Source organism: Paenibacillus sp. FSL L8-0435, from assembly GCF_037965655.1.
In the GTDB taxonomy this organism is placed as follows: domain Bacteria; phylum Bacillota; class Bacilli; order Paenibacillales; family Paenibacillaceae; genus Paenibacillus.
Window position 1 is genome coordinate 1,326,445 of record NZ_CP150185.1, and the last position, 57,671, is coordinate 1,384,115.

Below are 57,671 nucleotides of genomic sequence, written 5' to 3' on the forward strand. Positions count from 1 at the left end.
TGAACGCAGATCAACCATCAATTTTTCCTCATTGAGATAACATATCTTCTGAATTCCATGTTTGCCAACAGCGGTGTTGATCTCGATCAATCCGCTCTCTTCAAGTTTCTTGATATGCATCGTAATGGCGCCATTGCTCAATCCCAGCTTGGTTGCGAGATCATTGAGATTAAGGCTTTGGTTCTTGGCCAGAAGCTCGATGATCTGAATCCGGATTTCCGAACTGAGCGCTTTGAAGATATTCACACCCGACATCAGATCTTTAATATAAATCATAGGTGGATTTCCTTTCCCCGTTCTGAACAAAGTCTTCGACACAGACATTTGCACATTTATATGTTTTATTTCAGATAATTATAAATCATTCCCTCATGGAAGGGAAGGGTGGAGAAATAGAAGCCAAAACCCTTGTGTATAGCGCAAATACGAAAATATAATCTATATTTTGTTCACTATTCCGGTTAAAATAAGTGTTAATCAGTTCACATATATTTGAAATATACCATTGAAATGTCATGTAACCGCTTTTATAATCCTATTATACCTAAATTGATTCATTACTTCATGAACCTAATTAACCATTTGATCAGGAAAGGTGGAGTTTGGTTTGGAAAAGTTAAGCAATGTGAAGAGGTTTAAGTGGAAACGGTTGACGTTACCGGCATTACTTGTGGTGGTATTACTGCTGGCAGGTCAGTCAAAAGCTTTGGCTGCGTTCTGGAATCTGACCGGAGATACCGCTGTTCATGATCCGTCGATTATCAAAGAGGGCAGTTCGTGGTACACCTTTTCAACGGGTCCGGGCATTCAAGTATTGAAATCCGATAATGGATCGTCCTGGTATCGTGTTCCACAAATCTTCTTAAGTAAGCCATCCTGGTGGGCTTCTGCCGTTCCGGGACAAAGCGGATTGGATGTATGGGCACCGGATGTAGAGCAGTATAACGGAAAAGTATGGCTCTATTATTCGATCTCCACCTTTGGCTCCAATCGGTCTGCGATTGGTCTTGCTTCTGCGAACAGCATTGGAGCAGGGCAATGGAAGGACGAAGGATTGGTGCTTCAAACCACGACCGCCAATAATTATAATGCTATTGATCCGAATCTGGTCATTGATGCTTCAGGTAATCCATGGCTGGCCTTTGGTTCTTTCTGGAGCGGTCTGAAGATTGTCAAGCTGGACAAAAATACGATGAAACCAACGGGAAGTATAACTTCCATTGCTGCGCGCCCGAATAACGGAGGTGCTATTGAGGGACCAAGTATTGTATATCGTGGTGGTTATTATTACCTGTTTGCTTCCATTGATTCTTGCTGCCAAGGGGTGAACAGTACCTACAAAATGGTCTATGGACGTTCGACCAGTATTACAGGCCCTTATGTGGATAAAAACGGAGTGAATATGCTGAATGGCGGCGGAACGGTACTCGATACCGGCAATGTGAAATGGAAAGGGCCAGGTGGTCAGGACGTGTATAACGGGAATGTCATTGCACGACACGCCTATGATGCAGAGGATAATGGCAATCCGAAATTGTTGATTAATGACTTGTTGTGGGACGCTAATGGATGGCCGAAGTATTGATTTGTTTTAGATAAATATAAAATGTTTTATAAAAGTGTTGACTAAAGTGATCTGGATTTGATAAATTAACAACAGAAATCTTATTTCATCCAATTGAATACGGTTACAAATCCAGATCAGGAGGGGTTCAGATGGTAAAGAAAAAGAATTGGGTCACATTTATGCTTCTTATGCTGGTAAGTGCACTGGTACTTGCGGGCTGCGGAGGAGGGAGCAACGGTGCAAGTGGGGACAAGGAGTTAACGTTTATGTTCCGCGGGGGCACAGATGAGCAGAAAGCATACCAGGCGGTAGTCAAGAAATTCGAAGAAGATCATCCGGGTGTGAAAGTCAAAATTATTGTAACGGCTGCAGATCAATATGCGACCAAGCTGAGAGCGGCAATTACAGGCAACAGCTTGCCTGACGTATTTTATTTTAACCCAGGCGATATTAAGGCCTATGTGAACAGCAATGTTCTCATGAATCTTACACCTTACATTGAAAATAATGCGGATGTTGATTTGAATAACATCTGGAAATATGGAGTGGATCTATACCGTTATGATGGCAAGATGGCAGGACAGGGTGATCTTTACGGCATGCCGAAGGACCTCGGGCCATTTGCACTAGGCTACAACAAGACTTTGTTTGAAAAAGAAGGCATTCCACTCCCTGACAAGGATAAACCATATACATGGGAAGAGTTCATTAAGGTGAATCAGCAAGCGACTAAGGATACCAACGGGGACGGTAAACCGGATGTATTCGGTACAGGTTTTAACGTACAGTGGGCACTGCAATCCTTTGTATGGAGCAATGGCGGGGACTGGCTGGATGACAGCAAAACGAAGGTAACCATTGATGATCCGAAATTCGCAGAAGCTCTGCAGTTCTTCGCGGATATGCAGAACGTATACAACATTACACCTTCCATTGAGGAAGCGCAAACATTGGATACGTACCAACGCTGGATGAAAGGCGAAATGGCCTTCTTCCCTGTAGGTCCTTGGGATATGAGTACATTCGAGAAATTGCCTTTTGAGTATGATTTGTTACCTTTCCCTGCGGGATCGACTGGCAAGTCGGCTACGTGGATTGGTTCCCTGGGAATCGGGGTATCTGCTAAATCGAAACATCCGGAAGAAGCGGCAGCATTGGTGAACTACCTAACTGCTTCGAAAGAAAGTATGCAGCAACTGGTAGATGCCAAGGTACAGATTCCGAATCTGCTTGATATGGCAGACGAGTGGGCCAAAGATACATCCACGAAACCATCCAACAAGCAGGAATTCATTGATATCGTAGAGGATTACGGACGTTCTTTGCCAGGTAACTACACGTACAATGCGGAATGGTATGACCTCTTCTTCACAGACATCCAGCCGGTTTTGGATGGCAAGATTACAGCCGCAGATTATGTGAAGCAACAACAGCCCAAAATGCAGAAGCTGCTCGACAAAGCGGTTGAACAGGAACAGAAATCTCAGAAATAGTAGATAGGAAAGGGTGATGCCGGCAGCCTGCAATCATGCTGCTGGCATCATTCGTATTGGGTATTATTGGATTCCATACGGGCATGTGGCATTCGTTGATCGGCAAGGTTCAATCGAAGAATGCCACATGCTGATACTAGAAACAGGGGTGAACGCCGTGATTACGAAATCGAGTTTGTATCGCAAAGAGATGCTGTACGGATATCTGTTTATCTTACCTCCGATTCTTGGGTTGCTGATCTTTGTCATGTTCCCATTCCTCTACTCCCTCTATGGTTCCTTTACCGACTGGGATGGACTGGGACAGATGAACTTTATCGGATTGGCCAACTTCAAGGACTTGCTAACGGATGACTTATTTTACAAAGCGATGTTTAATACATTCTTCCTGATGCTCGGGATCCCGATTGGCCTTTTGCTGGCCTTGTTGCTGGCTATGGGTTTGAATCGTAAAATTCCCGGGACTACGACCTTCCGTGTCATTTATTATATTCCGGTCATCTCCTCCCTGGCTGCGGTGTCCATCATGTGGAACTGGGCGTATAACGGGGATTACGGTCTGGTGAACCAGTTCCTCGGCCTGTTTGGCATTGAGGGTCCCAACTGGCTCGCGAACAAAGACACAGTCAAACCAGCACTGATTATTATGACGGTATGGAAAGGTTTGGGGTACACCATGTTATTGTACCTGGCAGCGCTGCAAAGTGTATCACGTACATATTATGAGGCGGCTGAACTGGATGGAGCCAATGGGTTCCAGATTTTCCGCAATATCACCTGGCCGATGGTGAAGCCTGTTACCTTTTTCCTCGTCGTTACGAATATCATTGGCGGTTCCCAGATCTTTACCGAGATGAACATTATGACGCCTACAGGTGGTCCTGAATATTCATCCGCTTCGATTGTCTTCTACATTTGGCAGAAAGCCTTCAGTAACCTTCAGATGGGTTATGCGTCAGCCATGGCTATGATTCTTGGTATTTTCATTTTTGTCATTACCTTGGTGCAATTCAAAATGAACGAAAAATCAGCCTATGATGGGGATTAATTGTCAAGGGAAGGAGTGAATCGGAGATGTCTTACAGTCAAAAAAGGAATTTAACGAACACGATCATTTTTATCGTACTCGCGATCGGTGCTATTGCGATGGTTGCACCACTGATCTGGATGCTATCCACTTCATTGAAGGAGAAGCAGGATGTATTCGCGCTTCCACCAGTGTGGATACCTGAAGTATTTCAATTTGGAAAGTATAAGGAAATCTGGGAAGCAGGCCCGTTGCTAAGCGGGATCAAAAACAGCCTCATTATCGCGGTAAGTGTAACGATCGTCGGTACGTTTACATCCAGTATCGCTGCGTTTGCTTTTGCCAAATTGAGATTTCCACATAAAAACAAACTGTTTCTTGCTTTGCTTGCTTCCATGATGATTCCATATCCAACAGTCATGATTCCACAATTCATGATGTTCTCTAAGCTTGGCTGGACTGATACATTATTGCCGCTTATTGTACCGGGGTTGTTCGGTAATGTGATTATGATCTTCTTCCTCCGGCAATATCTGCTTAGTGTGCCAGATGCCATTATTGAAGCTGCCAAAATTGATGGAAGTTCCTATTTCCGGCTCTATTCCAGTATCACATTCCCATTGATTAAACCTGCCGTTGCTGCACAGTTAATTCTCTGGTTCATGGGGATCTGGAACGATTATCTCGCACCGATTATCTATCTGAATTCACCGGAGAAGCAGACGCTGCAGCTGGTTATAGCGAACTTCAATGCCACGTATGCAATCCAGACGGATTATCCACTTATTATGGCAGCGTCGATTGTGGCTCTGTTACCGGTTTTAATCATCTTCTTGATCTTCCAGAAACAGATTATTGAATCGGTTGCCATTTCGGGAGTGAAGGGATGAATCAGCGGAAGAGATTCCGAGGGTGGACATTTTCGAAGAGAGGGGTTGTTGCTTCCATGTTGCTGTTGTTGATTACTGGGGCTACGGGTTGTGATGGAGAAGGGGCAGAAGAAACGGTGTCCCGGCCGGTCTTTCCTGAAGCTCCCCAAGATACTCAGCTGTATGACACTTCCATACTGGATGATGAATCCCGTTGGACGGTCAACAATGCGCATGATCCGGCCATTATCAAAACCGATCAGGGATACTACGTCTATTCCACAGACGTTCGTGTAGCAGGAGAAGCGAAACCCGGCGTTATGGTACGCAAATCGGATGATCTGATCCACTGGAAGTGGGTAGGTCAAGCTCTGCCCGGGATTCCGCAAGAAGCGCTGGACTGGACAGGTGCGGTCAATCTGTGGGCACCGGATGTAATTCAGGCTGGTGATACCTATCGGATGTATTATTCGGCTTCTTCTTTTGGCAGCACCCAGTCGGCTATTGGTCTTCAGACATCCTCATCTCCTGAAGGTCCTTGGACAGATGAAGGACTGGTTGTGAAAACCTCTGCGAATGAACAGGACAAATTAAATGCCATTGATGCCAATCCTATTGTGGATGCTGAGGGCAATTCGTGGATGGTATATGGTTCATTCTTTGACGGCATCTACATTGCGCCACTTGATCCCGACACCGGGAAATTCAAGGACGAGGGTTATGGTACTCGCATTGCTGCTCGGGATCGTGCTACCGAAGAAGGTGCAGTCGAAGGTCCATACATTGTGTATAACCAGGAGTTCAAAAAGTATTATCTGTTCGTCTCCTATGATTCTTTATTCGAGGACTATAACGTGCGGGTTGCGCGTGCTGATTCAATCACAGGACCGTACACGGACATAAACGGCAATAACATGCTGGATACAGAGTATCTGCCGCAATATGAGATCGGCACCAAAATTCTCGGCGGTTATCGCTTCACAGAAGGCGAGGGCTGGGTTGCGCCCGGACATAACTCCGTTCTGAAGGACAGAGACGATTATTACATCGTGCATCATGCACGGGGTGAGACGGATAAAAACTGGCCCTATCTGCATGTACGCAAAATGTTATGGACCAAGGACGGCTGGCCTGTCGTTTCACCGGAGCGTTACGCCGGTGAGACTGTACAGGACATTCCGAAGTCCATGATTGCCGGGGAGTGGGAAGGCATGGCACTTGATCCGTCCGTGGACGGGCAGATTCAAGCCGTGCCTTATACCCTAACAAGCAACGGTAAGATTAAAAGCGAAAAGGGTTCAGGAACCTGGACATTTGATGGTAAACAAACACTGACGTTGAAGTGGAAAGAAAGCCCATGGGGCGGAGCTTCCACGGAAGAGTTGCGACTGCTCCCGTCCTGGGACTGGGAGCGAAGCCAGCCCGCGCTGGTGGTGACTGGCATCAATGACCACGGCATCGCGGTCTGGGGCAAGCAGATCAGCGCAGCGGAAGAGTAAGGGGCGAGCTGCCGCTCCAAGGGTGCAAAAGCAGTGAGGGGGAGGAAGGAGCCGCAGGAGCGAGTTTGGCATCCGATTTCAACCGCCAGGAGCGGTGGGAAAAAGAAATCGGAGGACAAGAGAGCACCAAGGCCCTACCACCCCCGAGCGTCCGCTGTGCATGACAAAGCTGGCCAATAGCTCTGCGGCCAGTCCAGCATTACATGGTGAGAGTTGACCCTGCGAAGCGGTCAACCCCATAAGACCGAGCCAACAAAAAAAGGCTCGAAGTGAGGTTGTAACCCAGCGAGCGCGGTAAGAGCGAGCTGCTGCGCCAAGGTGCACAAGCAGTGAGGGGGAGGAAGGAGCCGCAGGAGCGAGTTTGACATCCGATTTCAACCGCCACGAGCGGTGATAAAAGAAATCGGAGGACAAGAGAGCACCAAGGCCCTACCACCCCCAAGCGTCCGCTGTGCACCACCCAAAAAGGTTTTCGCTTTTTTCGTAATTGGGTTACATTCCCCAACTTCGAGCCAAACAACATTTGAAAGGGGAGCATTCCCATGACTGATTCCATTACCTTTACTAATCCCATCCTGGAGCAGCGCGCTGATCCGTGGGTTTACCGCCATACAGACGGTTACTATTATTTCTCCGCTTCCGTACCAGCCTTTGACCGGATTGAGATCCGGCGAGCAGAGACATTGGAAGAGTTAAGAAATGCTGAGCCGGTAACGGCTTGGACCAAGCGTGACACGGGGCCAATGAGTGCCAACATCTGGGCACCGGAGATTCATTTTATCGATGGAAAATGGTACATACACTATGCTGCGGCTCACACCAGTGAGACCAACGAAGGTCTGTTCGATCATCGGATGTATGTTCTGGAGAACGATTCCGCGAATCCACTCGAAGGAGAGTGGGTAGAAAAGGGACAGATACACACACGGTGGGAATCATTTGCGCTGGATGCAACAACCTTTGAACATAAGGGTATCCGCTATCTGGTCTGGGCACAGAAAGATCCTGATATTGTGGGCAACTCGAACCTGTACATTGCCGAAATGGAAAACCCGTGGACGCTACGCGGCGAACAGGTCATGATCTCTACGCCAGAGTATGATTGGGAGATCATCGGCTTTAAGGTCAATGAAGGAGCAGCCGTGATGCATCGGAATGGACGGTTGTTTATCGGCTACTCGGCAAGCGCGACCGATTACAATTATTGTATGGGTCTGCTCACCGCAGATGAAAATGCCGACTTGCTTGATCCGGCCAGCTGGGTGAAATCACCCGAGCCGGTATTCCAGACTTGTGAAGCGAACGGCCAATACGGCCCGGGTCATAATAGCTTTACGGTGTCACCGGATGGCAAGACCGATATTCTGATTTATCATGCGCGTAATTACAAAGACATCGAGGGTGATCCCTTGTATGATCCAAACCGTCACGCCCGTGCTCAAGTGATTCATTGGCGTGAAGATGGCACACCTGATTTCGGTGTTCCGGTTCCGGATGGAAAAGCAGTAGCAGAAGCAAAATAAGAGGTAGTGAAACCTTTCATACGAGAGTCCTTAGTTAGCGAGTGATGCTGATTAAGGGCTCTTCCGTATGTGATAAGATAGAGCGGTCTGAACATATGTGTCCTGGACATAAAAACAAAGCAACCACAACGATGATTTCTGCGTATGAGAAAGATACAGATTACGATGCAGAACCTATTAGGAGGATCACATATGGATTCACGCGAGACATTGGACAAGGAACTTGAACAGATTTTGAAATGGGAGAAACAACAGAAAGACTTGTTTATTTGGGATAAAATCGGGCGTTTGCCCTTTGCGATGTTGGATAAAGTGATGCCTAAAGCGTTAAAACAAAAGATCGGAGATTCCCTGAACGACGTGGGTCAGTATGTGCAGAATGGAGGCAAGTTCCTCGTACAGAAGAAAAAAGTAGCCAAGCTGCTGCAAGAGGAAGCCGAGAGGTCCGGTTATTCCATGATGGATACGACCTATCGTCTGGAGCAGGATGCTGAAGCCGAGGGGACAGCCAAGATTCATAGTGTAGAGAATCTGCCACTTCAGGTGCTGGACCAGGTGGCCGATAACATTACTGACAGTCGAACGAAGTTTGCCGCGGCACAGGGAGCAGCTACAGGGTTTGGTGGCATTGTAACCATTGCAGCAGATATTCCGATGGTGATGGGGCTTTCCTTGAAGGTAATGCAAGAGATGGCTCTGTGTTACGGTTATGATCCCGATGAACCGCTGGAGCGCATCTTTATTGTCAAATGTCTGCAATTCTCTTCCGCAGATATTGTAGGCAAGAAAGCGATCATTGAAGAACTCGCAGCTTACGACGATCCGGACAAGCCCATTGAGGTGGTATCGCAGATGCAGGGCTGGCGGGAAGTGTTTAACTCCTACAGTGAATCTTTCGGCTGGAAGAAGCTTTTCCAACTCGTGCCGATTGCCGGTATGGTGTTTGGTTCGGTGAGCAACAAAAATACAATCCGAGATGTAGCCGAAGCAGGAAAAATGTTGTACAAAAAACGGCTGATCCTTCAGCGTTTGAAGTAATATTACAGAAGAAGTAATACTAGAGAAGAATATTTATATTGAAAGAGTTGAATTTGATATGTTAAACAAACAGGGTTTCTATGATCTTTTGGATCGCAATAATATCGTTTACGAAAGTATTGAACATCCCGCAGTATACACGATGGAGGAAATATTCTCTTATCAGATTCCACATACAGAACGTATTGTTAAGAATCTGTTTCTGCGTGATGACAAGAAGCGCAACTATTATCTGGTGACGATTGCTGGGACGAAGTCCGTTGATTTGAGAAGTTTAAGCGAAAAGATACCTAGCCGCAAATTAAGTTTTGCCAGTGAAAAGGATTTGTTGGAATTCCTCGGATTGGAAAAGGGCCATGTAAATCCAATGGGGGTTCTCAATAATATTCAGAAAAACGTGACCGTAGTTTTTGACAAGGATCTAGTTGGTCAGAAAATTGGAATTCATCCCATGGAAAATACGGCGACGGTATTCCTTGAATTAGAAGATGTGAAGGAACTGATTACAGCTCATGGCAGCAGCATTGTCATGTGTGACGTTGAATAATACGTTTGAAGCTAAATACGAGAAAAACCAATATAACAAAAAGGTTCCTGCCGTTCTGTATATTACAGAGATGGCGGGAACCTTTTTCTTGCGATTCAAACATTTTATTTAGACTGCAGATGTAGGTTACTCTTCACTACCATTTTCTTTCGCCCAGATATTCAGTAATTTATCGGATGGAAGCAGGAACGTGAAGATCCCGAGCAGGGGCAGGAAGCTGCACATCTGCATTACCGGTGATACACCGAAAACGTCAATCCAGTTACCCAGCACGAGTGCGCCCAGGCCGCCCATACCAAATGCCAGACCAGTAATTAGACCGGAAACCGTTCCGATTTTGCCCGGAATCAGCATTTGTGCATATACAACCGTAACCGAGAAGCTGGATAACATGATAAAACCAATAATGGTTAGCAGTACGCCTGTCCAGAACAGATTCGCATAAGGTAACAACAGAGCCAGTGGAGCAGCTCCGGCCATGGACAGGAAGATCAGATTACGTTTGCCGAATCGATCCGCCAGTGGGCCTCCGAAGAACGTACCAAGCGCCCCGGCAGCCAGGAACAGGAAGATATAGATCTGCGCGTCCTCTGTGGACAATCCAAAGGTATCTTTCAGATTAAACGCATAGAAGCTGCCGATGGAAGCGATATACCAGGAACGAACAAAGACGAGCAAAATTAATAGCGTAATGGCGGCAGTAATCTTTTTGCGTAAAGCAGGATTGGGTGCACGACGAGCAGCAGCCTGTCTACGCAGGTATCCTCCCGATTGCAGCATGCGTCCATACCAACGGGCGATGTAGATCTGAACTGCAATCCCCATGGCAGCAATGCCTGTAAATCCAATGGCACCGAACAGTCCAAACGGGATAAAGATCCAACGTGTAAGCAATGGGGCAAGGGATTGCCCAGCGTTACCACCGACTTGGAAGATGGACTGTGCCAGTCCACGGCGTTGCCCGGCAGCCATGTGTGATACACGCGAACCTTCCGGATGGAAAGCAGCGGAACCCAGACCGACAAAGATAACGGAAATCAGGACAGCCATATAACTGTCAGCGAAGGCCAACAGCAACATGCCGGTAAATGTAAAACCCATGCCAATGGGCAGGATAGATGGTGTCGGTTTTTTATCAGCAAACCAGCCTACGACAGGCTGCATAATGGAAGCGGTAAAGTTGATAGCAAATGAGATCCATCCGATTTGAGTATACGTGAGATGCATAGAGTCTTTCAGAATCGGAAAAATGGCGGGAATGACCGACTGGATTGAATCATTGAACAGATGAACCAGACTGATCGCAATGAGTATCCGGTATACGGTGCTTTGGGCATCCAATCCGGGTGGGTTTTTCGAACGTGCTGTGGCGTCCTTGGTTAATGAGGTTTGTGTAGACATGTACAATTCTCCTTTGGTCGCGGTCACGAGGGATCAGCGCCTGATGTTGTAATATATGCGTGTAAGCATATTGTTACATAATAGGATAGATTGATTGGACCGACAAGGGGAACAAGAGAAAACGTTGACGAATTCAATAGATGTTTTTTTTATAGCCATTACATTTACAAAAGAAACGTATTACTTTAGCATCTACTGTAAGAAGATCCATATTTATGTGTAAGAAGCATAGAGGAGGGATGGATATGAAATCCTTATCACCTTATGAATCCGCCAAACGTGAGTTGGTGATGACTATTTTGTATATGGCTGTAATAACGTTTCTGGCTGTCTATGTTGCACCGAAATCTCTATCTGCTTCCATCGTCATATTTATCATTTTTCAATCAATTGGTGTGCTGATGTTGAGACATTACGTCAAAAAAGTCAAAGCACTAAAGGAAGATCAATCTACTTGAATGCGCTGCGATCTCATTCCGTTGAGACACTTAAGTTTCATACAGGTGTATGCTAACCAAAGAAAAAGCCGAACTTCTTCAGTTTTGAAGAGTTCGGCTTTTCTGTGTCCTATAATTTATTTAAGTTATAGCAGAGTTGATTTACCCGCCAGTTTAACGATTATCAATCGTCTCCGGATACATATCATGATTCATCATGCGGTGGTCAGCCATCTGCTCGTACTTTGTTCCCGGCTTACCGTAGTTCGTATACGGGTCAATGGAAATACCGCCGCGCGGTGTGAATTTGCCCCATACTTCGATGTAACGCGGGTCCATCAGCTTGATCAGGTCGTTCATGATGATGTTCACACAGTCCTCGTGGAAATCACCATGGTTACGAAAGCTGAACAGGTACAGCTTGAGTGATTTACTCTCGACCATTTTCACATCGGGAATGTAGCTGATATAGATCGTTGCAAAATCCGGCTGACCCGTAATCGGGCACAGGCTGGTGAACTCCGGGCAGTTGAATTTTACAAAATAATCGCGGTACGGATGTTTGTTATCAAAGCTCTCCAGGATGCCCGGATCATATTCAAACGTATATTTTACGTTCTGGTTACCCAGCAACGTCACATCTTGCATCTCATCAGGTTGTCTCATCGGTTATTAAACGCTCCTTGTTTCCGTCAAAGCCCGAAGCCTCGCGGTATATATGAATAGGCATTTTTGCCTGTTGAATTCTCTTTTTTGTCTGAGGACATTTCGTCCTCATCCTTACATCATGCCGCCCATTCCACCCATACTGCCCATCACACGCCGCGTTTGTTGCCCCATACCAGCGTATGAAGCTGTGGAAGCACACGAACATCATTCAGGTCATCGGAGGCGCTGACTTGGTCGATCAGCCACTCATAACGAGCAAGCAGTGAGGACGCCAGATCTGGCGTTTCAGCGGAAGTCACATCCGGGTTCCCGGTTTGTAAAAATAAATCCGTGCCCGGATACCGTGCATGTACACGGCGGGCATAGTCCAAGTCTGTCTCATCGAAGATCACGATCTTCAGACTGTGACTTCGTTCTACCGGACCAGCTGCCAGCCGTCCGATCAGATCATCCAGCACGGCCCAATCGGTGTCCATGCCGGAGCTGGGTGGCTTGGGCGAGACGGTGACTTCGTCAATGTCCGCCAGCCAAGGCTGCCAGCGAGAGCCCTGTGTCTCCACCGCGGTGCGGATGCCGTTCTCCCGCAGCAGGGCAACCAATCCGCCCAGCGAAGCGAGCAGGGCGGGATTACCGCCGGAGATGGTGACATGGGAGAAACGGGTGCCGCCAACGCGGCGCAATTCTTCCCATACGTCCTCTGGCGTAATCATTCGAATCTGGTCCTTGCCACTGCCGTCCCAGGTAAAGGCTGAGTCGCACCAGGAGCAGCGATAATCGCAGCCCGCGGTGCGAACAAACATCGTTTTTTGCCCGATGACCATGCCTTCGCCTTGAACCGTCGGTCCAAAAATCTCCATCACGGGAATACGAGCCTCTTTGCGAGATCCCGTCTCATTCACCGTATGCTTCTGGTGTGTCACACTACTCATGGATCATCCACTCCCGTCTCGCTTCCGCGTAACTGGTGGGTGTCTCGAAAAGTCGGACAAACTCCGTCCGCCCACCATCGGTCAGCCCGGCGTATGGTTCCGTCTGGAGCGCATGTTCCATTTGTTCGAACAGCCAAACGACCATATTTTCAGCCGTGGTATTCATTAAAGGAAGTGTCTCGTTGAGGTACTGATGATCCAGATATCCCTCAATCTGAGTTTTCCATATATCTTTGATATGTCCAAAATCAACCGTCAGCCCGGTTTCACCCGGATAACCGCTGATACCAAAAATAACTTTATACGTATGACCGTGCAGGTTCTTGCACTTGCCTTCATAACAATGCAGATGATGTGCTGCGTCAAAGGTGAATTCTTTGCTTACAAGCACACGTTTGCGGTGATAGCGCAGCTGGGTGGGCAGAATATCTTCTCCGATGCGTTGCAGATGCTCTACAATACGGAATGTTCCCGGCTCTCTCATCGTACATCCACTCCCGCCGATTCAGCAGTAGTACGTTGCTGTACATAGCGATCCAGTCCAGCTTTGCGCAGTTTGCAGGCAGGGCATTCTCCGCAGCCATCGCCGATCACGCCGTTATAACAGGTGAGGGTACGCTCGCGTACATAATCAAAGGCGCCGAGATCATCGGCCATCTTCCACGTTTGGGCTTTGTCCAGCCACATGAGCGGGGTGTGAATGACAAATGGATAGTCCATCGACAGGTTAAGCGTCACATTCATCGACTTTACAAATGAATCCCGGCAATCCGGGTATCCGCTGAAATCCGTCTCGCATACACCTGTAACCAGGTGACGAGCTCCTTTTTGCTTGGCCATAATGGCCGCAAAACTGAGGAATAACAGATTCCGTCCATCTACAAATGTACTCGGCAGTTCGCCTTCTTCATGGGTAATCTCCACATCCGTGCGAGTAAGCGCGTTGGGTGCAAGCTGATTTAACAGCCTCATATCAAGTACCGTTTGCTGTACGCCCAGATCACGAGCGATCTCGGCTGCACATTCAATCTCCAGCTTGTGGCGTTGACCGTAATCAAACGTAACAACCTCGACTTCGGCAAACTGTTGTTTGGCCCAGAACAGACACGTGGTACTATCCTGACCTCCGCTGAATACAACGACTGCTTTTTCTTCGTTCAACATAAAAAAACCTCTCTATCTTCTTGAGATCAAACCATGCACATAGGCATAGAGTGTCGGAAGAACAGAGAAGTTCATGAACTGGCATCCATCAAAAAACACACCTTCTCGATAACCGCTTCAAAAAAGCAGGCAAGAGTAAGTGTCCTTAGTTTTTTACGTACATGATTGCATGGTGACCGCAACGTGTACGCAAGACTTATACTGACCATCGCATGGTCAAGTCTTGTAGAGGGAGTTCGCGAACCTCTCCCATGCCACAGGCATGGATTTTCTTCTTCAATTGTCTGAACCATTATAACATGAAACAGTGTGGTGACCACCCCACTGGAGCATAGTGGCAGCTCATCGGTCGGTTCCATCCTATAACAGCTTACTTGATCAGTACATTACCGAAAGGGATCACTTCTTTCAGAATTCGTTTGAACAGTCCCTCATCGTTAAGATCCTGTTCCAAGCGGTGATTCTCACGTCCAGCCTGAAAGAGCACAGATCCATGTCCTGTCATCTTCCAATGATAATTCATATGCTGACTGGCAAGGTTGTTACCATATACGGTGAGTTCCAGATGTGCATTTTCGGGATAAGCAATAATGCTGCCAGCATCCACATAGAGCGGCGCTGTTGGGTGAAGTTCCTGTTGGCAGACCTGACCTTGAGTGAGCAATCCGATTTTGCCTTTGCCGGAAAATTTCATTTTCACTGCATCACGGGTGATCAGCATATTTTTGATTTTCTGAATTTTGGTATGCATGGTTACACCATCAGAGTAGAAGAACAGGTGGCGGAAGTCATAGAGCAGATCACTGTCCTCCGTGAGCTCCACTTCCTTCATGGTGAATCCGGGAGGCAGGGCAGCCACAAATTGGCAAGGTCCGGTGATTTCGGATTTAATCAGCTTTTTTTTGCGATATATGCCCGTGATATTCATGAATTTATCATTGCGATTCCCACTTGGACCGCGAAAGGCCACAATCTGCTGCGGATGCAAAATATGAAGGCGGTCATCTTTAATCAGTGAAAATGTGACGACTTGTCCTGCTCCGCCTGCTTCAGCATTGTTCAGGTGTATGTTCATGCAGTTGCTCCTGTTCTTTTATACTCGGCCTGAACGGCGACGCATTCCCCAGCGCATCACACGAATCAGAACAAAGTAACCCAATATGAGAGAAACGACAGTGATGATCGTCGTCTGAATTCGTTTGGTGGTAGCTGCTTTGGCATTCTGGTCGTCCTGTAATTTACTTACCATTTCAGTGAGTTTCTGGTTCTGAGCCAGCAGTTGTTCGTTCTGGGTCTTAAATGCTTCGACATTGGCCTGGGCTTGTCCCAACTGAGCAGATGTTTGATTTAATTGCTCCATTGTTTGCTTATAACTTTCCTGCAGAGCGTTCACTTCTCCGGGCAGTTCGGAGACTCGCTCCCATCCGCTGTATATATCCGTAAAAATATTGGCGCTGGCTGCACTTACTGTCGAAGCGATCGAAACGGTAAATAGAATGCATGTGGTGAATAACACCCGAATGAAATAACCCTGAATGGATTTTGGCATCGTTAACACCTCTTTCTTCGGTTAGATAGATCAATTGCCGAATTCGTCGTCTATTGTTGAAATACGGCTCTTACATTATACGTCAAAACCGGGACGATGGGTTCAAGATGATATCGTTTTATTACCCGAAATATTTAAAATGATTTAGGAACACGGCTGTTTAACTTACAGTTCTGTGGGGTAATAGAACGATAGGCAAGCACACCGGACCGTTTTACAGATCTTTTACTTCAGTTCCGGGTGCATGCTATTCACAAATGCGCAATTTAATGAATGATGCCAATATATCCGATTGAATATAAGATCGTGAACATGAAGGAGTAGAAAGATATGTACACAACAGATCAGAACACATCAACCAAAACAATTATGATCACTGTTAATGGAGAGCCAGTAGGCCGTAAGCTGGTCATTGACAGTGTCACCTATGCTCCGGTAACCGAAGCAGATAACACACGGTATTTACACAAAATGGGAATCGATCATCCTACTGTTTAATTTGGGACTTGTCATAGATAAGTGATTGAAAAGCTTGGCATAGCGCCAGGCTTTTTCGTCGTTTATTGTCGTATTGAGACGGATTTAGGGATATAAAACTAATATATTGGAAAAATTTAATGAGAACATGTGTTCCGTGACAATATAGTGTCCATTCACCCTGATAACTTAGAAGATAATACATATAAATCGGGGGAGAGACTACCAGTGAACTCAGTCTTTGAAGTATCTTATTCGTGGAATAAAGAGGCCATACCGACAGGGGGAGCCGACCCCGTATATATGATGGTAGAGTGGCGTAACGGTGCCCCTGCCAAAAGACTTAGGAAAATAGCACCCAAAATTGTATCAAGAGATTTGGAACTTTTGCTCAAACCGGAATATGGAGTACAGCTAAAAGGTATCTATGGATGTCGCTCCAAAGAAACGGATATTGGCTGGGTACTGAGGCTTGGCGATATGTACAAGGGGGAAAGCAAGCAAATTTTGCTTGAATTCGTCATGGGACCCCGTGCATCAGGAAAAGCTGCCGTATGTTCAGCCTATTGGAGCACAAGGAAGTTGAAACAAAGTCAACGTGTATTGTTACGAAGAGAACAGTTGTATATTCAGTACACCAGTCATCTGGGCATGTTGCGACAGCCCGAAGATCCCAAGGTGGAGAAAACGATCAAATTAAGTGAAACGGTGCCCTTGATCAAACAAGCCCTGCGCGCTTACGAAAGAGGACGGGTTCAAGAGGGAAACAATATGTTGCGTCGTCATGCAGATGCATTGTTAATTGAAGCTGCACGGAAACAGGATCTGGACTATTACGCGGAAGCCGAGATCGTCGAAAAGCTACGTTATCACTACGAGATCACGTTTACAACCGGATATCATGATCGTGAAAAAAAGATATTAGGGGAATAGGGTTGATTTCAAATGGTAACGGTTAGAGTGAGTCTACATATTTGAAGGTGAAGTTTAGGAGAAGGTCGAATGTATGTATCAATATCATATTAAACAATGGATGGAGTTGTATCAAATTTATTGAAACAACATCGTGGAGGGTCCGGCAAAATGACAGACCGACTAATCCGATTAATGCGCATTATAACGCTGGTACAGGCCAAGCCAGGTATTCTGGCACGTGAGCTTGCCGAGCGATGCGAGACGACGGAAAGGACGATATACCGCGACATGGAGGCCCTCAGTGCAATGCATATCCCGATCGCCAATATGGGACACGGGCAAGGGTACATGTTTATCAGCCAATTTGCCATGTATCCGCTAAATTGGTCTGATGAAGAAGCCCAAGCTTTCATGCATCTTGCTGAAGTTATGGAGAATATTCGTCCTTTGCTGAAACCTGCTTTTGAGAGCGCTTATGAGAAAGTGGTTGCTGCGAGTCAGAAAAACAAAACAGAACGAGTGGAATGGTCGGAGCATATTAGTAGTTTGTTTAAACTGGGGTTGCCTGCATGGCAAAATGAGAGAAATGATCCACAGAATCAATCTCTAATTCCCCTGCTTCAGGCTGGCATTTCACAGAACACCATTGAAGGGGAATATCTGTCTCAAGGTAAAAAAGGGATCGTACGCATAGATCCTTACTGTCTTATCCCTCGCGAGTACAGATTTGAACTGTTAGCATATTGTCACCTGTCGGAGAAACTTCGAATCTTTCAGGTAAGTCGGCTGCAGAGGATACGAATATTGCCACGCACGTTTCGCAAAGAGGATCATCTCATACAATCGCATTTCCGCATTCCTTGGGCATACGAGGGAAGTACGGAGTGGACAGCGTTCAAAATTCGATTTGCACCCCATGCTGTGGAGCGTGTGATGCAGGAGCAATTTTTTATGCGACCGATCCTAACCATTGAACCGGAAGGTAGCCTGTTATTTGAAGCCATATTAAGTGATGTTGACGAATTTCTCGTATGGATATCTAAATATGGACCTGATGCGGAAATCCTCGAACCGGAGATCTGCCGCATCAAGATGAAAGAACGTCTGAATGATTGGCAACAAATGTACAATAAAAGTTGAGATTAGAATGCCATCCATCCTAAGGCAAAACACGATTAAGTACTGTGCTTTGGACAGTTACTCTTTGGTTTTGAAAAGGCTTGCCAGATTGCCAAAAGGTGATTCTTTCTCTTCATCTTCTGTGGAGCTGGAATAGACAACCTTGGATGTAATGCCCTCATCATCGGCTGCACAGTTGTTTTCGAGCGTGAATCGGTCAAATTGATGCATAAATACCTTTGCTGTATTGATGGCATCATCCAAGGCACGGTGCTGGGTACCATCAAATTCGATTCCGCAGATTTCAAGAGCCTGAGCGAGTCCGAGTTGACGGAATTTGCCTTCTTTGCGGACGGTGCGGGACCACTGTTGCTGGAGATCGTTATGATTGGTGATCCAGGCCACATCAAGTTCATGGGTACGACAATGAGAGATCAGTTTGCTGCGGTCATCGGGTCCCCAGGAACACATGTAATAGGGGTCACTTCCCATCCAGGCAATGAATTGGTTCAGTGCTGCCGGGAAAAGAGGGGCTGCATCAATATCTTTCTGCGTGATACCTGTAAATTGAATCGTGTCAGTGGACAGCACGGACTTGTTGGAAGGACGAACATACGTATGGAACGTATCCGTTACGACCAATCCATCGGCACTTTCCGTAACTTTGACAGCACCGATATCAATAATTTCAGAAGAATAGCGAGTATTGCGGCTTACCGTGAATTCAAGATCATATATGATATATGGCATAGGACAAGCTCCTTTATCGATTAATACCTGTGATAGATTTCTATTTCTCTATATTACAGGGAACGTGCTGCCATGTCAGCCATCGCTAGAGAATTCATTATAGTCAGGATGAACGAAGAGTCAAAAAGTGGTCATTATAATGAGGAAAGTTAGGGACTTTCCTATATTTTGTTTGTATTTATGGTAACATAATAGTAGAATTTTCCGTCTTATTATCAAAACTTCCTAACACCGTTAAAGTGTTGGGGAGTTTTTTATTATGTATAGCATGCTCATGCAGGAAAGGAGAAAAGGTTAGTCGGTTGTTGGTATAACATAGGAAAACTAGTTCACGAGTTAGTATTATTGAATTTAAAGTACATATGGAGGTTTGTTTCTTTGATTAGTAGAAAATTGAAAATAACAGCAATTACAGCTAGTGTGTTTATTGTGTTAATTGGCGCTGCATATGGTGCATTCTATATCTGGAACAAAAATTATAAATTTAATAATAATTATGTATGGCAGCCTTTGGAGGACGTGCAATCTACACTAAACCTGAAAGATTCCTATAACGTGATTGTAGCTGGAACGGATCCGGAAGGTATTACTGCTGCCTTATCAGCTGCTCGTAATGGGATGCGTGTATTGCTGGTGGAAGCAAGAGATCGCAACATGTTGGGAGGATTGTTGACCGAGGGAGGCCTTAATACGCTGGATCTAAATTATTCCCCTGAACAACCGCAGTTATTGAGTAGTTTGCGGCAGCCTGACTTTTTGAACAAAGGCATTTTCCAGGAATGGTTTGACCAGATCGAGGGTAGTTCATTTGATACCAATACAGCGGCTAACATGTTCTATCGGATGGTTCGTTCCGAACCTAATATTGACCTGTTGATGAATGCTAAGGAATTAGTTCCCCTTACTGAACAATCTACGGGAGATCACACAACAATAACGGGTATGAGTATAACTAAAGAAGATGGAACAACTGTTCAGATCTCAACCCGCTCCATCATTGATGCAACGCAAGATGCGGATATTGCAGCCGCTGCAGGGGTTCCATATTCCATAGGCAGACAAGATATTGGAGATGGTAAATCCAAAATGGTCTCTACGCTTGTATTCAAGTTAAGCGGTGTTACTGATGAGGTATGGCAAAAATTCAGGGAAAGAGAGGGAACCGGGGTTGATAAGATGAGTGCTTGGGGGTACGGTGATGCTAGAAAATATGAATCCTCCAATCCACAACATATTAAGATTCGCAGTCTGAATATCGGAAGACAAAATGATGATACAATCTTGATTAATACAATGCAGATCTTTGGGGTAGATCCGTTAGATCCGATATCTGTGAAAAAAGGTCTGGAAATCGGGCGTAAAGAAGCCCCACTAATTGTTGATTTTCTGAAGAAAAATTATGATGAATTTGCAGGGTTACAATATGCTGGAACAGCAGACGAGCTTTACGTGAGGGAGTCACGTCATATCTATGGCGAGTACCGATTAACATTAGCTGATGTCATGGAAAATCGTGATCATTGGGATGCCATTGGATACGGTTCATACGATATTGATATTCAGAGCACGAGTGTTGGAAATCCCGGCACGATTATGTTGAGTCCGATTCAATATGGTGTACCCTTTCGCTCGCTTGTACCGCTAAAGGTTGACGGTTTGCTCGTCGTTGGACGTGCAGCAAGTTATGATACCATCCCACACGGTAGTGCAAGAGTTGTCCCACTGGGAATGGCAGAGGGAGAAGCAGCAGGAGCGGCGGTCAAGCTGGCATATATGCATAAGGAGTCCTTCCGCGAACTCTCAACTTCTGAAGAGCGAGCATCTGAACTACGTAAGATGCTGGAGAATCAGGGGATGGATCTGAAAGTACATCGTTTCGAGCAGCCTGATTATATGGAGCATAAGGATTACAGGGGATTATTGGCTGCAGCGAGTATGTATATGACTTCAGGCAATTATAATAACGATGGTTGGGAACTGGATAAAGGAATGAATCCAGAACGATTTTTAAGTAAATTGAAAAGAATGCAAGCGATGTTTCCAGAAGCCTACACAGGCAGTGCCGACCAAGCTCTAGCAAATATGGAGAATGCCTTAACCCTACCTTTAACGTTGGATCAGGCTGCGTATATGTTATGTCTGGCAATGGGATCTTCAGAAACGGAAACTTCACTTGAACAGGCACTTGCTCAATTGCAAACGCAAAACTTTATAAGTGACGACACGCTTGCTGGCATTGCTGACAAGAACAAACTTACCAATGGGGATGCGTTTATGCTCATTCGTGATGTAGTGGAGTATTATTCAGGAGTTGTATTCGACTAATTGGTTGACAATTACTTGTAAATGAACTAATGTGGTCAAAAATGAGAACAGCGTTATAACGAGGACATGATTGTGCAAGCCAGCTTCAACAGAGAGGGAACAGTGTGGTGCAAGGTTCCTGTAGCTGCTTCATAATTCCTACCTCGCGAGCTGCGGAAGAGAATGCCCATCCAGGGTTGCAACCTCCGCCGGCAGGGCCCGTTACGCCCCGTAGGACTGCAGGTCACAGATCGCATAGGTTGCGAACGGATTAATTTGCAGTTAAACAAGGGTGGTACCACGACACATTCGTCCCTTGACGGATGTGTCTTTTTGCTGTTTATGCGCCGTATTTTGATAACAAAAAAGGAAAATTAGGAGAGTGTTCAGATGCGTCAAAGTGAAATGCTTGTTCCAACCTTACGTGAAGCGCCAGCGGAGGCAGATGCGGCGGGACATCGCTGGTTACTGCGTTCCGGTATGATTCGTCAATTGGCGTCGGGAATTTACAGTTATCTGCCCCTCGGACGGCGGATATTGTTGAACGTTGAACGTATTGTTCGAGAAGAGATGGATCGTGCGGGGTGTCAGGAAGTATTGCTGCCGATTATGCAGCCTGCGGAGTTGTGGGAAGAATCCGGAAGGTACACACAGTATGGTCCTGAATTGATGCGTCTGAAGGATCGTCATGCACGGGAATTTGCTCTTGGACCAACACATGAGGAAGTCGTAACCGCTTTAGCACGGGATGAAGTGAACTCGTATCGGAAGTTGCCATTCACCCTGTACCAGATCGGAACCAAGTTCAGGGATGAACGTCGTCCTCGATTTGGATTGCTACGTGGACGTGAGTTCATCATGAAGGATGCGTACTCTTTTGCTTCGGACTGGGAAGAGCTTGATCGTACTTATCAGGCGATGAACACGGCGTATAGTCGCATTCTGGAGCGTTGTGGTCTGGACTATATCCGTGTTGAGGCGGACGCGGGAACGATTGGCGGTCAAGGTGAAACGCACGAGTTCATGGCTCTTGCTGACGTGGGTGAGGACACGATTGTAACCTGCAAACATTGTGGATATGCTGCAAATCTGGAGAAAGCGGATTATCAGACTTCTGGAGATATGGAGAAAACAGAAGGAAGCTTGGAAGTTCCAGCCGACTCTGCGAGTGCAGACTCCGCGCTTCAAGCGGATGAACATTCGGAAGCGGAAAACGTAGTACACATCTCGACACCTGGCGTTCGTACGATCGCTGAGTTAAGCACTTTTGTGGGCAAAGGTGCTGAACATATGATCAAAACGCTGCTTTATGTAGCGGATGGTCAGCTCGTCGCTGCGCTTGTGCGTGGAGATCATGAACTGAATGACATCGCATTGAAACAGGCGTTGGGGGCAGAGGAACTGATCCTTGCAGACGATGCAGCCATTGCGGCACATCCAAATCTGAAGGTAGGATTCCTGGGTCCGATTGGACTAAATCTGCCGATGGTGGTAGACGCTGACGTGTCAGTGATGAAGAGTGCAATTACAGGAGCCAATGAACTGGATGTACACGTTTCCGGCGTACGCCCAGGTATTGATTTTGCATTGGAGCGAGTAGAACGAATTCGCTTTGCTGCGGAAGGGGATACTTGTCCAACATGTGGATCACCACTTGTGTTTACCAAAGGTATTGAGGTTGGACATATTTTCAAATTGGGAACGAAATATAGTGATGCCATGGGTGCTTCATTCCTGGATCGTAATGGTCGCCAGTGTGCGCCAGTCATGGGATGTTACGGCATTGGCGTATCCCGCCTGATGGCTGCGATAGCCGAACAGTATGCAGGAGATGATGGCATAAAATGGCCTGTTGCTGTTGCGCCTTATAATGTGCATCTGATTACAGTAAGTTGGAAGGATGAGCAGCAGCGTCAGCTCACTCTCGAACTGGAACAACAATTGATCAATGGCGGATTCACTGTATTGGTTGATGATCGGGATGAACGTCCGGGTGTGAAATTCAAGGATGCGGAGCTGATCGGATTGCCTGTGCAGATCGTCATTGGCAGAGGAGCAGCAGAAGGACAGGTCGAACTGGGATCACACGCACTTGCAGCATCAGGTGAATCGAAACGAATCGGGTTAATGGCTCAGGAAGCTGTACGTTATGTGAAGGAACAGCTCACTTCCTAAATTCAGGGGATCTTCTAATTATATGAGTTCATATAATAGTACCGAATATGATGCGGTAGATGATTTTGATTGCTGAAATTCCAATCTGAGCATGAAAAAGAGGGCTATAGGCATGCAATTTGGCAGGATTTTATGAGTGATATCATACGAAATAACTATATTTGGATCTATGTATTTAGTATGCAAATGGTTTTATGATTTAGGATTTGAAGATGATCCTACTCAGGCGGATCTATGTGCAAGTATGCAATGTTGAGAAGACAGACATGTCGAAATTAAATGTACAATAACCGCATGAACACGGTCATTCCGGAGAGTTTTTATATAGTTCGGTGTCGAAGTTACATGATAAAGTTGGTCCGTAAAGGCTGCGCTGGGATTTATTTTTGCCTCAGATGATTGTCAGGATCAGCAGGATATGTCCACAGGAAATGTTGAAGTCTCTGATGTGGATGGATGTTTAAGAACTGACATACGAAAGGGTGTCCCCTTAACCAGTAATCTGGTTTGGGGGACACCCTTTTGGTATGACAAGATAGATTCGTTATGTTGTTGCGCCATATAAGCGATCATGCCTATATGCACTTTGCTTTGCTGAGCTTAAGAAGCTGCAGGCAATTTCAATTGTTGACCTGGATAAATCCAGTGTGGATTTTTGATATTATTCAGCTTCTGCAATGCCTGCCAAGTTGTGCCGTATTGTTTGGAGATAGAGTACAGGGAATCTCCGGATTTCACAACATGCAGTTTGGCTGGAGCTGGTTTACTTGGTGTTGGTTTAGACGGTTTTTCCGGTTTTGGTGTTTCTGGTTTTGGCTTGGTTGGAGCTGGTGTTTCTGTTACCGGAGTTTCCGGCTCTACTGCAGTTTTTTTCGCTTCACTGAATCGACCATCTGTTTTGATGTCTACAGCGCCAAGCTTTTGCATGTAGTTGATCAATGCTTCATCCAATGCGCCATACATACCCGTAGTTGGATATTTGGCAAACATGGTGTATTCGTCACCACCAACAGCTGTGAAATCATTGGTTGCCAGTGTATATGTTGCTTTCGGATCAAGGGCTTTATCGCCAACGGTTACGGAATGTACACGGCTACCTTCTGCAGCGGAAGTGTCGATTTTGAACTTGATTCCAGATACTTGCGGGAATCCACCGCTTGGTTCCGGGTAGGAAGCTACACCAACTTCAAGGGCTGCCAGAATATCAGACCCTTTCACTTCAAGGGTTACCACTTGATTACCAAAAGGAAGCACTGTGATAACATCACCTTTGGTTACGATACCCTTTTCAATGGAAGCACGGATACCACCACCGTTAGTCAGTGCAATATCAGCGTTGCTGACATCACGAATGGCATCTGCAAGCAGGTCACCCAGGTTGGTTTCACCTGCACGTACCTGTTCACGCTTACCATCCAGTAGAATGGCTGTGTTGGCTACTTCTTCTTTCAAAATAGGCTCTTGTTCTTTTTGAATGGAGTTCACGAGAGCTGCGACTTTCTCATTTGGTTTGATGTCTTTTGCTGCAGTTTCATCAATTAATGTTGCTTGTTTCTTCGTTACTTTACCACCATCTACCCACAGGTCGATGACACCTACGTAGTTAGTGTATTCTCCTGCACTTGCGATCAACGTTCCGTTATCGGACACAAGACCGTCCTGCAGTATGGTGTGGCTGTGACCATCAATGAATACATCGATGCCAGGAACTTCTTTAACGACTTTTAAACTAGTATCTGTGCTGGACGCATCTTGTCCAAGGTGTCCCAATACCACAACAACATCTACTTTGCTGCGGATCTCGTTCACTAGAACTTTAGCCTCTGCAGATGGGTCTGTAATATCTAGACCTGCTACGTTTTTCGGATTCGTTTTGTACATCGTTTCAGGTGTGGACAGGGCAATGATTCCAACCTTTACACCATCAATTTCTTCAATCAGGTAAGGATCGAAGAGACGAGTTCCGTCCTTTTTCTTCACGTTGGCACTAATCATTGGGAAATTCATCATGTCTGCCAGTTCGATCAAGCGATCCGAACCATAGTTGAATTCGTGGTTACCCGGTACGATGGCCTGGTAGCCCATTTCATTCATGACTTTAACGATGCTCTCACCATTCACGAGAGTGGCAAAAGTTGTACCATGTACAGCATCTCCAGCATCAAGCAGGAGCGTGTTTGGGTTTTCGCTGCGATATTTGTCAGCGATTCCAGCTACTTTGGCAAAACCCATAGCAGGTGAAGATTCAACTGCACGAGCATGCGTATCATTTGTATGTAGAATGGTAATGTGTTTGCCTGTGCCCGGAGTAGTATCCGTTGCAGCCGCGGCAATACCTACACTGCTAAACAGCAAACAGACCGTTAGCAGAAGTGAAACGTAATTCTTCCAGATTTTCATATGAATCCGAAACCTCCCCAATTAATAATCTACTTGAGCGTTTACACAGCTCACGTAGTATTTTAACAGACTATTATTAGGAAATCTCGCGAATTACGTAAAAATAGCTAACCTGAAAGTGACATGTGAAATCTGCTGTTGGATAATATAATCTTCGGAAGGAACATATGTTCTTAAAGAGTGTAAAAAAAATGCTGCGCTTCACGCGGCAGTCCGGTACGTAAACAAAATTTCTCCAAAGATTCATCCGGTTCAGGCATCACTCCGGAGGTTAGCAATTGAATGGCAAAACGATTGGCCTGTCTCTCCAGCTTGCCTGGAGCAAAATAGGAATGTTCCTCCAGAAAGAATCGATTGATTCCTTTATGAAGCCGATCATGACCAAGCTCATGTGCGCACACGAACCGCTGCCATTCCGGCGGCAAATCATTGTGTATGACGATAAACCTGCGCCGGAGCTTGCGAAAGTACAGTCCCTTGGTGGACTTCCCCAAATTGGTGAAACGAATCTGTATTCCAACCGCGCGGGCAATGCTGAACGGGCAGTTGGTCCGGTGTTTGCGAATCAGCTTTGTTACGATGTCATCCATATGATCTCACCTGCTGCTTCATTAAATTCAGTGGGTCATGCCTCATGGGCGATTGTCCGATTCGTCTGTCTTTTTGCGTTTGTTCATCTGTTTGGCTTCCCAGAACAGACCTGTCAGCACATCCTTGATTCGTTTCTTGTCCTCTTCATCGAGTGGAATGCCGTCAAACATCAGATCATCATCGTCTTCCAGCATCTTTTTGAAATCACGACGGTCTTTGTATGTAGCCCATTCCGGTACGTCCTGAAGTTCAGCAGCACTCCCTGGTTCAATATAACCGGCCTGCTTCATCATCTCTGTATAGGGCACCGAGAGTGCGTCTGAAATCTTGCGAATGGTCGCTGGTTTCGGCACACCCCGGACCCCATTCTCAATACGTGAAATCTGTGAGTTGCTTATTCCGGCTGCTTCGGCGAGCTGATTGATGCTGTATCCCTGCTGCTCGCGCAGTTGTTTCATATAAGGACCAAAAGCGTGCTCCACAATTATGCCAACTCCTTCGATTCGTACAAGTACTTGAATTAATATTAAGAAGAAACTTGAATGCGACAACTCCTAAACCCTCTGCGGGTGCGCCGTTCCGGATTCGGATCGTTCTTTTGATCGCTGTTATCCCCGGATTTCCTGTTTCCCTTTCCTAAAGGGTGAAATCCGTTGATAAAGGCGAACGCTTCGCTTCTTCAGAATCGATTCCGTCTCCTTCACTACGTATGCGCTTGATATGTACCTTAGCGGCATTAAGGAGAAGGGGAACTTCTTAATATTAAAAATCAAATGACTTATACGGAAGTTCATTAATTAAACAGTACTATAACGTATATATACCATTAGGTAAAGAGATATGAAACAATTATGCCAAAAGGCATAGGAAATGAGAGCGAAGGTTTTATTTTATCGTCAAAACGAACCAAAATGGAGGTTTACTCTGATCTCCAGAAAGTGGTATCCTCAAATAGAAATGCGAACACTATACGAACAAAATGTAAACTTGATACAGGTTAGAGTTTGGTGGAGTACCTTCCGAACAATGGAATTCTGCGAAATATAGGGATTTGGATTGATTCCAAAAGGCAACAGGGAAAATTGAAGAATTGTCGTTACTTTTTTGGAGAACTGGACAACTCTATGAATAAGAGTCTTTTGCTATCGTTCAAAAAAACGATGGCAAAGCAATATCATGTGAACGATAGAGTGATTGATATGAACTGAGAAATAAAAGTGCTACAGATGAGATGCTTGAATGTTTGAGTATATAAGTTGAACGGAAACGTAGAGGACAGAAATAACCTGAAGAAGCGGAGTTGAAAGTTTTCTGAAAGAAAGCTGCATCGGAAGCTTGTTCTATCATCAGAGTGAATATGCGAAGCTACTAGACTTTCATTCTATAGCGAATACTGAAGGAGGAAAATGATTATGGAATTGATGCTGCCCGAATTGGACCGACGCAAAACGCAAACAGCTGTTGAAGCTGCGCTGGAAAAATACCGAATTTATAAAACCATTGCATTTGAAGAACGAGAGGTTATGGTGACGGCAAGTTATGCCGAGCGTTTCCACGGTGCAACCAATGTGACGGGGGATTCCACGGCGAGAACGGCGATCTACAATGTGGACGTGCAGCGCGCGCGTCAGGCATACTGCGATACGATTGATTTTGTAGTGTCCCGGCTGAGTGAAAAGGAACGTGTACTCGTCTGTGAACGATATTTGAAAGACGATGATGTGTTTGACTATAAGGTGTATAACCATGTGTTTGATCCACCTGTCAGCAAGGATACGTATACGAAGATTCGTACACGTGCTTTCTACAAAATGGCGCTGGCTCTGTCAGATCGAGGTCTGATTAATATGGAACCTTTGTCTGTGTCTCGCAAAGAGCGTCAGAAGCTGGGCTGAGTGAGCGATTGAAGAAGTTGATCCTTTAATATCCAAGGTGGATTGGGTACAATAGTTGAACAAACCACAGTTGGCATTAGGTCGTGTCTGAAAACTCGCTGAAGTGCATCTTTTACCGCCTTTTCGTCCCCTGCTGCGTCACTTTCCCTTGACGTGCCCCGGCACGCCTGCGAAAAATTTCCTTGCTTGGAACGAAAATTCAGCAAAATCTGCCTCCTTCGGAGTTTCCAGACTCGCCCTACCCAAAGGAGAGAAGTCTGCCATGTCGGAAGAAGTCGGAATGCAGGAAATGGTCACATTGAAGACAATCGCGGAAACGCTCAATACGTCCAATGATCTGAACTTAATGCTGGATACCGTGGTCGGCAAATTACTGGAGTTGACCGGATTAACGGCAGGCTGGATGTTTCTGATTAATGAACGTGGAGAATATACCTGTGTTTCGGATTACAATCTGCCCCCGGCATTACTGCGTAAAGATAAGGAGCCCATGCGAACGGGGACCTGCTGGTGTGTGAACCGCTTTAAGGATGGTCAGCTCAATCATGCGGTCAACATCATTAACTGTAAACGGCTGGAGGATGCGGTGGAATTCCAATGGGGAGATACCCATAATATTACCCACCATGCAACCGTTCCGTTAAGGTCAGGTGAGAAGATGCTTGGCTTGCTCAACGTGGCTGCGCCAGCTAAGGAACATTTCAGCGACAGTGAACTGGCACTGTTACAGGGTGTGGCGTACCAGATTGGTAGTGCGATAGAGCGGATGAGATTGTATCGTGCGGAGCAGCGACGAGCTGATCTGTATGCCAAGCTGGGGGAGTTCAGCACGGCTTTGGGTCTTGCAGTGAACGAATGCAACAATTCGGGTGTTTTTTCTATAAAAGTTGTACAGTTGCTTGGGCAGCATTATGATTGGCCTTTCGCTACCATTATTCAGCAGAGAAATGGCGTATATACGGTGCAGGCAGCTTATACAGGTGGCATCGTTCAGACGTTACCTAGAGCGACTCTATCTTTGGAAGCAGAAAACCACATGAACCGAGTGATCAATAGTCATCGTGCTACATCTCTGTCTGCATTAGAGATTGCTGAGATATTTACTTTGTGCGAGCCTGACCAGGTTATGAATTCCCTTACCTTCGGAATTGCTGCTCCCCTTCCATACCATACGCCAGGGGAAACGGGAGTTCTGGTGATCGGAATAGGAACAGCAGGTCCTGCGCAGGCGGACCGTGAGGTGTTGGAGGCATTGGCCGAACATATTACGGCCTCATGGGAGAGTCTGAAGCTGGCGGAGAATCGCCGCGAACTTGCACGAATGGAAGAGAGAAACCGGTTGGCTCGCGATCTGCATGATTCGGTTAATCAGATTTTATTCTCACTATCATTAACGGCTAAAGGCGCGGAAAGTATGTTATCCGGCTCCGAGCAGCTGCACCCGGCAGCGGAAGCGATGAAGGATGTTCGAGCTTTGTCTCGGGAGGCTCTCAAGGAAATGCGCGCATTGATTATGCAGCTCCGTCCCGTGGGACTGGAAGCAGGGCTGCTCCATGCGCTACAGGAATACGGCACCAGCCAGGGTCTTCAAGTGGTGATGAATCGGACGGGAATGCGGTCTTTACCGCGTAATATAGAAGAAGCATTGTGGCGAATCGGACAGGAGGCATTGAATAACGTCCGCAAACATGCGGGTGTTTCAACTGCTGAGGTCATCCTCAAATTAAATGATCATGAAGTGATGCTCACCGTAACGGATCATGGAATAGGCGGTACGAACAGGCCAAAAGCCTCGTCTGGAAGCTCCCTTGGCCTGTCCATTATGAAGGAACGGGCTCAATCGCTCGGGGGCAACTTAGAGATAGTTAGCTCTTCCAGTAAGGGAACAACAGTAACGGCAGTCATTCCACTTCCGTTCGAATCTGTATAAAGTCTGGGGGAAGAAGAGATGCCAATTACCATTTTGCTCGCAGATGACCATGCGATGGTGAGACGAGGGCTGCACGTTTTTTTGACCACACAGCAAGACATGAAGGTTGTCGGTGAAGCATCGAACGGGCAGGAAGCACTGGAGCAGGCGGGAGTGTTGAAACCTGACGTGGTATTAATGGATCTGCATATGCCGGTCATGGACGGAATTGAAACAGCCAGACGGTTGCGTGCATTAATGCCAGCAACGCGAATCATTGTGCTCACATCGTTTTCGGATCAGGATCATGTGGTTCCTGCTGTACGTGCAGGGGTGAAGGGGTATCTACTCAAGGATATTGAACCGGAGGATCTGGCTGTGGCCATTCGCAATGTGCATGCAGGTCAGGTAGAATTGCATCCCGCCGCAGCAGGTCAATTGATGCATGTGATGGCTTCATCCGATTGGTCTATAAATGAACAGCAACCACAGGATATACAGACAGATCAGTCAGCAGACAGTCAACTCCAAGAGCTGAAGCAGGTTGGGAAATCAAATGAAACATCCCTTAGTGGTCCGGATATGCTCACTCGCCGTGAACAAGAAGTATTGGGGCTGATCGCTCAAGGATTGAGCAACAAGGAAATTGCAGTTCAATTGGTCATCACCGAAAAAACGGTCAAAACACATGTCAGTCATCTGCTCGACAAACTCGGACTGGCGGATCGGACACAAGCAGCTCTTCATGCCGTAAGAAATGGCTGGGTCGTCTGACCAATTCCGACATATGTTCATACTTAAGTCGTATAAACTCAACCTAAAGGTTGAGTTTTTTGGTATTTCAAGTTAAGTCTATCTACTGACGATTTGGATGCCAAAGAAAGGTAAGATAAGAGTAGAAATAACAGATCGGTTGAAACATGAGCGTTTGAATTATTAAAAAACCAAGGAGAGTGACATGAATGAATATTGTTATCTTGGCAGGCAGCAATCGGAACAATGCAACCAGTACACGTCTGGGAGAGTATGCTGTGGAGATTATTCGAGGTCAGGGACATCAGGCCAGCCTGTTTGATCTGTATCAGACGCCACTTCCATTCTACGCGCCAGATGAAAAACAAGCGGATCATGAACATCTGGCAGACCTGAATACACGTATGCTCGCGGCTGATGCAATCATCCTGTCTACACCAGAGTATCACGGCAGTATTAGCGGTGTGCTCAAAAATGCACTGGATCACCTGAGTCAGGCTCATTTCAGCGGCAAGCCCGTCCTGTCCATCAGCTCCTCTGGCGGAGCGGTGGGGGTAAGTTCGCTTTTACAACTGCAAGCGATTGTTCGCAATCTGCATGGCATCAATGCCCAAGAGTGGATTTCGATTGGTGGTGCGCAGCGCAGACGATTCGAAGCGACATTTGACGGATACGAGGAGTACGAAGGCAGTCAGGATATAGAGGACCGGGTGCAGCGGGTTATTGGATCGTTTTTAAATCTGGCCCAGACGTTAACGAATGCGCGGAATTCTACCATGAGTTGAGAACCATGGAAGATGAAAAATCGGAAAAGGAAAAGAGGTTGAGCATGATGATTACAGGCATATTTGAAACACATCTAAACGTGACGGATCTGGAGAGATCCCATCATTTCTATGAAACGGTCCTGGGTTTACCTCATGCCTACGGGCAGAAAGAACGTGGAAACTCCTTCTACTGGATAGGTGGAAAAGGCAATGCCATGCTGGGATTATGGCAAAAGGAACCTTCCGAGGTGCAACGTCAGCACTTTGCTTTTCATGTATCTCTGGAGGATATGAAACATGCGGTTGCTCACTTGGAGAACAAAGGGATCAAGACACAGAACTTCCTGGATGATAATATCGGTGAACTGTACGTCTTCGGCTGGATGCCCGCAGTATCTGTATATTTTAACGATCCAGATGGTCATTCGCTTGAATTCATCTCCATGCTCCCGGATGAAACGAAGCCTGAGCTTGGCATGGTGCCATGGAGTCAGTGGGAGGAGATGCAGGAGAAGAACATATGATGATTGAAGAATTACAGTTATATACAACGCGGCTGGAGGACCTCAAGCATTTTTATCGTGATACGTTGGGAATGGAGGTGTCCAATGCGACAGATCAGGCCTTCAACCTGGAGGTTGGAGGGACAAAGATGATTTTCAAACCGTGTGAAACAGATCATGAGCCCTTTTATCATGTGGCATGGTTGATTCCAACAAATCGGTTCAAGGAAGCGAAGCAGTGGGCCGCATCACGTGTTGTTTTAAGTAGGGAAGAACATCGGGATGAGACATACTCTGCTAATTGGGACTCTCATTCTCTCTATTTTGAAGATCCGGCAGGCAATATTATCGAGTTGATTGCTCATCATCGTATTCAGAACGAGAGTGACCATGACTTCTCTACTAAAAATATATTACAGGTGTGTGAGGTTGGCCTGGTGACGGATGATGTTCTGGCTGCGGTGAATGAGCTTCAGCAGATTGGAATCACGCGATGGGGTGAGGTTAGTGATACCTTTGCTCCTGTAGGAGATGTACATGGTTTATTTATTGTGGTGAAGAAGGATCGGACGTGGTTTTTCTCCAAGCAAAAAGCAGAGATCTATCCGCTGGAAGTATCCATTCGTGGCGTGGGCAAGCTTCAAATTGGCTAAACTTTGCATTCCGGGGCAAAACGGGCATATGTGGAGCATTTCCATCATGTTATAGAAGTAAACGCTTTATTTATTCCAGGGTAGTTTCTCTGATGGGCTTACATTTGATGAAGGGTGGTGGCAAGCTTGGATCGACGTTTGTTGGAAGATGGACTAGCGATTATCGTTTCCAGTCGGGAACGTACAGGAGATCTGTGGCACGCCCATTATGGGGCGGGTGCGATTGCGGCATATTTTTGGTTACGGGAAAATCGTCTCACTGCCCTTGCCGCCGGCAGTGTTACGGCCGAAGCAAAAGCCATGCTTCGCCAGCATGGAATCAGCCCTGGCCAGACCTCTCCGATTGGTGAGATGATGCCCAGGGAAGATGCCGAAGCGCGTATTACGGACGCATTGGATCGAACGATTGGAGAGCTGCACTGGGTTGGGCACCAGGCCATCTACGGGGCAATCAGTCTGAAAGCCATTCGTGAACTGGATGGATGGGGTACTGCAGAGGATATTGGTCGGCTGGTTGAACTGATCGATTCATTCGATCGGACCATCCCGGGAAGATCCTGGATGAACACAACGATGAAAGAAATTCGCAGTCTGAAGCCGGAAAAAAGCGATGGTTTCCCCGAGATTGATGATCCAATTCAGTTGTCACGTTTGATTCTGGATGAACTTGGGGCGTTCCAGACCATCTATCACGCGGAAGCGCATCATGATCTAATCGGTCATATGCTCACCTACGGACATGCGCTTAACATATTATATGAATTGGGTTATCCGGCATTATTCCACAAAGGCATTCCGCCTTTCCTTACTATGGTGAAGGCGCTACGCTTAAGCCGAGATGTGGATATTGAACAGGAGATGCCGACATTGCAATCACCCGTAGATCTGCTGCCACTAGAACGGGCGGAACGATCAGTGGCGCTCCCTCATGAGCTGGAATATTGGCTCACCGACAGACGTTCCCGCGACTGGAACGGAGGTCATGTATTCAAATTCCCGTTCAGCTTCTATCATCATGCCAAGAACGGGGAGCCCGTACCGGAAACATGGGAGAACTTTCGTTATATCATCGCGTGAGTAAAAACATACATTTAAGAAGGGGTGTCCGTAATGACGGACACCCCTTCTAGGCATTATTCTAGTCTACCGAATCGTGGGCAGCCTGCACCTTATTAACGGGGCCAAATTTCAAGGATAAAAAGGATCAGCATGACTCTGGACACCAGCATGTATGGTGATTTTCGTACGGGCTGACGCGCTGCCCATATTCCCCAGGAACTCATAAGTGCAATACTCCCCCAGAACATCCATAAGGAGATGCCTTCGGGTGTAAATAGAAAGGATAGCTTGGGCAGTCCCCTGTTGCCAGCCCCAAGAAGAACAGTGGTCATATAGACGAGGATAAGGAAAAACAACTCGAAGAGCAGGGTTTGCAGCCAGAAATAATAGATGTTGAACACTCGTAGCATGATGACTGTGATCAGGATGAACAGGATACCAACGGATAAGAATGTTGCCGCGGTCCATCCAATGAGAGATGTTGTTACAACATCTGTTTCCTGATATAAGACGTACATCGCCAACGCATACATAGCGGGGCCCGCCATATAACTGGTGACAGCAATCCAAAGATAGAAGAAATACCTCTTTTTCATGGTCATATTCATCCTTTATTGTTCGTAGGATTTGAAAGCTGCTTATGTCATATAAACATCATCAGGATGGGTTTGGTTGGACTATCAATAGGAGTTTCTCTCGAGAAATCGACAATTGTCCGCCCCGGACACGACTACATTCATGCGTAATTCATCCCGTTTACCATCAGCGCGAGTGTGAAAAGGCGGTAAAATGGTATTATCGGATCAGCAGCAAGGAAGACACACCGACAGCTCATACGCTAAAGTACAGCCAGCCATGGGGCTGGTTTTTTAATTCGGTGATTGCATCCTTGCCCTGATCGGGTATTAAAGACTAGATATATAAGTTGAACTAACGATTTACACGAGAACGAAGAGGACAGAAATAACCTGAAGAAGCGGAGCTAATAGCTTTCTGCAAGAAAGCTACTTCGTAAGTATACACTGCGCCTTTATCCACGGATTTCTACCTTTATATAAGTGGATCAAGAAAATCCGGGGATAACAGCGATCGGAAGGTTGTTCTGTCATCGAAGTGGCAAGTGTAAATATTCTGTAGTTCAACTTATATAGATAACAGGAGGCTACGTGATATGAAAACAGTATTGTATGTTCCACTGGATGATCGTCCAGCGAATCTGGATGATGTGATTGTGCAAGGGAAAGCAGCCGGTATCCATATCGTTACACCGAACCTGAGTGATATTAAAAATCGTCTGGACTCGGAGAAAACCGTAGATGGCACAACGCTGCTCGGCACCTCCACGCCGGTTTATGGCAAACCGTCCAAGATTCACGACTTTATTCTGAAACATGCTGCCAAAGTCGACGGATTCATTATTTCATCCGATATGCTCGCTTATGGCGGCCTGATTGGTAGTCGTCAGCTCCGTGAAGATGGAGGAGGCGCCTATCCAGAATACGATGATGAGACGACGCGTTTGCTGGATGTGATCCGTGTGATCAAGCAGAAATATCCACGCAAACCCGTATTTGTAATGGACACCATCATGCGTTTGGCTACAACTTCGTTTGCAGATGGCTTGGCGCTTGATGCATATAATGAGTCCCGTGCATTGATGCAGCAGCCACGTCAGACATACACTGAGTTTGAGGATATTATCGAAGGTTATAACCTGTCCCCGGATGGAGTGGAATATGGGACAACGACCTATTTTGATAAAGAACAGTATTACAATACAAGACAGCATAAATTCAAAACAAATCTGTACATTTTAGATCAGCTGGCTCGCACAGGTTATATCGATTTCCTCGCGGTTGGAGTCGACGATGCCAACACGCAGGGTGTTCAGATCAATGAAATCAAATATGTAGAAGCGCGGATCAATGAATGGCTGGGTGGAACCAATGGGCAAAATCCGGATCGTGCTATCATCTTGCCGGATGCAGATGGTTTGGGGCACGCTTTGGTTGCTCGCATGGCGAACCAGTTGTTCCGAGGCGGTGCGAAGACACGTTACGGAGTGAAATATTTTGGTCCTCACGGCAATACCATTATTAACACATATGAATACATGAATGTACACGAGAATGTGGTTCGTCATGTGGATATTGTAGGTGGTGTGCTTGTAGCGGATTCGGCATATCCTGAACCGGAGGTGGTGACGGATGTGAGTGCTGGCTTGGAAAATGAACAGCTAGTGGCTGTAGCAGTTGATCAAGTTGTCCCGTTTGACATGACCTCCGAACTGGATCGTATGACGAAGGGTCACCCGGGTAATTCCGGGGAGAACACGGGCATCGACATTGAGATTATCGCCATTACGGCTCTGGATCAGGTGCAGGCTGCGTTGGAGCAATTGACGCTGAATAGTGAGCAAGGTCTGCCTTCGGTATTGATTGATTTTGTGGGTAAAGGACCAGCGAATGTTGATGTTGCTGAAGCGTTGCTAAACAGTCCATATACCGGACGGGTTCTGGGTTATAGTGCATGGAATACGCCAGGTAATAAGATCGGTATTGCTGTAGGCATGGGGCAGGCGAGGTACGCGTTGATCACAACAGAGAAGCATGAGCATAAGTTGCGCGATGCGATGAACGCGCATGGCTCGTTGTTGTTTAAGCGTTTCCTGAAGGATTACTACTACAAAGCGGTAGCGATTGCAGAGATTCGCACGTATTCCCGAGCTCATGCGCTGTATACCAACGTGGCTACCCTTTCGGATCAAAATATGTTGCTGTTCAACTCAGAGGAAGACTATGCCCGTTTGCAAACATTGCTTCGTGACTTGATGCAAACTTACACAACGGCACTTGCGAATAAGACAGCCTTCCAGACAGGCAATGTGGCGATCAAGCAGATCTGTGATGGCGAATTGTCTTATGCGACGTATGGCAGTGCGCTGCTGGAATATGCGAATCCTGATTTCATCTGGGGGCGTGCATTTGAGATTACGTTGAACCCGCAGGTTACGCTGAACTAAACTGTTATCTCACCATGGGCTCCTCATGTTTGGGATCATCACTGGTATGACTGTACTGCTTAATCTCGCCATTGTTAAAAATGATATATTGATACTTCGCTTTGAGTTCATCCGCGAATGTTACGGAGGCACCATAAGGTGCTTCAGAACTTTTTGAGGAGTAAGTACCTTGTACTTTGATAAGCTGTTCGGGTGAGTAACCTTTCTGTTCAATCAGGTAAGTGGTTACCTGTTGTTCAGCTTCATTTTTCTTGAGTGGATTACCAATCAATCCGAAGTATGCCCAGCAGGATATCCCGAGTATAACTGCTAAGATGACAACTGAAGTGGCCTTGAATGTTTTACTCATAGGTATTTCTCCTTCTTTTACGTAAGCGACAATGAATTTGATAATAAAATATTAATATATTTGGATATATTTATCAATTCATTGATCTTGATCTTAATGCTTACTTAGGTATCCTTTAAAACGATGATTCCAGAATCGTCTTTTTTCCACCCGAACGACGCCCTTAATCGCACCGAAGTCGTACGGAATACCATCCGCGCTAGGGTTGAAAGGGTGTAAGATTGTATTATCGGATCAATAACAAGGGACGCACCGAAAGCACATACGCTAATGTACAGACCGGCCAGGTGGCCGGTCTTTTTGATGCGGTGAATGTAGTCCCGGTACTGGTTCGGTCGGAATACAGACGCTGTGTTAAAAGGGGGAGTCTACTGCTGCTGCATTGTCGCTGCACGGTGTGGGCAGATCTCAAACTTGCAGCAAAAGGGGGCGAAATGAATGTGTCTATGAGAAATGAAATTAGCACTGTAATGAGTACCAGTAAAATGAGTACGCTCATTAAAAAAACGCTGAAACAGAAGCTTGCGGTACTTGTTCCAGATTGGAATGGTCGTGTGCTGGGTGTACCTGCGTCAGGAGAAATGTTGGCCGGGCCTTGTGCCGTGGTTGCGTTTGCCGAAGAAGTGCCGAAGTCTGCCTGGGCGGGATACCGAAGGATCATCAAAATCTCCCCATACGCTCGTCCAGAAGATGGTGGCGCTGAACAGGTGGAAGCTTGGTCAGCCCTTCTAATCGAAGGGTTGCACCAGGTAAGGCTGGTGGATGAAGCAGGTGAGGCCTTCACTTGCATCTATTTGGGTTCTTCAGATAGTGATCGGGTGGATGCAGGGTCTGGCATGCTTACGCGCAGTCTGCGGTTCGGAGTGTATGTTCCCGAAGGCTCGGGAGCTGCTCTCGCTTTAACAGGAGACGTGTGGCTAGCTGCGCTTCAAGACTGGACACAGAAAGAGCTTGGCTCGAATTGGTCGGTATATGGTGATGCATGGCCCGGAGGATATGAGATGCCGTCTGTGTTATGGCGATTGGCTGGATGCAGCACGTCTGTGGCGGGGACTTCGGCATTGGAGGTTCGACAACAGTGGATTGGGCATGTGCTCACCGATCATCCGGTGCTAACACGGCAGACCGTTACTCGGTTGGTAGAGCAACTTGCAGTGCAATCTCGTCTTGCCATCACTGAAGCGGGTGGCGAAGAGCACGAAGGTAACACGCGATATATCACAGTGGATGAAGTCACGGCAGACTTACAGACGGATGTGTATCTGAACGGACAGATTCGCCTGACGTTGCAACAGCGGATTCGTCGTCCGGGTACGAATGTACCTTTGATTCGAGAGATTCACCATAGCAAAGGCATGGAGTAAATGTTAGTCGAGAGGAACCTTCTATTAGAGGTTGTTCAAAAAGCCCGCTTTTGATTACAAAGGATGCCTAACGGCATCATCAGCATCGAATATGGAATTCAGCCGAATAAGCATAAGCTTACGAAGTATGTTTCCTTTGGAAACATTGTAGTTGCTCACGTAGTTTTCCCTACGCTCTGCTACTCCATTTCTAACTTCATCCCATCTTCTCGGTACTGAAAACCGATCTTTTTGAACATGCACTTTTAAGAGTGGTTCCAGATTATAGCTTTGAGATGGTGGATGTAGCTTCAACATTATAGCTTCAAATTCATAGGTTCATAGGATCAAAAATTCATAGATCAAGCTTAAAGATCATCGTTTCACGAAATTAGTAGTCCAACAAATGAGGTGAGATGGCAATGGCAAGCTCAGTGAAAAAAAGTAAACAGACAGCCCCACGGTATACACGGGCAGAACTGATGAATCATGCAGAAGCCCTCTTTGCCGTTAAGGCAGAGGTGCTGTACGGTGCGCTGTACGAAGCGGCGCAAGAGACGTTTTCCATTGAAGAAATGCAGGAACGAATTAACCAATTTATGAAAGCGAAGGTGAAGGGATAATGGCAGGTGGAACTTGGGAGCAAACAAATCGTCCGGTCCTTCCGGGCTTATATATGAATTTTCAGGCGGCAGCATCCTCGGCCATTCAAGCGGGTACGCGGGGGACGGTCGTTGTGCCAATCAAGGCCAACTGGGGTCCGGTAGGGACTTTTGTTGAAGTAGGGAGCGAAGCGGCGATTGAACGTATCTATGCGGCGAATGTGCTGGACAACGGTACGGCGTATACTTCCTTGAAACTCGCCCTGTTGGGTGGGCCGAAGAAGTTGCTCGCTTATCGGGTAGCAAGTGCTGCGGCCAAAGTAGCAACGCTTACTTTGAAGGACAGCAGTGATGCCAATGTGCTGCAACTGGACGCGAAGTATCCGGGGGATCGTGCAAATGGATTCTACGTCACCATCCAGCCAGGTGTGATTGATAATACGAAGCATGAAGTGCGCCTTTTTGAAGGTAACCGGATGTTGTATGCGCTCCTGACAGCGGATATTACAGCAGCTTCTCTGGCAAAAGAGATTAACGCGGATGAACAAAATGTCTGGGTAACGGCTCAGTCGATTGGCGATGGTACTGGTGTGGTTGCTACCGTTGCGGGTGCGGCATTCAAAGGCGGCGTAAGTGGCAACGATGACCTGACCAATGCGGAGTATATTGCAGTACAGGGTGCGCTGGAAGGGGAGCAATTCGACGTCTTGGCTTTGGATCAGGCGGCAGATGCACCTCTGCTTGCGAGTTTTGCGGCATGGGTGAAACGTGTGCGTAGTGAAGGTAAACCGGTGGTAGCTGTATTTGGCGGTTCCGCAGCGGATGACACTTCTGCTACAGCAGCACAAAAAGCAGCAGCACGTTCGCTTATGCTCAATCATGAAGGTGTGATTAATGTCGGTACAGGCGTACGCCTTGGAGATGCATTCTACAGCTCCGCAGAAACGTCCGCCTATGTTGCAGGACTGATCGCCGGACAACGTCTGAACCAATCTACAACCTATGCAGCTACTCCGTTCGATGATGTGACACGTCGCTGGACGCGTGCAGAACAGGAGCAGGCGGTACAGAATGGCGTATTTATTTTCTTCCATGATGGACGTCAGGTGAAAGCACTTCGCGGTGTAAACACCCTAGTAACTCCGGCCGCTGGACAGAATAATGCGTGGAAAAAAATCCGTTCCATTCGTGTGTTGGATGCGATCAACACGGATTTGCAGCGCTCCGCGGAAGATACGTATATCGGTAAAGTAAACAATACCGAAGAGGGTCGTCAGGCACTGATTAGTGCCATGAAGGCCTATTTGGCGTTGCTCGCGCAGAGCAATGTGATTGAAGCTGACGGTTATGATGTCATTCTTGACCCGGCGTATTATGGCGCGGCACCAGTTCTCAAACCGGAAGCAGATCAGGTATTCCTGCAATGGAATGTGAAGCTGACCGATGTGATGGAGCAGTTGTTTGGTACATTTTACGTGCAATAAGGTTTCTAGAATAATTACTATATGTTGAACTGATGGTTTACACGATAACGGAGAGGGCAGAAAAAATCTGAAGAAGCGAAGCGCTCGCCTTTATCACCGGATTTTCCCTTTTTGAAAAGGAATCAAAAAAATCTGGGGATAACAGCGATCGGAAGATTGTTCTGACTGCGGAGTTATACCGTGTAATATTTATTAGTTCAACCAACCCAAGGAGGAAAATATATGTTGGATGCGTCAAGAGTAATTCTGGGTACCCATGGTCAGCTACATATCGATGGTGTGTGGCAGACAAACATTAACAAGTTGGAAGCGAGTGTAGAGATTGAAAAGCGTGAGTTGAATCTGGTCGGTAACGACTGGAAGGTGCACAAAAACGGCACGAAAAAAGGAACAGGCACGATGACGGGCTACAAAGTCACTTCGGATATGATCCAGCGCGGCTTCACCAAATTCGAGATTATTTCCAAGCTGAACGACCCTGAATCGTATGGACATGAGAGTGTATTGCTGAGAGGTTGCATGGTGGACAAAATTCAGCTTGCCAACTGGACAGCTGGCGAAGAAGTACCGGAAGAAACAGGCTTTACGTTTGAAGGATTTGAATTGCTGAATCCGATTGTGGCGAACTAAACTTTGAAATAGGCAAGTGATTGAGTTAGTTGCTTAAGCTTGGTTGCATAGTTACTTCATATTAATATGGACACCAATGCAGGCCGAGATGATCTCGGTCTCTTTGTTGTCTCTACAGGCTTGGAAGCTGGCATAGATAAATCCATTTATGAAATAAGAAGGAGATAACACCCGATGAGTATGAATGAAAATATGTCCGAAGAACAGATTTTGGATCAGTTGTTTGAAGCAGCAGAACGTTTGCCAGAGGAGAATGTGCGCATTCAGCGTCTGGATCTGTTGTTGACCTTGCGTGGACTGACGTCTTCCAAAGTGGATCACATTCGCGAACGCTGTACCATTCGAAAAACGACCAAAGGCCGTACCGAGGAAAAGGTGGACACCGAAACGTTTAACGCGCTGCTCATTTCCGAAGCAACGGTGAAATTGAAAGTCCGCAGCCTGGAACTGTCTGGCTGGGGAGACACCCGCATTACTGGCCGTATGAAGCTGTCTGGTGGAGAACAGGCGGTTCGCCGCATGCTGCTGGCTGGTGAATTGGATGCCGTAGGCGATAAAGTGCTGGAGCTGTCCGGCTTCGGTGTGGAGATTGAAGACCTAAAAAACTGATTCACTCCGGCGGGATGACCACGTTCCTGTATCACATGTGGGTGCGTCATCATCTCCGGCCCGGAGAGTTCTGGTCTTTGCCACGTGGGGAGCGCTCGCTGTTAATTGCGTTCTCGGAAGAGGAAATGTCAGCGATAACTTCGCAAATAAATCGATAACAATATAGGGCAGGAGGTGAAAAAATGGCAGAAATGATTGTAGGTTTATCCAAGTCCAATGCGGAAATGCGGACAACCCTTCGTTATCTGGATCAGATCCAACGCTCAACCGAACGTCTGGGCAGAGTTCGTTATCAGAGTCTGATTAAGGTGAACAATGAACTGAGAACGACCGGACGCAGGCTGGAGCATATTTATAGTATGGCTGTGCGAATCAGCAGGCTGCGAATTACACCGACGATTGGGTTGATTGATAAGCTGAGTCCGGCACTGGATCGCGCATGGGTTAAACTGAATAAATTCAGGGACCAGATGGTTACGGCTTCGGGAACAGTATCCCTTGAAGTTCGGCAGAAGATTGAAGTGGCGATGGGTAAAGGAGGGCAAACTGGCCCAACTATGGCTGTCATGATTCAGAACAACAAAAACATTACTAACAATACGAAGGAAGAAGAACCTAAAAAGTGGTGGGAAAAGGCACTAGAAGTAGCTAATAGCATTATGGATGCGTTCAACAATATTGGAGATATTATTGATCGTTTCAAAAAGAAAAAAGAAGATAATCCTGCATCAGATCCAACCAGAAGTCCAGCATCCAAGTGCTGCTGTTGCACAGGTGGGAAGATGGGCAAGAACCGTAGAGTGCGTTCACCGAATGCAGATGGCGGTGGCTCAGATCGTGGCAGACGAAATTATCGAAGTGGTAGAAGGTCAAGTAACCGTTCGAACCGGGGCCCATCACCAGTACCCAATCCTGTACCTGATACTCCAACTCCTCCGGCCGATCGCAACCGTAATAGGGGAGGCGGTAGAAGAATACGAGGAAGCGGTAGATTAGGATTTGCGGATGGTGGATTGGGATCTTTAACCGACATGCTGGCTGGTAATGGATTGATGGATAATTTAAGTAGTGGCTTTGCCAAAGGAGCAAAAAGGTTGCTCGGACCCATCAGCATGCTTGCTGATGTTGCGAATGTAGCGACAGCGCCCCCGGAAGAGCGTGGCCGAGCTGTGGGTTCCATGATTGGCGGCACAGCAGGTACTGCGATTGGTAGCGCCATCGGTAGCGTTCTTTTGCCTGGCATCGGGACATGGGTAGGTGGTGCAGTAGGTGGTTGGGCCGGAAGTGAAGCAGGCGGTTGGATTGGAGACAAAGCGAAGGATATTGGAAACTTTATGTCTAGTGCTACCGAAGGTGTAGGTGATGCATTGTCGGGTGCAGCCGATTACGTCTCTGAGAAAACAAAAAATATCACCGATGGTATATCCAGCTTCTTTGGATTTGGTTCCAAAAAAGAAGAGAAGACGATCTCGGCAGCAACGGTGGCTGCACCGTCTCCAGTTGCAACCGGCCCGCAGATGGCACCTGCCTATATGCCACCTGCACTGACCATGACAGGCCCAGCCGCATATATGAACAGCAAGGTCGGTCAGCCTACATCTGCTGGATTCATGGGAACAAGCATGATGCGGAACCAAGCAATGGCGCTTGGTAACGGTGCGCAGACGAATGGGAAATCTTCCACAATGACGGTACAAATATCCGAAGACCAGATGAGCAGTCTGTCCGGATACTTGAAGGATTTCAAAACAGAAACTACCAATCAGATTGCAATAAATATTCCACCAGGTGCGGTGCAGGTGACTGTGCGCGAAAATGCGATTGATTACGATGCTGTTACCAAGCAGGTCGGACAACGGATTACGGGCGAGTTCCGCCGTGCGATGGAAAACCGAAAAACGATTATGGCCTAAGCAGAAAGGAGGCCGTGTATGTTTGTACTTAAAGATGAAGTAGGTCCTAACAAAATGGCATTTACGCTGAAGGATGGCGGCACTTCATTTCAATTCCCGGTGAACCCGGAAGAGGTGAGTATTTCCAGGTCCAAAGGCTATGAAACGATTAATATGCTGGAGCATGGCGAGTTTGATTTTGCTCAGGGGGAGAAGGTGAAGGAGATCACCTTCTCTTCTTTTTTTCCCAAAGAGTATGATGCCTTCTACTGCATGTACAAAGAAAATTTGCCTGATCCACGCGTGGCGATGAATGTGTTGAACACTTTTCTCATCTCCAAAAAGCCGCTGCATTTCATCATTTCAGAGACGGGCGTGAACGTGCCTGTTTTTATTGTTTCGCTTAATTCGAGCTTTCGTGGGGGGGAGACAGGGGATATTTATTTCGACCTGACCCTACGCACATGGCGGGATTCCAAGGTGGAAAAGGTGGGCTCTGCGGCATCCGGGAGCAAGTCAGGTTCTCGTACCGATTTGAAAAAAACGAGCAAGACCTACACTGTCAAATCTGGTGACTCCCTGTCCAAAATAGCAAAGCTGGAGCTGGGCAGCAGTTCCAAATGGAACGAGATCTACAAGCTTAACGCAAAGATCATCGGCAGTGATCCAAACCGGATCAAGCCCGGGCAAAAGCTGGTGATGCCATGACCTACAAGGTCATTGTCGACAATAAATATGACATCACCAAGCTGGTGGAGACAATTACGCTGAAGGACTCGCTCGACCAGATTGCCTATCAGGCCAACATCCGTTTGGCGGTGTCTGCGTCTTCGGGTCTGCCTTCGATCTCACCCGGCATGGCGGTGCGGATTAACGGGGTTCCTTTTGGCGAAAAATCCATGGTTCATTTGCTGCATCCTGCGGTCATTTGGGAGGTGGAAAGCTCGAACAGCGGCACCAAGCGGCTGTCCCTCACGGTGTACGACCGGATGATTTATCTGGAAAAATCGGAGGACGAGTTCCTGCTGCCGAAAGATCAGACCGCTACGCAACGACTCAAAACCTACGCCAAAGAGTGGAAGATTCCATATGCTACGCTGCCGGAAACCAAGACAAAGCTGGGAAAAGCCGTGTATCGGTCACAGACGATCTTTTCGATGATGTTTGCTGATCTGAAAGAAACGGCGAAGTCCGGCGGGGACATGTACCATCCACGGATGACGCCCGGTGGGTTGCAGCTCTTCAAGGTCGGAAGTAATGCGAAGGTGTATGAGCTGGATCGACTGATTGATCTGACCCAGATGCGTACGCTCGAAGGAGCGGTCACCAAAGTTAAAGTCATGGCAGCGTCGGAGTCTACGAGTGGCAAAGAAGTTCCTTCCAAAGTGCTCGCGATTGAGCAGGATAATGTGGAAGAACTGGGCACATTGCAAAAGCTGGTCGAGGACGATCAGGTGAAATCGACAACCGCGGCGAAAAAACTGGCGAAAAGTCATCTGACGGGTATTCAGGAGACCTTTACGATATCGGCACCGGATATCAATACAATTCGCGCCGGGGACGCAGTGTTGTTGAAAGGACTGAAGCTAATCGTCATGTCGGTCAGCCGTGATCTATCTGCCGGGCCTGGAACGATGACGTTAGAGCTGGGGACGGCTGAGCTGGTGAAAAGGAGGTATTACCTTGAATAAAGATGATCCATATGGGCATTTTGCCGACGTCATGCGGGGTGCGATGAGTACACATTCCCGTCAGGCAGTGAGCGGGCTGGGCGCGGTACTGGGTACGATGACCTCATCCGGCGTGAAGCTGGATGATTTCAAGCACGAAGTGCAGGATTATCTCGTGGCCGAGTTGCCGGGCACGCTTGGACTGCCGGAGCGCGAGGCTGCTGGCGCGATTTCCGGTATACCTGACGTGGCAAACGGCGGAACAACGGGCACGGGACGGTTTCTTTTGCAAGAAGAGGAAGTGGAAGAGGCGGTGTGGTCTCTTGGTAAAGGATTAAAAGCGGGAGATCGTGTGCTGGCGATGCGCGTGAATGGCGGCAATGACATTGTGGTGCTGTGTAAGGTGGTGAGTGCGAATGCCTAGTCTGTTCCCGGAAACGGGAGTGGTATGGGGGGATGAGGAGGATCTGTCGGGGGCGGTTTCGGAAGAGGTACGCTTTGGACGGAGCTGGCGATTTGATTACGATGCAGGGGATTTTGTACTGACCCCAAGTGGTAAAGTCGCTGCGGCTGGTGGGCATGAAGCCTGGGTACAGTGGTGCATTAAGGCCGTGAAAACGCCAAGATACAGACATGTGATCTATTCCCGAAACTACGGTTCGGAGCTGGAGGATCTGGTGGGTCAGGGTGACAGCCGGGGTGTGATGGAAAGTGAGATTACTCGGATGGTGACGGAGACGTTGCTGGCTGATCCACGCACGGATTCGGTAGACCAGTTTACGTTTGATTGGAATCGGGAGCAATGCATGTTCTCGTGCCGGGTGGCGAGTGTGCAGGAAGAGATGTTTATTCTGGAAAGTGAGGTGATCTGACGGGATGGCTGAGATTCCGCGTTATTTGGAGGACCAGACGGAGGAACAGATTATGCAGCGCATGCTGGATCGTCTGCCCGCGGATCTGGATAAGTCGGAGGGTTCGTTCCTGTGGGATGCGGAGGCTCCGGTTGCGTTTATGCTGTCTGAGGCGGCGTTGTGGGCGCAGGAATTACTTCGGCGAGGGTTTGCTAGTACTGCGGCGAGCAGTGATCCGAATTTTCGTTCGGAAGAGCTGGATCTGCGGGCAGGAGAGCACGGCATCACGCGGCGGGCTGCTGTGGCGGCACAAGGTGCAGTGAGGTTCATGGGTACGCCGGGGAAAGTGGTGCCTGTGGGCACGGTCGTGGCTACGCTCGCGGATGAAGTATCTGCTGAAGCTTCGCTCGAATATGAGACAGTGGGACGTTTGGAACTGGATGCAGAGGGTTCCGGGGTGGTAGGCGTGCGAGCGCTTGTTGCCGGAAAAGAAAGCAATGTGCCTGCTGGCACGGTAACTGTGCTTTCTACACCTGTAAGTGGCGTGACTTCTGTCACGAACGTTGATGTGATCAAAGGCGGTGCAGATATTGAGACCGATACGGCGCTGCTGGAACGCTTTTATGCCAAAGTCCGCAACCAAGGGACGAGCGGCAACAAATCGCAATATGTGCAATGGGCCAGTGAAGTGCCAGGGGTTGGTGCAACGCGGGTTATTCCGTTATGGCAGGGGCCAGGCACGGTGGGATTGTATCTGCTGGATACGGACAAACGTGCTGCGGGTAACGATTTGGTGGCGGCCGTACAGAAGTACGTAGATCCAACGCAGGATGGACAGGGTGAAGGCGTTGCACCGGCGGGGCCAGTGGTGTCCGTGATGCCAGCCGTGGAAGTGCCGATGAATATTCAGGTGAAGCTGACTCTTGCTAGTGATGCAACGTTGGCCGATGTACGAGCATTGATCGAACGCGGGGTGACCGCGTATCTGAAACAGTTGGCTTTTGCTGATCCACTCGTTCGTTACACCCGCATTGCCGCGATTCTGCTGGACATTCCGCCGATTATCGACTATTCGGAGCTGACCGTGAACGGTGTAAGTGACCAGAATATCGAGATGACCGCGAGCCAGGTGGCCGTGCTGGGGACGGTGGATGTGCATGAGTAGTGTTGGGCAGATGGTGGATGAGAAAGTAGTTTGGGAGTGGGGAGGCCTAGGGAGGTTGGGAGAAGTACGCCGATCTGAGTTAGAGCTGGTGAGCGAGACGTTTCATGATGGTGTGCAAGGAAGGGAGGGGACAGGGCATGAGTGCTCCTTCTATTGTAGATGTTGGACTGACGAGTGAGAAAGGGCGGGAGCTGTTCTCATATTTGCCAAGGTATTACGAGACTTCGCGTGTCATGCAGGCCGATATGCAGGCCAAAGGCAGTGAAATGGATCTGCTGTACCAGGCGCTGGATGAGACGCTGGAGCAGTTTTTTGTCCGCACGGCGACGTGGGGGCTGGACTTCTGGGAAGAAGAGCTTGGCATTGAGACGGATCGTCTCAAACCTGTGGAACAGAGGCGTGCGGTAGTGGAGTCGAAGCTGCGTGGTGCCGGAAAGTTTTCGGGGAGACAAGTTGTGAATGTGGCTGAGGCATATGCCGGGGGAAAAGTGGATGTAACATTTCAGCCGGAAGTGTGGAGTTTTACGGTGAGCTTTGTGGATACGAGGGGCACCCCGCCCAATATTAATGATCTGAAGCGAGCAATTGAAGAATTGAAACCGGCCCACATGGCCGTGAAATATAAATATCGCTATCTGGTCTGGGATGATCTGGACGACAAACAGATGACATGGGACGAACTCGATGCCGCGTCCTTGACGTGGAATGAACTGGAGGTGTGGGCGTAATGCCAAAAGAAACAGATCGACTGAAATTGCCTCTTCCATTAGGGAACGAGAATGTAACCCGGGAGAGTATTAACGGGATTTTTGAAAAGATTGATGCAGGTGTTGCGACACGTGAATCCATCCTTATACCTGCGGAATCTGATCTTAATAGCTATATTACAGAAGGGGAATATTATTGTCCTGCTAATGCTACTGTAGAAACCTTGCTTAATTCCCCAACAGGAGAGGCGTTTCACTTGACTGTAGAGCCTCATGCGGGAGTGTTGCAAACCCTGACCACCTTCCAGCCTGGCAACTTAGAGGTTTTTCAAAGAAACTACTATTTTGGTTGGGGTCCATGGAATAAAGTACCTACTAGAGACGAACTTGAAGTGATACTGCCCCAGGCTGACGAGAATGCTCAGGCGGCTGTTAACGTCGCTGTTAAACCTATAATTGAAAGTTATTCGCCCAACCTCGTGAAGAATTCCGCCGCATTATTCGGTTTAGATTTTTGGGAGAACACCGGGAGTCAGCTCACTTGGACGACTAGCAAAGGTGCTAAAACATTAAAATATTTTGTGATGTCATCAACCGTACAACAAGGATCAACAGCCCTTTTGCATTCGGAAAGTATAAGCGTCAATCCAGGCGCACACAGGTTTCAGGGTGTTTTTTACACGTTAGGCATGACAACAGATTCCTTGCGTTTAGATGTGATGGACCCAAGAACAGATGATGTAATACGGACACTTATACCAGAGCGAAACACGGATTGGCACCGCAAGTCATCGGTGGTTACAATTCCAGCCGGGCTGTTCAGCGTTAAAATACGGCTGACCGTTAGCGGCATGGGCGGAGCTGTGACAAACTCAGCTAAAGGAATCACTAGAATCAAACTTTCGGAAGGTTCAGCCGATGTGCCTTACAGCGCCGAGGGTGATGATTTGGCACTGTACGAGTCAAGCAAACAAAAAACTCCATGGGGGGCGCTATAGATGGCAGATACAGCAGTTAAATTATTTGGCGGCACACTCCCGACTACGCCGACAGTTGCTTACACCGGAAAAGCGAATACGACATGTATCCTTAAATCAATAGTGATTTGTAATTTTAGTAGCGTGACCAATTATGTTTCTATACGACTAAGTGGCAATCGATATTTGGTTGGCGGGAGACCTTTAAAACCGTATGAAACTTTAGTTGTACCGGTAACCGACCTCGTTATTAACCCATCGGAAACGTTCGAAATATGGAGCGGTGTAAATAGTGGATTCGTAAATGCTAGGATATCCGCTATTGAACGAGACGGGTCCCCTGCAACTTTGGGGTTAAGTCCCAGTCGCGTAACATTGAATACAGGCATTACATCAATAACTACGTCCGCCTCCGCTAAAAGGCTGGTAAAATCCTTTGTGATTACCAATTATGACGGGGGAACAAGAACTGTAACTGTCCGGTTTGGCGCTTCTGGGGATGCCAACAACCTAATAGGAAACTATAAGATATCCGGGTACGATACTGTTTTAATACCGTTTGCTGACATCATACTCACTTCTGGTGAATGGGTAGAAGGTTTTGCTGATAGCTCAAGTGTGGTTGTTGTCCACGCCGTTACTCAGGTGGTGACATAATGCCGACACTTGATAATTTCTCACTGAGCAATCACGGGTTGGGTGGTCCTTCGCTTGAACTCGAATCAACGTTAAATGGGACGTTGAACATCGTAGCTGAAGACGGCACTGCGAGGAATTCGCCTTCAAACAGTTATACAAAGATTAAAGCTATTCAAGTAGGATACAAGGGGAAGTACAGGATAACAACCAATACAAGCGCAAGCACTTCGATAACTGGTTGTAAGATCGCTATTTTTGTAAATGGGGTTTATCAAGGGGTTAGTTTTGATGTTCCGATAGGTTCAGGAGGTCAAACCTTTGAGGTGACGGTAAACGCCGGGGATTCCATAGAAGTGTGGGTGTATCATACAGGCGGAAACTCGTTTAATGTAAGCCGTGTTACTCTTTATTCTTCTTTAGCGCCCGTAGGGAAAGTCACGCTTTCTTGATCTTAAAAGGAAAGCACAAGCGAGTGGAACGGTAGAGAGATAGCAGGGGGAAAGGGTGTGACGTTGTGAGCCGGGAAAGCTTATACTGTTGTCTGTTAAAACCCGAATAAATATATTCAGGAAAGGAAGTGAAAATACAATGCAAACAGGAATGAGAATTATATATATGATCAATACGGTGAAATTGTAGCTTCAATTTGGCAAGGTGACGGTTCGACACGAAACGAGATTACGAAATTGGAACACATTGATCTGGAATATGATGAGACGCCTTAACATTTTTAGAATTGTGAAAATTGATCCTTAAACAAAACTGCCAGTGCTGGAAAGGATTCATACCGAACTGACAGTGGAAGAGAACATAAAAGAATTGGAAGACCAAATTTTGCTCATGGCTAATGAAAATACAGGAGCGATTTTGTAATGGTTAACCAAGTGGCTGTAAGGAATGCAACGGAAAAAATCTTGGACAAAGGACTTTATCCAAAAACGGGTCAGCTGTACTTGTTGGATGACATCACCAATGCTGATTATCGGCAAGCAGTCGAGGATTACATTTTAGAACAAACTGAAGGGATTTAATGAGCGTACCTAAGTGGTGCGCTATTTTTATGCTCTAGAGCCGTCAGGGGCTTTCATATTGAATTCAGGGGGAGTTGATTTGGAGACAAGTAGGTAAATGTATTTTGGCAGCAGGTAGCTCAGCGGCTTCATATATAGGACACGAAAAATCGGATGCCAGTCCGGTGTCATATAGAAACGATACCTTTTGTAAAAATATTCAACCCCCAAGGAGGTGAACCATGAGCATAAACCACTTAACCGACTCTATCTCTACAACACTAACTCAGCACTTCCCGAACATCCCGATCCTTCCCCAGACGGGCACTGGTTCCACCCCTGGCATATCCTACCGCCTGCTTTCCGCTCAACTCACCCGGGAACGCAGCGATCGCTTTGTGCAATCTCACGTCTTTGAAATTTGCTGGCTAGAAGCAGACAATATCCCGGCTACCCTACCGGACCAGCTGTTTGAAGCATTGGAAACCATCGACGTGGAGGGCACACCTTATCGCGCAACAGAGCTACGTTGGGAGACGGAGAACGATACTCCGCGAATGCTGGTGTACTATACCATGCGAACCACTAAAGTGTCGGAGTCCGCCGCTACCATGCAAAAACTGGAACAGCGACCTACCGCACTTAAAGCTACGAGAGAATAACTAAACAAATGAGGGGATCAGTATGAAAGGAATAGGAGGCGCATTGGCAATGTTTACGAAAAAAGAACCGGACCCTAAAAAACCGGAAGCTCAACAGAAAAACAACCAGAAATACAGCAAAGCACAGTTCGCTGAATCCCGACAACTTAGCCGGATGGAGAAAGATATTTTGGCAGCAGTTCTGCTGGAACAAGAAACATACACCTTACAAGAAGCACAGCAACACATCCAACAATTTATGAATGGGGAGGCACAATAATGGCTGGAGGAACATGGACGACACAAAACAAGGTACGCCCCGGCGTATATATGAATTTTGCATCGGAGGGCTCATTGCCGGGTACGGTAGGGGAACGGGGAACGGTGGCTTTGGCACTTCCATTGTCATGGGGACAAGCTGGCACAATCCTGACGGTACAAGCAGGTGAAGATGTACAAGCCAAGTTGGGCTATGACTGGACAGCGCCGCAATTGTTGCTGATCCGCGAGGCATTGAAACGGGCGCAGACCTTGCTTCTGTATCGAACCAATGCAGGGACCAGAGCCAAGGCAACCTTGGACAAGCTAACTGTGACAGCCCAACACGGCGGCGTACGTGGTAATGATCTGGCTGTTGTAGTCTCCGCGAATATCAATGAACCGGAACAATTGGATGTCTCCACTTTGCTTGCAGGTAAAGAAGTGGACAAACAAACCGCGTCCACCATCGAAGCTCTGGAATCCAACGCATACGTCACATTTACTGGTGAAGGTGCACTTACAGCTACAGCTTCACTTCCACTAACAGGTGGATTGGATGGTACAGCAACGAACCAGGAGCATTCCGATTTCCTGACCAAGCTGGAAGTACTGGATTTTAACACGGTCGGCCTGATTTCAGATGATGCCACACTCAAGTCAGTCTACACAGCTTACATCAAGCGTTTGCGTGATACCGAGGGCAAGAAAGTGCAACTCGTTCTGTCCGATTATCCTGCTGCAGATCATGAAGGCATTATCAGTATCAAAAATGGTGTTGTGCTCGCAGATGGTACGGTCCTGTCACCAAAACAAACCGTAGCATGGACTGCCGGTGCAACAGCGGGTGCTAACCTGAATGAATCCCTGACGTTCCGTGCGTATGACGATGCCGTGGATGTGAACGGACGACTGACACATAGCGAGACAGAAGCAGCATTGCGTAATGGCGAGTTTGTGTTTACGGCGAGCAGCAACCGCGCAGTGGTAGAGCAGGATGTGAATACATTCCGTTCCGTAACACCGGATAAGGCACGTCATTTTGCCAAAAACCGTGTGGTGCGTGTACTCGATGGCATCGCTAACGATATGAAACGGATTTTCGAATCCTACTATATCGGCAAAGTGAACAACAACGAAGATGGGCGCAGCCTGTTCCGTTCCCAATGTGTTACCTACCTGAAGCAGCTTCAGGATATTGGGGCGATTCAAAATTTTGATTCCAAAACAGATATCACTGTTGCTCCGGGCAATGAAACCGACAGCATTCTGATCGAGATTCAGGTCCAACCTGTGGATTCCGTTGAAAAAGTATATATGAAAGTGAAGGTGGTTTAAGATGGCATTTCTGAAAGCAAGCGACACGATTTCCGGCCAGGAAGGCCGCGCATACGCAACGATTAACGGACAGACGGAAGAAATGTTCTATGTGAAGACGCTGGAAGCAACAGTGGAGAAACAAAAAGCAGAGGTCAAAACGTTGGGTCGTCGCGGTGTACAGCACAAAGCAACCGGTTGGTCTGGCTCGGGTTCCATGACAATCTTTTATACCACTTCTCGTTTCCGCGAGCTGATGCTCCAGTACATGCAGAATGGTGTGGACACGTACTTCGACATTGAAGTGACCAACGAAGATCCTTCCTCTACAATTGGCAAACAGACCGTGACCCTCAAAGGTGTCAATCTCGACAGTGTGATCATGGCATCCCTGGATACCGAGGCGGAGGCGTTGGAGGAAGAAGTGAGCTTTACCTTTGAAGATGTCGATATGCCTGTATCGTTCAATTTGCCAAAGTAATGTAGCGTGGAAAGCATAATGATTTGAAATTTATAAAGAGTATTAATTAACAGCGGGTTTGTAAAAGAAACCTGTTCAACTTGCCTGTGTTACGGGCTATTTGGCGTGTCAAAATACTGTTCTTCGCCGCTTCGTGCGGCGGGGGACCTAACTTTAGAGGAGGAACAATACATGAGTGGATTGAGTATGTTTTTTGCCCAAAATGCAGCAACAGATACAACGGAGGAGTTTATTGTATCCCCCCGATTCAAAGATGAGAAAGGCGAGCCGGTTGCTTGGAAACTGCGCAGCATGACCGAGGACGAAAACCAGGAATGCCGCAAGGCAGCTACTCGCAAAATCAAGGGCAAGAACGGTGTCTACACACCCGACATCGATGCGAATGATTACATGGCTCGCCTGATGAGTTCAAGTGTCGTGTATCCCGATCTGAAAAACGCAGAACTCCAGCGGTCATACGGCGTGATGGGGGCGGAATCGCTTTTGCGGAAAATGCTGCTGCCTGGGGAATTTGCTTCGCTCGGTGAACAGGTTCAGAAGCTGAACGGCTTCAATCAGGACATGAACGAACTGGTGGATGACGTAAAAAACTAATTAAAGAGGGCGATTCCGAAGCCAATCTGGCTTATTACGCTCTCCATGAATTAAACATTTTGCCGCATGAATTAATGGCTTTCTCCATGCGAGAACGAGCAGCGATCTATGCGATGATCTCCATCCGAGTGGAGGAAGAGAAGAAAGAACGGTCCAAGAGCCGCGCCCGGAAGAAATAAAAAGGAAAGGAGGGAGAAATGAATGTCCGATACAAGTATAAATGTAATCAATCCTCCATCTGTAAATAATCTGATCAACAACTTGAATCTGATCCAGGTAAAAACAACCGAAATTTTGAATAACTTCAACCAGATGAACCAGATTAATTTGAATCAATTTAACCAGACGAACATATCCAACCACTTTAATCAAATAAACCAACAGATGAATGTAACGATTAATTTGATGGAAAAGTTGGAAGATACGGTCGATGATACAAGTGATTCGTTAGGTGATAATCTGATCAAACTCTCCAAGTGGATGCAAATGGTAAAGTCCGCTGGAAGTGTCGTGTTAAAAGCGGCTGCTGAACAAGAAGACTTCAAATATCGTTACATGGTTGCCGCAGAAGATCCGGTGCTCGGGGAAAGCATCTATAATAAGTATCGAGATCAAGCTTCCAAGAGCGGTCAGGATGTCAATGATTCGCTTAAATCTTCTCTAGGCTTCTTGCCTTTGGCACAAAATACAGGGCAGGTAGATCAGTTAAATGATATGACTCAACGATTAAGTATGTTGTCACCAGATAATAAAAGCCTGACCGATGCATCCAAGGCTATTGTTAGTGCCATGAATGGAAAAAATACTGATTTGGCGAGTCAATTCAACATACCGGAAAGTGCATTGACCGGGGCTGGATTGGGTGAATTTATACAGACTAAAGACCTTGACGGTTTTATACAAGGTTTGCAGACAGTTCTTGAAATGCAAGGTTACACACAAGAAGCCTTTGATACGATGCTGGATTCTCCATTGCAAAAATGGACGGCTCTCGTGAATCAGTTCAATGGAATACTATCTGAAATCGGGACAAGAGCGTTGGAAGTTTTATCTCCTGTGCTTGACCGATTAAACGAAGCCATAAGCTCAGGTCAGTTCAGTGCTTTCATCGAATGGATTGGTGGGGCCTTCGCAATTATTGCTCAGGTGGTGGCATTTATCGTGGATGGGTTCATCAATTTTGCTACAGCTGTACAGGAAGGCTGGGCTATCATTGGACCTATATTAACGGCCATTGCTTTAGTGCTCCTAGCCAATATAATTATTACGCTCGGAGTTGTAATCGCTCAGGTTTATCTACTGGCAGCGGCATGGTTGGTAGCTAACTGGCCTATCTTGCTTGTAATTGTTGCCATTGCAGGACTCATCTTTATTTTGCAATTATGTGGAGTTACAGCTGGGGATATGGTGGGAGCGATTATAGGTTATTTTTATATGGTTTACGAGCATATGAAATCAATTTTTGCATCCATTCTGAATTATTTCATGTCTTGGGCTGAATTTGTCATCAATGTATTCAGAGATCCAGCATATGCATTCCAAAAGTTGTTTGTTGACATGGGACTCATTGTACTCCAAATTTTGTTCAACATTACAAAGGGAATTGAGGATTTCGCAGGTGGTTTCAAAGATCAGATCAACTGGATGATCGGTGGTATAAACAAATTAATACCCTATCTGAATAAAATTTTCGGTACCAATTGGGGCGGTATTAAACTAGTGGATGATGCTAACATTCATTCAATGAGCGGTAAGATACAGGGTTTAATGAGTGACCTTGAAGCGAGTGCTCCTGAGAGCCAAAAGGACGTTGTTAGCCTGTGGAGAATGGATGCTTCTGCGGATTATAAGGATGCATTTGATAAGGGATTTGGCCAGGGGAATGATTTGATGGATACCACCAAAGGCCTATTTCCCAACGGCTCTGATAAATTACCCGGGAAATTCGGCGGTTCAACTCCCAAAACACCTCCCATACCATCGATGCCAACTACACCTGCTCCCACCGTTGTTCCCAATAGCAACATGAGTAACATCAACAAAATCAACAATATCGGACAGGTGGACAAGATCGGTGACGTGGACGGCACAGTGGATGTGACGAGCGAGGATCTGAAACTGATGCGTGAGCTTGCAGAGATGCAGGCGATTCAGCGATTTGTCAGTCTGACGCCAACCGTTCAGGTCACCACAGGGGATATCAACAGCGGACATGATGTGGACAGCATTATCAGCAAAATCACCGATGGACTGAACAGTCAGATCGTCTCCAGTGCCCAGGGGGTGTATGGATAAGTGGAATATTATATTCAGCTAAGCTTCAATAACCGTTCCGAATACATGTTTTTCCCGGTCACACCAGAGAGCATTGAGTTTTCGGATTCGGGAGACGGTAGTACGTTTAACGTGAGCGCTTTGGGTGAAATTAACGTGATCAAGTCGCCGAAGCTGCGCGAAGTCAGTTTCAGCGGGATTTTTCCGGCAGATTACAGCCCTTATCATCTGAACTACGATGCAGGACATCCGGCAATTCAGAAGCAGTTTTACCGTGATCCCTATGAATATGTGAAAAAGATCATCCGCTGGATGCAGACGGGCAGACCCGTCAGACTGTTCTTTTCCAGTGCAAGGTACACCATTAATATGGCTGTTTCCATTGAGAGCTTCGACTGGAAGGAGACTGCGGGTACGGTGGGGGATATCCAGTATGATATCAAGCTGAAGCAGTTCATTTTTTATGCCGCCAAAAAAGTAGTGCCACTCAAGGACAGCAAGGATACGGCTGCTTCGAAAACAAAAACCAAAGCCTCCCGGCCCAATGAAAAAATCCAGCCCAAGACCGTCACACTTAAAGCAGGAGACTCCTTGTGGTCTGTAGCCAAAGCCCATCTGGGAGATGGATCTCGCTGGAAAGAGCTGCAAAAGCTGAATGGCATCAAAGATGCACAACTGAAGAAGTTGCCGATTGGACTTGTGATCAAGCTTCCGTGAAAGGAGAGGGAATATGCAAGAGCAGATCAGGCTGGATGATAAGCTGGCAAACATGAAGGAACGGTTATTGCTGGATGACAAGCAGGGCAACATCTGGGACATTAGCGAAATTGCCGGTGATATTACGTACAAAACCTCCCGTATCGGCAAACCATCCTCTCTGGAATTCACGTTGATCAAGGGCAGTCTGTACCAGAACAAGAAATTCACATATGAGAATGGATATGTCGTGAAATATATCAGCAACGAGGTAGGCATATTTTACGGATATATCTTCTCGGTGGATAGTAGCAAGGACGAAAGTGTCAAAATCAAAGCCTACGACCAGACTCGTTATCTAACCGCGAATCAGACGTACAAGTTCGTTAACGCAACCGCTACGGATGTGATCAAACGAATTGCTACCGACTTTCAGTTGAAGGTGGGCGAGCTGGTCCAGCCGAAATACGTTATTCCA

The 57,671-nt window shown here is 47.0% G+C and carries 60 protein-coding genes (2 of these 60 only partly in view); 46 read left to right on the forward strand and 14 right to left on the reverse strand.

Features of this window, described 5'->3' with window-relative positions; all coding sequences use genetic code 11:
- Positions 1–276 carry the beginning of a winged helix-turn-helix transcriptional regulator gene (locus NST33_RS05885; protein WP_017690213.1) on the reverse strand. 642 nt of this gene lie to the left of the window's left edge, so the window shows 276 of its 918 coding nt (coding positions 1–276); its start codon is at positions 274–276; its stop codon lies beyond the left edge, outside the window.
- A 394-nt stretch (positions 277–670) separates the two neighbouring features.
- On the opposite strand from NST33_RS05885, the gene NST33_RS05890 reads away from it, so the two are divergent.
- From NST33_RS05890 to NST33_RS05925, 8 genes are all read left to right on the forward strand, one after another.
- Positions 671–1,585 carry a glycoside hydrolase family 43 protein gene (locus tag NST33_RS05890; RefSeq protein ID WP_313771418.1) on the forward strand — a complete coding sequence of 305 codons (915 nt, stop codon included), beginning with the start codon at positions 671–673 and terminating at the stop codon, positions 1,583–1,585.
- Positions 1,586–1,716: 131 nt separating this feature from the next.
- On the forward strand, positions 1,717–3,060 hold the full coding sequence (locus tag NST33_RS05895; RefSeq protein ID WP_221819057.1) for a sugar ABC transporter substrate-binding protein: 1,344 nt from the start codon (positions 1,717–1,719) through the stop codon (positions 3,058–3,060).
- A 157-nt stretch (positions 3,061–3,217) separates the two neighbouring features.
- On the forward strand, positions 3,218–4,108 hold the full coding sequence (locus NST33_RS05900; RefSeq protein ID WP_124117107.1) for a sugar ABC transporter permease: 891 nt from the start codon (positions 3,218–3,220) through the stop codon (positions 4,106–4,108).
- Positions 4,109–4,134: 26 nt separating this feature from the next.
- Complete coding sequence (locus tag NST33_RS05905; RefSeq protein WP_221819058.1) at positions 4,135–4,977, forward strand: carbohydrate ABC transporter permease; 843 nt, start codon at positions 4,135–4,137, stop codon at positions 4,975–4,977.
- Between the two features lie 56 nt (positions 4,978–5,033).
- Positions 5,034–6,455 (forward strand): arabinan endo-1,5-alpha-L-arabinosidase, encoded by a 1,422-nt coding sequence (locus NST33_RS05910; RefSeq protein ID WP_221819319.1) that lies wholly within the window; start codon positions 5,034–5,036, stop codon positions 6,453–6,455.
- Between the two features lie 542 nt (positions 6,456–6,997).
- On the forward strand, positions 6,998–7,978 hold the full coding sequence (locus tag NST33_RS05915) for a family 43 glycosylhydrolase (protein ID WP_221819059.1): 981 nt from the start codon (positions 6,998–7,000) through the stop codon (positions 7,976–7,978).
- 192 nt (positions 7,979–8,170) lie between these two features.
- Entirely contained in the window at positions 8,171–9,016 is an 846-nt protein-coding gene (locus NST33_RS05920) for an EcsC family protein (RefSeq protein ID WP_221819060.1), read from the forward strand.
- Between the two features lie 58 nt (positions 9,017–9,074).
- Complete coding sequence (locus tag NST33_RS05925; RefSeq protein ID WP_221819061.1) at positions 9,075–9,563, forward strand: prolyl-tRNA synthetase associated domain-containing protein; 489 nt, start codon at positions 9,075–9,077, stop codon at positions 9,561–9,563.
- A gap of 126 nt (positions 9,564–9,689) precedes the next feature.
- Here NST33_RS05925 and NST33_RS05930 read toward each other — a convergent pair whose 3' ends face one another.
- A complete protein-coding gene (locus NST33_RS05930) occupies positions 9,690–10,964 on the reverse strand; it encodes an MFS transporter (protein WP_076319042.1) in 1,275 nt (424 codons plus the stop codon).
- 245 nt (positions 10,965–11,209) lie between these two features.
- Here NST33_RS05930 and NST33_RS05935 point away from each other — a divergent pair, with 245 nt between their 5' ends.
- Entirely contained in the window at positions 11,210–11,422 is a 213-nt protein-coding gene (locus NST33_RS05935; protein ID WP_221819062.1) for a hypothetical protein, read from the forward strand.
- Between the two features lie 153 nt (positions 11,423–11,575).
- On the opposite strand, the gene queF is transcribed toward NST33_RS05935, so the two are convergent.
- From queF to NST33_RS05965, 6 genes are all read right to left on the reverse strand, one after another.
- Complete coding sequence (gene queF, locus NST33_RS05940) at positions 11,576–12,067, reverse strand: preQ(1) synthase (protein ID WP_076319044.1); 492 nt, start codon at positions 12,065–12,067, stop codon at positions 11,576–11,578.
- A gap of 149 nt (positions 12,068–12,216) precedes the next feature.
- Positions 12,217–12,927: a 7-carboxy-7-deazaguanine synthase QueE gene (gene queE, locus NST33_RS05945; RefSeq protein ID WP_260632612.1), complete on the reverse strand. Its 711-nt coding sequence runs from the start codon at positions 12,925–12,927 to the stop codon at positions 12,217–12,219.
- Between the two features lie 64 nt (positions 12,928–12,991).
- The gene (queD, locus tag NST33_RS05950; protein ID WP_100530025.1) at positions 12,992–13,483 is read right to left on the reverse strand and encodes a 6-carboxytetrahydropterin synthase QueD; all 492 of its coding nucleotides are present in this window, start codon (positions 13,481–13,483) and stop codon (positions 12,992–12,994) included.
- Complete coding sequence (queC, locus tag NST33_RS05955; protein ID WP_221819320.1) at positions 13,480–14,160, reverse strand: 7-cyano-7-deazaguanine synthase QueC; 681 nt, start codon at positions 14,158–14,160, stop codon at positions 13,480–13,482. The genes queD and queC overlap by 4 nt, the downstream gene beginning before the upstream one ends.
- A gap of 373 nt (positions 14,161–14,533) precedes the next feature.
- Positions 14,534–15,238, reverse strand: coding sequence for an AIM24 family protein (locus NST33_RS05960; RefSeq protein ID WP_076209556.1), 705 nt, complete (start codon positions 15,236–15,238; stop codon positions 14,534–14,536).
- 18 nt (positions 15,239–15,256) lie between these two features.
- The gene (locus tag NST33_RS05965) at positions 15,257–15,712 is read right to left on the reverse strand and encodes a hypothetical protein (RefSeq protein WP_036611459.1); all 456 of its coding nucleotides are present in this window, start codon (positions 15,710–15,712) and stop codon (positions 15,257–15,259) included.
- Between the two features lie 330 nt (positions 15,713–16,042).
- Between NST33_RS05965 and NST33_RS05970 the strand changes: the two genes are divergently transcribed.
- The 3 genes from NST33_RS05970 (at position 16,043) to NST33_RS05980 (ending at position 18,244) form a co-directional block, all read left to right on the forward strand.
- A complete protein-coding gene (locus NST33_RS05970) occupies positions 16,043–16,210 on the forward strand; it encodes a hypothetical protein (RefSeq protein WP_221819065.1) in 168 nt (55 codons plus the stop codon).
- A gap of 207 nt (positions 16,211–16,417) precedes the next feature.
- Complete coding sequence (locus NST33_RS05975; protein WP_221819066.1) at positions 16,418–17,122, forward strand: hypothetical protein; 705 nt, start codon at positions 16,418–16,420, stop codon at positions 17,120–17,122.
- Positions 17,123–17,272: 150 nt separating this feature from the next.
- The gene (locus NST33_RS05980; protein WP_076209866.1) at positions 17,273–18,244 is read left to right on the forward strand and encodes a WYL domain-containing protein; all 972 of its coding nucleotides are present in this window, start codon (positions 17,273–17,275) and stop codon (positions 18,242–18,244) included.
- Between the two features lie 57 nt (positions 18,245–18,301).
- Here the strand turns inward: NST33_RS05980 and NST33_RS05985 are convergent, their stop codons facing one another.
- The gene (locus NST33_RS05985; RefSeq protein ID WP_221819067.1) at positions 18,302–18,973 is read right to left on the reverse strand and encodes a 3'-5' exonuclease; all 672 of its coding nucleotides are present in this window, start codon (positions 18,971–18,973) and stop codon (positions 18,302–18,304) included.
- A gap of 378 nt (positions 18,974–19,351) precedes the next feature.
- Between NST33_RS05985 and NST33_RS05990 the strand changes: the two genes are divergently transcribed.
- Positions 19,352–21,298, forward strand: coding sequence for an FAD-dependent oxidoreductase (locus NST33_RS05990; protein WP_260632574.1), 1,947 nt, complete (start codon positions 19,352–19,354; stop codon positions 21,296–21,298).
- A gap of 369 nt (positions 21,299–21,667) precedes the next feature.
- A complete protein-coding gene (locus NST33_RS05995) occupies positions 21,668–23,452 on the forward strand; it encodes a proline--tRNA ligase (protein WP_339182597.1) in 1,785 nt (594 codons plus the stop codon).
- 600 nt (positions 23,453–24,052) lie between these two features.
- Here the strand turns inward: NST33_RS05995 and NST33_RS06000 are convergent.
- The 3 genes from NST33_RS06000 to NST33_RS06010 form a co-directional block, all read right to left on the reverse strand.
- Complete coding sequence (locus NST33_RS06000; protein ID WP_221819069.1) at positions 24,053–25,852, reverse strand: 5'-nucleotidase C-terminal domain-containing protein; 1,800 nt, start codon at positions 25,850–25,852, stop codon at positions 24,053–24,055.
- Between the two features lie 173 nt (positions 25,853–26,025).
- Positions 26,026–26,442, reverse strand: coding sequence for an ImmA/IrrE family metallo-endopeptidase (locus NST33_RS06005; protein ID WP_017690190.1), 417 nt, complete (start codon positions 26,440–26,442; stop codon positions 26,026–26,028).
- Positions 26,443–26,484: 42 nt separating this feature from the next.
- Complete coding sequence (locus NST33_RS06010; RefSeq protein WP_082219000.1) at positions 26,485–26,928, reverse strand: helix-turn-helix domain-containing protein; 444 nt, start codon at positions 26,926–26,928, stop codon at positions 26,485–26,487.
- Between the two features lie 927 nt (positions 26,929–27,855).
- Here NST33_RS06010 and NST33_RS06015 point away from each other — a divergent pair.
- The 7 genes from NST33_RS06015 (at position 27,856) to NST33_RS06045 (ending at position 34,000) form a co-directional block, all read left to right on the forward strand.
- Positions 27,856–28,338 carry an ArpU family phage packaging/lysis transcriptional regulator gene (locus NST33_RS06015; RefSeq protein ID WP_017690187.1) on the forward strand — a complete coding sequence of 161 codons (483 nt, stop codon included), beginning with the start codon at positions 27,856–27,858 and terminating at the stop codon, positions 28,336–28,338.
- Between the two features lie 262 nt (positions 28,339–28,600).
- Positions 28,601–30,268: a GAF domain-containing sensor histidine kinase gene (locus NST33_RS06020; protein WP_339307218.1), complete on the forward strand. Its 1,668-nt coding sequence runs from the start codon at positions 28,601–28,603 to the stop codon at positions 30,266–30,268.
- A gap of 18 nt (positions 30,269–30,286) precedes the next feature.
- On the forward strand, positions 30,287–31,021 hold the full coding sequence (locus NST33_RS06025) for a response regulator transcription factor (protein ID WP_221819070.1): 735 nt from the start codon (positions 30,287–30,289) through the stop codon (positions 31,019–31,021).
- Positions 31,022–31,209: 188 nt separating this feature from the next.
- Complete coding sequence (locus NST33_RS06030; protein ID WP_036611439.1) at positions 31,210–31,785, forward strand: NAD(P)H-dependent oxidoreductase; 576 nt, start codon at positions 31,210–31,212, stop codon at positions 31,783–31,785.
- A 5-nt stretch (positions 31,786–31,790) separates the two neighbouring features.
- Positions 31,791–32,291 (forward strand): VOC family protein, encoded by a 501-nt coding sequence (locus tag NST33_RS06035; protein ID WP_260632576.1) that lies wholly within the window; start codon positions 31,791–31,793, stop codon positions 32,289–32,291.
- On the forward strand, positions 32,288–32,923 hold the full coding sequence (locus NST33_RS06040; protein ID WP_221819071.1) for a VOC family protein: 636 nt from the start codon (positions 32,288–32,290) through the stop codon (positions 32,921–32,923). The genes NST33_RS06035 and NST33_RS06040 overlap by 4 nt, the downstream gene beginning before the upstream one ends.
- A 117-nt stretch (positions 32,924–33,040) precedes the next feature.
- Positions 33,041–34,000, forward strand: coding sequence for a hypothetical protein (locus NST33_RS06045; protein WP_221819072.1), 960 nt, complete (start codon positions 33,041–33,043; stop codon positions 33,998–34,000).
- Between the two features lie 95 nt (positions 34,001–34,095).
- Here NST33_RS06045 and NST33_RS06050 read toward each other — a convergent pair whose 3' ends face one another.
- Positions 34,096–34,578 (reverse strand): hypothetical protein, encoded by a 483-nt coding sequence (locus NST33_RS06050; protein WP_237176630.1) that lies wholly within the window; start codon positions 34,576–34,578, stop codon positions 34,096–34,098.
- 575 nt (positions 34,579–35,153) lie between these two features.
- Here NST33_RS06050 and NST33_RS06055 point away from each other — a divergent pair.
- A complete protein-coding gene (locus NST33_RS06055) occupies positions 35,154–37,004 on the forward strand; it encodes a DUF4127 family protein (RefSeq protein WP_339307223.1) in 1,851 nt (616 codons plus the stop codon).
- Positions 37,005–37,008: 4 nt separating this feature from the next.
- On the opposite strand, the gene NST33_RS06060 is transcribed toward NST33_RS06055, so the two are convergent.
- A complete protein-coding gene (locus tag NST33_RS06060) occupies positions 37,009–37,353 on the reverse strand; it encodes a DUF3139 domain-containing protein (protein ID WP_221819075.1) in 345 nt (114 codons plus the stop codon).
- Positions 37,354–37,574: 221 nt separating this feature from the next.
- On the opposite strand from NST33_RS06060, the gene NST33_RS06065 reads away from it, so the two are divergent.
- The 24 genes from NST33_RS06065 to NST33_RS06180 all read left to right on the forward strand — a co-directional run.
- Complete coding sequence (locus tag NST33_RS06065; RefSeq protein ID WP_339307225.1) at positions 37,575–38,717, forward strand: hypothetical protein; 1,143 nt, start codon at positions 37,575–37,577, stop codon at positions 38,715–38,717.
- A gap of 401 nt (positions 38,718–39,118) precedes the next feature.
- A complete protein-coding gene (locus tag NST33_RS06070) occupies positions 39,119–39,319 on the forward strand; it encodes a hypothetical protein (protein ID WP_221819077.1) in 201 nt (66 codons plus the stop codon).
- A complete protein-coding gene (locus tag NST33_RS06075) occupies positions 39,319–40,782 on the forward strand; it encodes a phage tail sheath subtilisin-like domain-containing protein (RefSeq protein WP_221819078.1) in 1,464 nt (487 codons plus the stop codon). Before NST33_RS06070 ends, NST33_RS06075 begins: the two co-directional genes overlap by 1 nt.
- Positions 40,783–41,004: 222 nt before the next feature.
- Positions 41,005–41,412: a phage tail tube protein gene (locus NST33_RS06080; protein ID WP_221819079.1), complete on the forward strand. Its 408-nt coding sequence runs from the start codon at positions 41,005–41,007 to the stop codon at positions 41,410–41,412.
- A 174-nt stretch (positions 41,413–41,586) separates the two neighbouring features.
- A complete protein-coding gene (locus NST33_RS06085) occupies positions 41,587–42,021 on the forward strand; it encodes a hypothetical protein (RefSeq protein WP_017690174.1) in 435 nt (144 codons plus the stop codon).
- A 182-nt stretch (positions 42,022–42,203) separates the two neighbouring features.
- Positions 42,204–43,934, forward strand: coding sequence for a hypothetical protein (locus NST33_RS06090; protein WP_221819080.1), 1,731 nt, complete (start codon positions 42,204–42,206; stop codon positions 43,932–43,934).
- Between the two features lie 54 nt (positions 43,935–43,988).
- Positions 43,989–44,621, forward strand: coding sequence for a LysM peptidoglycan-binding domain-containing protein (locus NST33_RS06095; protein ID WP_221819328.1), 633 nt, complete (start codon positions 43,989–43,991; stop codon positions 44,619–44,621).
- Entirely contained in the window at positions 44,618–45,604 is a 987-nt protein-coding gene (locus NST33_RS06100; protein WP_221819081.1) for a phage portal protein, read from the forward strand. Before NST33_RS06095 ends, NST33_RS06100 begins: the two co-directional genes overlap by 4 nt.
- Complete coding sequence (locus NST33_RS06105; protein ID WP_221819082.1) at positions 45,597–46,007, forward strand: hypothetical protein; 411 nt, start codon at positions 45,597–45,599, stop codon at positions 46,005–46,007. Before NST33_RS06100 ends, NST33_RS06105 begins: the two co-directional genes overlap by 8 nt.
- Entirely contained in the window at positions 46,000–46,455 is a 456-nt protein-coding gene (locus NST33_RS06110) for a DUF2634 domain-containing protein (protein WP_047841940.1), read from the forward strand. Before NST33_RS06105 ends, NST33_RS06110 begins: the two co-directional genes overlap by 8 nt.
- A 4-nt stretch (positions 46,456–46,459) precedes the next feature.
- Positions 46,460–47,599: a baseplate J/gp47 family protein gene (locus tag NST33_RS06115; RefSeq protein ID WP_221819084.1), complete on the forward strand. Its 1,140-nt coding sequence runs from the start codon at positions 46,460–46,462 to the stop codon at positions 47,597–47,599.
- A gap of 137 nt (positions 47,600–47,736) precedes the next feature.
- Positions 47,737–48,327, forward strand: coding sequence for a YmfQ family protein (locus tag NST33_RS06120; protein WP_221819085.1), 591 nt, complete (start codon positions 47,737–47,739; stop codon positions 48,325–48,327).
- On the forward strand, positions 48,327–49,304 hold the full coding sequence (locus tag NST33_RS06125) for a pyocin knob domain-containing protein (RefSeq protein WP_221819086.1): 978 nt from the start codon (positions 48,327–48,329) through the stop codon (positions 49,302–49,304). The genes NST33_RS06120 and NST33_RS06125 overlap by 1 nt, the downstream gene beginning before the upstream one ends.
- Positions 49,305–49,940, forward strand: coding sequence for a hypothetical protein (locus NST33_RS06130; RefSeq protein ID WP_221819087.1), 636 nt, complete (start codon positions 49,305–49,307; stop codon positions 49,938–49,940).
- The gene (locus tag NST33_RS06135) at positions 49,940–50,371 is read left to right on the forward strand and encodes a hypothetical protein (protein WP_221819088.1); all 432 of its coding nucleotides are present in this window, start codon (positions 49,940–49,942) and stop codon (positions 50,369–50,371) included. Before NST33_RS06130 ends, NST33_RS06135 begins: the two co-directional genes overlap by 1 nt.
- Before the next feature lie 423 nt (positions 50,372–50,794).
- Complete coding sequence (locus NST33_RS06140) at positions 50,795–50,953, forward strand: hypothetical protein (RefSeq protein WP_221819089.1); 159 nt, start codon at positions 50,795–50,797, stop codon at positions 50,951–50,953.
- A gap of 221 nt (positions 50,954–51,174) precedes the next feature.
- Positions 51,175–51,594 (forward strand): DUF6838 family protein, encoded by a 420-nt coding sequence (locus NST33_RS06145; protein ID WP_339307230.1) that lies wholly within the window; start codon positions 51,175–51,177, stop codon positions 51,592–51,594.
- Positions 51,595–51,643: 49 nt separating this feature from the next.
- Complete coding sequence (locus NST33_RS06150; protein WP_221819091.1) at positions 51,644–51,853, forward strand: hypothetical protein; 210 nt, start codon at positions 51,644–51,646, stop codon at positions 51,851–51,853.
- Positions 51,853–53,169, forward strand: coding sequence for a phage tail sheath family protein (locus NST33_RS06155; protein WP_221819092.1), 1,317 nt, complete (start codon positions 51,853–51,855; stop codon positions 53,167–53,169). Before NST33_RS06150 ends, NST33_RS06155 begins: the two co-directional genes overlap by 1 nt.
- Position 53,170: 1 nt before the next feature.
- The gene (locus NST33_RS06160) at positions 53,171–53,629 is read left to right on the forward strand and encodes a phage tail tube protein (protein WP_017690162.1); all 459 of its coding nucleotides are present in this window, start codon (positions 53,171–53,173) and stop codon (positions 53,627–53,629) included.
- Positions 53,630–53,800: 171 nt separating this feature from the next.
- Entirely contained in the window at positions 53,801–54,223 is a 423-nt protein-coding gene (locus NST33_RS06165) for a phage portal protein (protein WP_221819093.1), read from the forward strand.
- Between the two features lie 201 nt (positions 54,224–54,424).
- Positions 54,425–56,518: a hypothetical protein gene (locus tag NST33_RS06170; protein ID WP_221819094.1), complete on the forward strand. Its 2,094-nt coding sequence runs from the start codon at positions 54,425–54,427 to the stop codon at positions 56,516–56,518.
- On the forward strand, positions 56,519–57,214 hold the full coding sequence (locus NST33_RS06175) for a LysM peptidoglycan-binding domain-containing protein (RefSeq protein ID WP_221819095.1): 696 nt from the start codon (positions 56,519–56,521) through the stop codon (positions 57,212–57,214).
- A 13-nt stretch (positions 57,215–57,227) separates the two neighbouring features.
- Positions 57,228–57,671: the start of a hypothetical protein gene (locus tag NST33_RS06180; protein WP_221819096.1), read on the forward strand. 567 nt of this gene lie beyond the right edge of the window; the window shows 444 of its 1,011 coding nt (coding positions 1–444); it begins with the start codon at positions 57,228–57,230; its stop codon lies beyond the right edge, outside the window.

Coding starts and splice junctions, on each gene's coding strand:
- NST33_RS06015 (WP_017690187.1), top strand. CDS start 27,856: ATGGAATTGATGCTGCCCGAATTGGACCGACGCAAAACGCAAACAGCT.
- NST33_RS06130 (WP_221819087.1), top strand. CDS start 49,305: ATGGCAGATACAGCAGTTAAATTATTTGGCGGCACACTCCCGACTACG.
- NST33_RS05985 (WP_221819067.1), bottom strand. CDS start 18,973: ATGCCATATATCATATATGATCTTGAATTCACGGTAAGCCGCAATACT.
- NST33_RS06035 (WP_260632576.1), top strand. CDS start 31,791: ATGGAAGATGAAAAATCGGAAAAGGAAAAGAGGTTGAGCATGATGATT.
- NST33_RS06080 (WP_221819079.1), top strand. CDS start 41,005: ATGTTGGATGCGTCAAGAGTAATTCTGGGTACCCATGGTCAGCTACAT.
- NST33_RS06030 (WP_036611439.1), top strand. CDS start 31,210: ATGAATATTGTTATCTTGGCAGGCAGCAATCGGAACAATGCAACCAGT.
- NST33_RS05895 (WP_221819057.1), top strand. CDS start 1,717: ATGGTAAAGAAAAAGAATTGGGTCACATTTATGCTTCTTATGCTGGTA.
- NST33_RS06170 (WP_221819094.1), top strand. CDS start 54,425: ATGTCCGATACAAGTATAAATGTAATCAATCCTCCATCTGTAAATAAT.
- NST33_RS06085 (WP_017690174.1), top strand. CDS start 41,587: ATGAGTATGAATGAAAATATGTCCGAAGAACAGATTTTGGATCAGTTG.
- NST33_RS06060 (WP_221819075.1), bottom strand. CDS start 37,353: ATGAGTAAAACATTCAAGGCCACTTCAGTTGTCATCTTAGCAGTTATA.
- NST33_RS05925 (WP_221819061.1), top strand. CDS start 9,075: ATGTTAAACAAACAGGGTTTCTATGATCTTTTGGATCGCAATAATATC.
- NST33_RS06140 (WP_221819089.1), top strand. CDS start 50,795: ATGGTTAACCAAGTGGCTGTAAGGAATGCAACGGAAAAAATCTTGGAC.
- queF (WP_076319044.1), bottom strand. CDS start 12,067: ATGAGACAACCTGATGAGATGCAAGATGTGACGTTGCTGGGTAACCAG.
- queD (WP_100530025.1), bottom strand. CDS start 13,483: ATGAGAGAGCCGGGAACATTCCGTATTGTAGAGCATCTGCAACGCATC.
- NST33_RS05920 (WP_221819060.1), top strand. CDS start 8,171: ATGGATTCACGCGAGACATTGGACAAGGAACTTGAACAGATTTTGAAA.
- NST33_RS06070 (WP_221819077.1), top strand. CDS start 39,119: ATGGCAAGCTCAGTGAAAAAAAGTAAACAGACAGCCCCACGGTATACA.
- NST33_RS05965 (WP_036611459.1), bottom strand. CDS start 15,712: ATGCCAAAATCCATTCAGGGTTATTTCATTCGGGTGTTATTCACCACA.
- NST33_RS05960 (WP_076209556.1), bottom strand. CDS start 15,238: ATGAACATACACCTGAACAATGCTGAAGCAGGCGGAGCAGGACAAGTC.
- NST33_RS06135 (WP_221819088.1), top strand. CDS start 49,940: ATGCCGACACTTGATAATTTCTCACTGAGCAATCACGGGTTGGGTGGT.
- NST33_RS05905 (WP_221819058.1), top strand. CDS start 4,135: ATGTCTTACAGTCAAAAAAGGAATTTAACGAACACGATCATTTTTATC.
- NST33_RS06075 (WP_221819078.1), top strand. CDS start 39,319: ATGGCAGGTGGAACTTGGGAGCAAACAAATCGTCCGGTCCTTCCGGGC.
- NST33_RS06160 (WP_017690162.1), top strand. CDS start 53,171: ATGGCATTTCTGAAAGCAAGCGACACGATTTCCGGCCAGGAAGGCCGC.
- queE (WP_260632612.1), bottom strand. CDS start 12,927: ATGGAGATTTTTGGACCGACGGTTCAAGGCGAAGGCATGGTCATCGGG.
- NST33_RS05910 (WP_221819319.1), top strand. CDS start 5,034: ATGTTGCTGTTGTTGATTACTGGGGCTACGGGTTGTGATGGAGAAGGG.
- NST33_RS06020 (WP_339307218.1), top strand. CDS start 28,601: ATGTCGGAAGAAGTCGGAATGCAGGAAATGGTCACATTGAAGACAATC.
- NST33_RS05930 (WP_076319042.1), bottom strand. CDS start 10,964: ATGTCTACACAAACCTCATTAACCAAGGACGCCACAGCACGTTCGAAA.
- NST33_RS05970 (WP_221819065.1), top strand. CDS start 16,043: ATGTACACAACAGATCAGAACACATCAACCAAAACAATTATGATCACT.
- NST33_RS06100 (WP_221819081.1), top strand. CDS start 44,618: ATGACCTACAAGGTCATTGTCGACAATAAATATGACATCACCAAGCTG.
- NST33_RS06110 (WP_047841940.1), top strand. CDS start 46,000: ATGCCTAGTCTGTTCCCGGAAACGGGAGTGGTATGGGGGGATGAGGAG.
- NST33_RS06165 (WP_221819093.1), top strand. CDS start 53,801: ATGAGTGGATTGAGTATGTTTTTTGCCCAAAATGCAGCAACAGATACA.
- NST33_RS06115 (WP_221819084.1), top strand. CDS start 46,460: ATGGCTGAGATTCCGCGTTATTTGGAGGACCAGACGGAGGAACAGATT.
- NST33_RS06150 (WP_221819091.1), top strand. CDS start 51,644: ATGTTTACGAAAAAAGAACCGGACCCTAAAAAACCGGAAGCTCAACAG.
- NST33_RS06145 (WP_339307230.1), top strand. CDS start 51,175: ATGAGCATAAACCACTTAACCGACTCTATCTCTACAACACTAACTCAG.
- NST33_RS06095 (WP_221819328.1), top strand. CDS start 43,989: ATGGCATTTACGCTGAAGGATGGCGGCACTTCATTTCAATTCCCGGTG.
- NST33_RS06050 (WP_237176630.1), bottom strand. CDS start 34,578: ATGAAAAAGAGGTATTTCTTCTATCTTTGGATTGCTGTCACCAGTTAT.
- NST33_RS05980 (WP_076209866.1), top strand. CDS start 17,273: ATGACAGACCGACTAATCCGATTAATGCGCATTATAACGCTGGTACAG.
- NST33_RS06055 (WP_339307223.1), top strand. CDS start 35,154: ATGAAAACAGTATTGTATGTTCCACTGGATGATCGTCCAGCGAATCTG.
- NST33_RS06155 (WP_221819092.1), top strand. CDS start 51,853: ATGGCTGGAGGAACATGGACGACACAAAACAAGGTACGCCCCGGCGTA.
- NST33_RS05935 (WP_221819062.1), top strand. CDS start 11,210: ATGAAATCCTTATCACCTTATGAATCCGCCAAACGTGAGTTGGTGATG.
- NST33_RS06005 (WP_017690190.1), bottom strand. CDS start 26,442: ATGGATGACATCGTAACAAAGCTGATTCGCAAACACCGGACCAACTGC.
- NST33_RS06125 (WP_221819086.1), top strand. CDS start 48,327: ATGCCAAAAGAAACAGATCGACTGAAATTGCCTCTTCCATTAGGGAAC.
- NST33_RS05915 (WP_221819059.1), top strand. CDS start 6,998: ATGACTGATTCCATTACCTTTACTAATCCCATCCTGGAGCAGCGCGCT.
- NST33_RS06000 (WP_221819069.1), bottom strand. CDS start 25,852: ATGAAAATCTGGAAGAATTACGTTTCACTTCTGCTAACGGTCTGTTTG.
- NST33_RS06120 (WP_221819085.1), top strand. CDS start 47,737: ATGAGTGCTCCTTCTATTGTAGATGTTGGACTGACGAGTGAGAAAGGG.
- NST33_RS05995 (WP_339182597.1), top strand. CDS start 21,668: ATGCGTCAAAGTGAAATGCTTGTTCCAACCTTACGTGAAGCGCCAGCG.
- NST33_RS06040 (WP_221819071.1), top strand. CDS start 32,288: ATGATGATTGAAGAATTACAGTTATATACAACGCGGCTGGAGGACCTC.
- NST33_RS06090 (WP_221819080.1), top strand. CDS start 42,204: ATGGCAGAAATGATTGTAGGTTTATCCAAGTCCAATGCGGAAATGCGG.
- NST33_RS06025 (WP_221819070.1), top strand. CDS start 30,287: ATGCCAATTACCATTTTGCTCGCAGATGACCATGCGATGGTGAGACGA.